The organism is Pseudomonas capsici (assembly GCF_017165765.1).
GTDB lineage: Bacteria > Pseudomonadota > Gammaproteobacteria > Pseudomonadales > Pseudomonadaceae > Aquipseudomonas > Aquipseudomonas capsici.
The window spans coordinates 113,474-167,679 of the sequence record NZ_JAFGZD010000011.1 but is presented as its reverse complement, the minus strand read 5'-3'; the positions used below and the strand labels follow the sequence as shown (position 1 = coordinate 167,679).

Here is a 54,206-nt window from a genome sequence, read left to right as displayed (position 1 = left end):
CCCATGTGAGAGTAGGTCATCGTCAAGATTCAATTCCGAAACCCCTATCTGCACACGCAGGTAGGGGTTTTGTCTTTGTGGCCTTCGGCGACGTGAAGTCGCCAGCAAGCTGCCTCCCACGCCCACGGTCCTGACTGCTGAACGCCTAAGAAGCCGAGATCGAAGTTCGCGTCTGGCGAATATCACGTGAAGGTGGTGCGCCGAAGCGGCGTGCGTACTCGCGACTGAACTGCGAAACGCTTTCATAGCCCACACGCAATGCTGCCGTATTGGCGTCCAGTCGTTCCGTCAGCATCAGGCTGCGTGCCGCATGCAGGCGCAGTGTCTTCTGATACTGCAATGGGCTGGTCCCAGTGAGTTGCCGGAAGTTATGGTGCAGAGTCGAGCCAGCCATCCCTGCAATCTCCGCGAGTTCGGCGATGCGCAAAGGCTTGGCATAGTTGCGCTTGAGCCAGTCGATTACTCTCACGATTCCCCGTGAGCGATACCCTTCCCGTACGATCCAGCGCAGCCAGTCTCCAGCCTCACTGAGAAGCAGTCGAAGACAGACCTCGCGCTTGACCAGCTCTGCCATGAGCGGAATCTCCTGAGGTCGATCCAGCAAGCCCACCAGACGATTGAACACATCGATCAGCTCATCCGATGCCTGCCCGGCGGCGTAGCAACGAGTCGGATTGGTGCTGCCGTCGACCACGGGCATGCTTTGAACAACATCGTGAAGAATCGCCATATCGAGTTTCAATACCACTGAGAGGTAAGGACGCTCGACACTGGCCTGGATGACTTTTGCTGTGGTGGGGATATCAATCGAGGTGACGAAAAAGCTGCCTGGCTCTGACAACAATTCTTCATGACCGAATACGGTGTGTTTGGTGCCCTGAACAATCAGCGCCATACAGGGTTCGTAGACGCAATAGGTCGGTAATCCAGGGGCCTCCATGCGATAGAAGGTCAGGCCCTTTATGGCGCTGGGGTTAGCCTCGTCACTGCAATGAGCCAGTACCCGTGAGGTAAGTCGCTTTAAACCATCGTCTTCCCGGCCAGGATTAGGAGTGGACAACGCCAACGATCGATTCATGAACCTGACCCTGCAAGGACTGAGATTGCAGTGTGCGCAGAAGAGGTCATCCGCTCAAGTGCGTCGGCAGGATTGTGCAAAAAGAGCATCGGATTGTGATCACGCCCTTCAAAAACCCTCGACTATCTTGAGGCTCTTCCTGATGTCCCCCCACGATATTGAGCAAGGAATCTGTGATGGATCGGCGCGATTTTCTCAGGCTTTCGGCAGGCGGCGCACTGGCGGCCACATTGCTGCCCATGGCAGGTAATGCCCAGACATTGACCAGCGTGCCATCGGACGAGAGGGGCAGCGTGTTGCCGACTCGTGGCAATGTGGTGCGCACGGCGCTGCAGACAAACCCGGCTCGCCACAACCTTCGTTACATGACGCCTTACCGCTTCGGCATGGGAGGGACGCAAATCGGTAATATCTTTGCCCCCATCAGCGATGAGCAGGCGGCAGCCGTCTTGCAGTCGGCCTGGGATTCGGGTGTGCGACTGTTTGATACATCTCCCTTCTATGGATTCGGCCTCAGCGAATATCGTCTCGGACGTTTCCTGCATAACCGAAACCCGGACGACTATGTCATTTCCACCAAGGTCGGGCGCGTGTTCAAGGCCGCCGGCAAGCCCATTGGCGATCGCTCGATCTGGACCTCCCCGGCACCTTTTGAATACCACTATGACTACACCGCCGCCGGAGCCAGACGCTCTGTCGAAGATAGCCTGCAAAGGCTTGGCCTGGCGCGTATAGACGTGGTTTACATCCACGACCTGTCGCCGGACAACACGGAGTTGCAAGGCGGCTGGGAAGCGGCCTATGAGATTGCTCGTACGGGAGCCATGCGTGAACTGGAAAAAATGCGCGAAGAGGGGCTGATAAAAGCCTGGGGATTCGGAATCAACCGGCCCGATGCAGCCGTTCGCGCCGTGGAGCATGACGATCCTGTGCCGGACATCGTCTTGCTGGCTTGTCAGTATTCGATCATCGATCACCAACAGGCGCTTGACCGGACCCTGCCCGCATTGGCCAAAAAAGGCACAAGCGTGGTTGTCGGGACTCCACTCAATGACGGTTTCCTGGGAGGCGGTCGACGTTTCAACTTTTCAACCGAATTGCCGCCGTTTGCGGTCGAGCGTCGTACCAGGCTGGCTGCCATAGCCAATCGTCATGGCATCGACATGCGCACTGCCGCCTTGCAGTTTGCTGCCGCGCACCCGCTGGTGTCAGCCATCGTGCCCGGATCTCGTGTGCCGGGACAGATCGCCAGCAATGCCCAATCCATGAAAGTGGCCATCCCGGCTGACTTCTGGGCCGAGCTCAAGCACGAGCGCCTTATTGCCGGGCATGCCCCGGTTCCGACTTGATACGGTCTGCCAGCCTCAGTTCTGAAACGCCGTCATTTCCTGCAACAGCAGCGTCATGAGCCGGCTGGCACCGACACTGAGCTGACGCCCCAGTCTGCTTATCAGGTGCGTCTGAGGGCTGCTGAACACTTCATGCTGCAAGGGCAGGGCCAGCAGTTTTCCGGCTTTCATTTCCTCTTCGATCACGAAGGTAGGCAGCAGCGTGACGCCGCCATGCATGGCGAAGTGCTTGAGCATGGAAAAGGTGTTGCACGTCAGCACCGGTTTCACTGAAACGCCCAGTTGATGCTCGGCCTGCAGCAGAATCTGGCGGATGCCATAGGACACGCTCGGCAAAGCCAATTGATAACGATCCAGGCCCTTGAGTTCGAGAGGGCCTTTTTCCTGAGCCAGTGGATGGTTCGGGCCGGTCACCACACAGACCGGTTGCTTCTGATGAGCGTGCGAGCGGATTTTCGGGTCGGCAGCCGGATTGAAGACCAGACCGATATGCGCCTCATCTTCCACCACCTGGCGGATCACTTCGTTGCTGCCGCAGACATTCACGATCAGTTCTATCCTGGGATAGAGCGCCGAGAACTTGGCCAGCGGCTGCGCCAGGCTTTCCAGAAAACCTTCCCCCGACACCAGCGTGACCGAACCGCTGTGCAGCCCGCGCAGAGCTTGTATGGACTCCAGCAGCACTTCCTGCTGGGTGAGCCTCTGCCGGTAGTACGCCAGCACCTTGTCGCCCGCTTCGGTGGGTTTGACGCCCCGGCGATGCCTTTCCAGCAGGGGTGAACCCAGCTCCTGTTCCAGTTGAGCGATCTGTCGGCTGACAGCCGAGGGCGCGACGTTCAGGAAATCAGCCGCAGCCCGGACACTGCCCAGGCGCACTGCTTCGAAGAAATAAAGAATCCGCCGATCCTGAACGAGGCTCATGGTTTTTCCTGTGTTGCGGTAAAGGCAACATAAATTCAATTTTTGGATTATTGCTGATGGGTGTCAGCGCTGTCCATACTCGATCCATAGGCAAACGGGAGGGGTGTATGACAGCTCTTTGGCAACGTCTGCGCCAACAGGCGCAACAGCTTGGTGAACGCAATCCGGTGCTTGCCCTGCATGCACACAACCGGATTCTGGCGCACTCATCCTTTGAGTCTGCGCTGGCCGCCAACCTGGCTCACCAGCTTCAGGACAAAGTGCCCGATGCCGATCTGCAGAGCTGGTTCAAGGCCGTACTGCAATCCAACCCGGGCATTGCCGAAGCAGCGGCGGTGGACATCAACCATCTGGTTGTCGTCAATCCGGCCTGTCCCGATCACCTCACAGCATTCCTGACCTTTCGCGGCATTCAGGCCGTGCAGGCTTACCGCATTGCCCACTCGCTCTGGAACGACGGTGATATCCAGAGCGCCGTACTGCTGCAGAACTGGGCAGCCAGTGCCTGGAGTATCGATATTCATCCTGCTGCACGACTTGGCAAAGCCCTGTTCGTCGATCACGGCATCGGGCTGGTGATTGGCGAAACCGCTGTGGTCGAGGATGAAGTCAGCCTCTGGCATGGCGTCACGCTGGGCAGCACCCTCAATGAAGCAGGCGATCGGCACCCGAAAATCCGTCGCGGCGCGCTGATCTGCGCAGGTGCGACCGTGCTGGGCAATATCGAGGTGGGCGAGCGCGCCATCGTGGCCGCCAATTCCGTTGTCCTCAAACCCGTGTCGGCGGGCGTGGTGGTGGCCGGTGCGCCTGCCAGACCCGTCGGCACTGCACCGGCTTCACTCGCTACCTTCACGACAAAATCACAAGAATAATGCAGGGATAGTTCACATATGGCAGCCGTCGCTCAGTTTCCACAAGGTATCGATCATCCGCTGGTCACTGTGCGTGACCATGCCCACGTGTTGCAGCTCTATCGGAAAATGGGCTTCATGCCGTCCCCGGTCAGTTATCACCCATGGGGCAGCGTGACCTCGCTGATGATGTTTGAAAGCAACTTCATCGAACTGATCGGTATCGATGACCCGACAAAGTTCGGCACCAACTCGGTCAACGGCTTCTGCTTTGGTCGCCAGTTGGGGGAGTTTCTGGATCGTGGCGAAGAGGGCGTTTCGCTGGTTGCCTTGCACAGCAAGGATGCGGACGCCGATCACGCTCGTCTGGTCGAGGCCGGTCTGCCGAGCCAGGGCCGGATCGATTTCCGCCGCAGCATGACATTGCCTGACGGCCGTCCCGACGAAGCGGTTGTGTCTCTGGGGTTGTTCATCGACCCGGCGTTGCCCGACGCCTCGAATTTTATCTGCCATCAGCACCGTCCCGAACTGATCTGGGTACCGGGCTGGCAGAACCACTGCAATGGCGTGGACGGAATTTTCAGCGTGACTTACCTGACCGATCCGGCAGAACTCGAAACTCGCTGGAAAGCCCTGTACGGCGACGCTGTCACCTACAACGGCAACATCCTGCAAGCCGATACCCGCTGTGGCCTCCTGCGCGCCATGGATGCTGCCACCGCTGCCGTTCAATACCCCGGCGTCAGGCTGCCCCACGCCGCCAGCGAGCGTGCCCATGCCATCGCCATCGGCCTGCATACCAAAAGCCTGGACACGGTGCGTTTCATCCTCGAACACAACGAAGTACCCCACGAACAGGTGCCGGGCCGCGTCATGGTGCAACCCGAAGCGGCGGGCAACGTCATCCTTGAATTTGTACAAAACCTTTAACCGAGATACGAAACATGACTTTGAAAGTAGGTGTGATCGGACTGGGCAACATGGGCGGCGGCATGGCGGCCACCCTGGCGGGCAAAGGCTTCGATGTGAGCGGTTTCGATCTGTCCCGGGCGGCACTGGCACAAGCTGAAAGCAAAGGCGTCAAGCCGGTTGCCGAGCGCAAGCAACTGATTCAGGACTCGGACATTCTGATTCTGTCGCTGCCCAAGGCCGAGCATGTCGAGTCGGTCTGCCTGGGCGAGGGCGGCATTATCGAGTTCGGACGCAAGGGACTGGTCGTCGTCGACACCACCACCTCCACACCGGAAATGAGCCGCAAGGTGGCTGCCGAACTGTTGAAGACCGGCGTGGCCTTTATCGATGCCCCGGTTTCCGGCGGCCCCAAAGGCGCGGCCACCGGCACCATGTCCATGGTGATCGGCGCTCAGGACGATGACCTGGCCCGTGTCATGCCAGTGCTGGAAGGCATGAGCGGCACCCGCGTTCACGTCGGGCAATGTGGCGCTGGCAACGTCGCCAAGATTGCCAACAACATGCTGGCCGCCTGTCACCTGATCAGCACCGCCGAAGCAGTCGCCATGGCGGCCAGGGCCGGTGTCGATCCTGAAAAACTGCTGCAAGGTCTCAATGCCGGTTCGGGGCGCAGTGGCGCTACCCAGGTCATGTTTCCGACCTGGGTGCTCAACAAGGCCTACGACTCCGGTTTCACCATGGGCCTGATGCGCAAGGACGTGGGGCTGGCCAGCGATCTGGCGGACAGTCTGGACATGGAGCTGCCGCTGTCCCGTGTGGTTGCCCAATTGTGGAAAGCCAGCAGCGAAACCCTGGCGGATAACGAAGACTTCTGCGCAATCGTGCAGCGTACCGATGCCCAACTTTATGGCCGTGGAGAATAATCGATGAGCACTGCAAGAATCCTTGAACTGATGCGCCCTTACTGGGGCGATCGCAGTGTCATTGCCAGCTACGTCGGTGGCGAGTTCGTCGAAGGTCACGGTGCTCCTGTAGAAGTGCGCAATGCCCATGACGACAGCGTGCTGCTGACCTTCCCGGATGCCGATGAGTCACTGGTCGGTCTGGCCGACAAGGCCGCCAAGGCTGCTCAGGCGCAATGGTGGGCACTGACCGCCCAGGCCCGTGGCCGGGCCATGTATCAGATCGGTTCGCTGATACGTGAAGAGCAGGAAAACCTGGCACAGATCGAATCCCTGACCGCCAACAAGCCGATTCGCGACGCCCGTGTCGAAGTGCTCAAAGTGGCCGAGATGTTCGAGTACTACGCCGGTTGGGCCGACAAGCTGCATGGCGAGATCATTCCGGTCCCCACCACGCACCTGAACTACGTGACCTATGAGCCCCTGGGCACCGTATTGCAGATCACGCCCTGGAACGCACCGATCTTCACCTGCGGCTGGCAGATCGCACCGGCGATTGCTGCCGGTAATGCGGTGATTCTCAAGCCGTCCGAACTGACCCCCCTCAGCTCGCTGATGATCGGCGTACTGATCGAGCGTGCCGGTGTGCCAAAAGGTCTGGTCAACGTGATTGCCGGTTTCGGCCATTCCATTGGCCAGGCCTTTATCGCCAAGGCCGACATTCGCAAGGTGGTATTCGTGGGCTCGCCTGCAACCGGTCGCCATATCGCTGTGGCTGCGGCTCAGCGTTGCATTCCGGCGGTACTGGAACTGGGCGGCAAGTCGGCCAATATCGTGTTTGAAGATGCCGATCTGGAAGTCGCCTTGCGCGGCGCTCAGGCAGCGATTTTCTCCGGTGCCGGGCAGAGCTGCGTCTCCGGTTCGCGCCTGCTGGTGCAGGAATCGATCTTCGAAAGATTCACCAATGCCCTGGCTGTGGCCGCCACGCAATTCAAGATCGGTGACCCCAGCGACCCGGAAACCCAGATCGGTCCGATCAACAACGCCAAGCAATACAACCATGTGAAAACCATGGTCGAAGGTGCACTCAAGGACGGCGCGAAACTGGTGGGCAAAGAGGCCGACTCGATCCCGAACAAGCCGGGCTATTACGTCAACCCGACCGTACTGGCCGGCACCAACGACCTGTATTGCGCCCAGGAAGAAATCTTCGGGCCAGTGGTCGTGGCGATTCCGTTCAAGGACGAGGAGGATGCCATCCGTATCGCCAACGACAGCCGTTTCGGCCTGGCCGGTGGCGTCTGGACCCGCGATGTCGGTCGTGCTCATCGCGTGGCCAGGCAGGTGCGTGCAGGGACCTTCTGGGTCAATGGCTATAAGACTATTCACGTCAGCTCGCCTTTCGGCGGTTACGGCGAAAGCGGTTACGGCCGTTCCTCGGGCCTCGATGCGTTGCGTGAGTACAGCGAAGTGAAAAGCGTCTGGGTCGAAACCGCTGCCAAGCCTGCTGCCAGTTTCGGCTATGGCGCGAGTCTGGAGTAACCGTAATGAAGATTTCCAAAGCCCTGATCGATCAGGCCACAGTCTGGCGTCGCACGATTCACGCGGCTCCCGAGCTGGGTTTCCAGGAGTTGCAGACCTCCGACAAGGTGGCGAGTCTGTTGACCAGCTTTGGCATCGAGGTCCATCGCGGCCTCGGTGGCACGGGGGTAGTCGGTACTTTGCGCAATGGCGATGGCCCGGTGATCGGCATTCGTGCCGACATGGACGCGCTGCCGATTCAGGAACTGGGTGACGCCGCGCATAAATCGGCACACAAGGGCTGCATGCATGCCTGCGGGCACGATGGTCATACTGCGATTCTGCTGGCGACAGCGCGGCACCTGTCCGAAACGCGCAAATTCCGTGGCACGGTGCATTTTGTCTTCCAGCCCGCCGAAGAAAACCTGGGCGGTGCCCAGCGCATGATCGAGGACGGCCTGTTCGAGCAGTTCCCGATGGACGCCATCTACGGGCTGCATAACTGGCCGGGCGTTCCGGCAGGCAATGTCGTGATCAACCCGGGGCCGATGATGGCTTCGCTGGACACCTTCGAAATTACCCTGACCGGCAAAGGCAGCCATGCGGCAATGCCGGACAAGGGCACAGATCCGATTGTGGCGGCTGCCGAGCTGGTCCTGGGGTTGCAGACCATTGTGTCGCGGCGTCTTTCTCCACTGGATTCGGCCGTGGTCAGCATCACCCAGTTCAATGCCGGGGAAGCGATCAACGTCATCCCGGAAACGGCAGTCTTGCGCGGTACGGTGCGGTGCCTGCAGACGCCGGTGCGCGACAAGGTCCAGCAACTGATCGGCGAATTCGTCGAGCGTTTGCCGGTGGCTTTCGGAGTGCGTGGCGAGCTGGTCTATAACGTCGGCTACCCGGTCACCGAGAACCATGTCGAAGCGGCTGCCACGATTCGTCGAGCGGCTGTTGCGGCAGTGGGAGAGGCTAACGTGCAGTGGGGTTGCAACCCGTCCATGGCATCCGAAGACTTCGCCTTCATGCTGCATGCCTGTCCAGGTGCCTACGTCTGGCTGGGTGTAGACGGCGAGAAACCTTCAGCCGCGCTGCACAACCCGTACTACGACTTCAACGATCAGGTGATCGAGCCTGGCGTTGCCGTGTGGACGGCCTTGGTGGAGCAGTGTTTGCCGGTGAGTTGATCATTTCATGTCACTGTCGCGGCCAAGGCCCCTTCCACAATTTCAGTGGGAGGGGCCTTGGCCGCGACGACTTCAATCAGCACTCCACCAGATTCACCGCCAACCCGCCCCGTGACGTTTCCTTGTATTTGTCGTGCATGTCGGCACCGGTGTCGCGCATGGTGCGGATGGCGTGATCCAGTGAGATGAAGTGTTCGCCATCGCCGCGCAGGGCCATTTGTGCGGCATTGATGGCTTTCACGGCTGCAATCGCGTTGCGCTCGATGCACGGCACCTGCACCAGCCCGCCGACCGGGTCGCAGGTCAGGCCCAGGTTGTGTTCAAGGCCGATTTCCGCTGCGTTTTCCACTTGCTCCGGCGAGGCTCCGAGAATCTCTGCCAGCCCGGCCGCTGCCATGGCGCAGGCCGATCCGACTTCACCCTGGCAGCCCACTTCCGCACCCGAGATGGAAGCGTTTTTCTTGCACAGAATGCCCACCGCAGCGGCGCTGAGGAAGAAGCGCACCACGTCGTCGTCATTGGCGGCCGGGTTGAATTTCATGAAGTAATGCAGCACCGCAGGCACGATGCCTGCTGCGCCATTGGTGGGTGCCGTCACCATGCGGCCACCGGCAGCGTTTTCTTCGTTCACCGCCAGAGCGAAGAGGTTGACCCACTCCATGGCGCTGAGGGTCGAGCCGATCACGTTGGGGTTATCCAGATTCTGCAGGTTCTGATGCAGACGATAGGCACGACGACGAACCTTCAGGCCGCCGGGCAGAATGCCGGTTTCGCTCAGGCCCTTGTTCACGCAATCACGCATCGCTTCCCAGATGACCATGATCTTCTCGCGGATTTCCTCCTCGCTGCGCCAGGCCTTTTCGTTGGCCATCATCAGTTCGGAAACGCTCAGGCCGTGGGTCTTGCACAACCTGAGCAATTCGGCACCGCTGGAAAAGTCATAAGGCAGCACGGTGTCATCGTTGTCCAGCACACCGCTGGCGGCCTGTGCGGCGTCGATCACGAAACCGCCACCGACCGAATAGTAGGTCTGCTCGTAAAGCTCGCCGGTCGGCCCATAGGCGCACAGCGTCATGCCGTTGGGGTGATAGGGCAGGCTTTCGTCCAGCAGACACATGTCGCGCTGCCAGAGGAAGTTGATTTCCCGCTCGCCGGCCAGCAGCAACTGGCCGTTTTCCAGCAGGGCGTCGATGCGTTGATTGACCTGGCTCGGGTCGATCCGGTCTGGCCATTCGCCCATTAAACCCATGACAGTCGCACGATCGCTGCTGTGACCGATGCCTGTTGCCGAAAGAGATCCGTACAATCGCACTTCGATCCGTTCTACGCTATGCAGCAGGTTGCGCTCGCGCAGGTCGGTCACAAACAGTACACCGGCCCGCATCGGTCCTACGGTGTGAGAACTGGAGGGGCCAATGCCGATTTTGAACATGTCGAAGACGCTGATAGCCATCACGGAGGTCCTGCAAATGAGTTTCCATGGGAGCCATGGACTCCCTGTTCATGGTGCTCATATTTGGCCGCGGGCTTCCAAACGACAAACGATTGTTCCTATGCAACGCTTTAGCGGAACTCTTCAATGAGCAGAATTTTCAACGCGCAGATGCACGCCTGGTTACAAGTGTTCGCCTGTGCGGCCAGGCATCTTTCCTTCACCCGTTGTGCCGAAGAGCTGCATGTCACTCCCGGTGCCATCAGCCAGCAGATGCGTCAGCTCGAAGAGCGTCTGGGCTTTGCCCTGTTTCACCGGGTCGGGCGCGGGCTTGAGTTGACCGCCGAAGGGCAGCGGCTGGCGCTGGTGGCCAACGAAGTGCAGAGCCGAATCAGCGATGAATTGCGCCTGCTGCATTCCGGGCGAATCGGCGGCGTGTTCAAGCTGCGCTGCATTCCTTCGTTTCTCGGCAAATGGCTGATGCCGCGTCTGCCACGCTTACAGGAGGCTTTCCCGGACATCCAGTTGCGGATCATTGCCGAAGACAGCAGCGGCTCTTTGCGGGACGACGACTTCGATCTGGCCATCGACCTCAACGACGGCAGCTATCCGGGTCTGATGACCACGCCCTTGCTGGAAGAAGAGCTGTTCCCTGTCTGCTCGCCAGCGCTGCTGGAAGGCAAACCGCCTCTGGATACGCCCAGCCAACTGGTGCATTTTCCGCTGTTGCACGACATCACGGCCTGGCGTGGCAGCTACGAATATGCCGAGTGGGAGTTCTATCTGGCGGCTATCGGTGCAGCCGGGATCGATGTGCGGCGCGGGCATACCTTCAACCGCAATCACCTGACCATCGATGCGGCGAGAATGGGCATGGGCGTGGCCATTGCGCGCAAGACGCTGATCACCGACGAACTGGAGCAGGGCTCGTTGATCGTGCCTTTCGGGCATCCGATCAAGGCCAAGAAGAAGTACGTGCTGGCCTATCGCGAAGGCGCACTGAGCACACCGTCCAGGCGTGCAGTGCATGACTGGCTGGTGAGCGAAGCCGTACCGGGCAAATGAAAAGGGCGCGTCAATCGACGCGCCCTTTCAGTGTTCAGCGGGTCGGATCAATGGAACATTTCAGCGATCAGCACGGCACCGATGAATGTGCCGAAGTTGGCGAGGAACGATACCAGTACGATCCTCCAGCCCAGGCGCCGGAACGCTGGCAGATCCTTGGCAATCGACAGACCGGCGAAGGCCAGCATCGGGGTAATCACCGCCAGCATGTTGATCGTGCTGGTCAGGCGAGTGATTTCCGCGGCGAACGGGCAGGCAGGTGAGGTCAGGAACATTGCCACCAGCGACACCGTGCATACCGCCGGGATCTTGCGACGCAGCAGGCTGCAGAGCATTTCACCCACGAAGGTACAGAAGATCATGATGCCCATGCCGGTGAAGGCATCGGAAGACAGGGTCTTGTAACCGACATAGTTGGCGATCAGCGCCAGCGCACCGGCTGCCAGCCATGCGCTGACCTTGCCGGCCCAGCTCAGCTCCGGAACATCCAGGGAGACGTCCTTGCTGCTGATGTTTTCTTCGCTGATGGAGGCCTTGGTGGTACGACCGATCAGCGGTTCCAGCACCCGATAGCCCCAGACCGCCAGCGGCAGGGAAATGAACAGGGTGAAGTAGGTGCCGATGGTGGTGGTGATCAGGTTGGAGGCTGCCGCCAGCGTCATGACTTCCTTGGCCACTTCCGGCGTTTGCTGAGCGGCAATGGCGCCAGCGGCGGCGGCCATCATGCTGCCCGAGCCGATGCCCGAGCCCATGGCCAGGGAGTTGGGATGGAAGATGCCGAGGCTGGTGATGAAGCCGGCCACGATAGCAATGAACAGCGCGCCGAACAGGGTGCCGGTCAGGTATTCGGCCAGTACGCCGCGCCCCTCGGGAGAGTCCATGCCATAGCGTTCGCCGATGATCGCCAGGCTCGGCTCACGACCGACCGAGAAGGTCGCGCCGATGGCTTCACGCTTGATGCCCAGCATCAGCGCGACGGGCAGGCCGAGAATCACCGTGCCGACGAAATGGCCGAACTCCTGGAACAGCAGTGCCCAGCCGGAAGCGAACACCACCGGCAGCGAACCGCCGACCACCAGACCGAGCTTGGCGATGAAAATCAGCAGGGCAGGTTGCAGGATGGAAGCCGAGCGCAGTTGCGTGGCGTGGTCGACACCGATGGTGCCTGGCATCCGGCGGCTGGCGATACCGATCACCGCGCCCAGTACCAGTGCCCAGACCATGGGTAGCAAGACGACTTTGCCCGGGCCCAGAGGGATACTGATGGCGCCGATCATTTCGGCGACGATAAGGATGATCGCGGCCCAGATATACAGTTTTACGGTGGCTGAAACAGCCTGTTTGTCACCCGCCACTGCGGCCTGTGAGTGTTGCATGATGATCCCCTTGCCTGCTGAATGACCTTTTAACAGGCCTTATCAATCGTTGTTGTGCTTTTCAGGAGGGCGCGTTGTGAGCGCCCGGGGCAGCTTTAAAAGTCCATGGTGCCCATGGAAACCCTTGTGGGGCTGAATATTCTTGTAAGGCCGCAGAGTGATATCGGCCCAGGCTGCTTTGAACCTTTGCTGCGAGTATGCAGAGCAGCATGCGGCACACCAATATTGCGAACTTTATTTATCGTTGCCTTAATCAGAACACAGAAAGTAGGGCTTTCAGCCGCTGCAGGCGCGAAGAGAGGCGTGAAATCCTGTTTAATGCACCACCCCTCTGCGAGGACTCCCCATTGCGTTACGACCTGACCAGCCTGGACGTTTTCATCACTGTTGCCGAAGAGCGCAACCTGACCCGTGCTGCGCGCATCAGGCATCTGGCGGTATCGGCCATCAGCAAGCGCATCACAGATCTGGAGGCCCAGGTCGGTTCGCCCTTGCTGTTACGCAACGCACGAGGGGTCGAGCTGACACCGGCGGGTCAGTCGATGCTGTTCCATGCGCGCCAGCTCAAGCAGACCCTCGCGCAACTGGATACCGAACTCGGGGAGTACGCCAGCGGGGTCAAGGGTCATGTGCGGATTCATGCCATCACCTCGGCGCTCTCGCAGTTTCTGCCCGATGACGTGGCCGGGTTCGTCGCCCTGTATCCGCAGATCAAATTCGATATCGAGGAGCGGGTCGGCTCTGCGGTGATTCGTGCCGTGGCAGACGGTCGGGCGGACTTGGGCATCATTGCTGCGCAGACGGCTGCTCAGGGGCTGGAAACCGTGCCTTATCGCAACGATGAGCTGACGCTGGTGGTGCCTGCCGATCATGTTCTGGCGACGCGCAAGTCCGTGCGTTTCCAGGAGGCGCTGGAGCACGAGTTCGTCGGGCCGCATCTGGAAAGCTCCATGCACACCCTGCTGACCAGCGAGGCGCAAAAGCTGGGCATGGACCTGCGACTCAGAATCCGTATCAGCAGTTTCGACTGCATGTGCCGGATGGTGGGAGCCGGGCTCGGGCTGGCGATTCTGCCTCGCAGTGTGATCAGGCAATACCTGCGCAGCCACAGGCTCAAGGCGGTGACGCTGGACGAGGCCTGGGCACAACGCTCGCTGTTGCTGGTGTTCAGAAAGTACGAAGCGGCCTCGCCGACCCTGAAGACCCTGATCGACAACTTCAGGCTCGTTACCGACTGAGCGTTCTCCATCGGCGAACGCTGCCTTGGCGAGACTTCAATTTTCATCCGTGGGCAGTGCTCCTAGTATCGGCTGCATAGCGGTGTCAGTGCCGCGAATACTATAAAAAGCCGAGCCCAAGCGTATGACCGAGATCGCCCACGACCTGATCAACCATCTGGTCATCGACCATGAGCAGTTTGCTTTTGTCGACTTGCACAAGATGCTTTCGTCCGAGCAATTGGCGAAGTTGCCTTATTCGATCCGAATCCTGCTGGAAAACGTCGCTCGCTGTGCTCCCGAGGCCTTGCCTTCGGTACTGGCCCGGGCGGTGGATCACGGCCCCGACTGCGAAGTGCCGTTTCAGCCCAACCGCCTGATGTTCCACGACACCACCTGTCTGCCTGCGCTGGCCGATTTCGCGGGCATGCGCGATGTCGTTGCGGAACTGGGCGGCGATCCTCAGGCGATGAATCCGTCCATCCCGGCGGTCCTGACCATCGATCACTCGGTCATCGTCGAAAGCTATGCGCAGCCTGATTCGGTGCAGCAGAACCTGGATATCGACTTCCGGCGCAACAGCGAACGTTATCGTTTCATCAAGTGGGCGCAGAAAAGCCTCGACAACTTTGGCGTCATTCCGCCGGGCACCGGAATCATCCACCAGATGAACATGGAAGCCCTGGCGCAGGTGGTCTGGGAAAGTCGCACCGAGGATGGCCAGCGTCTGCTGCATCCTGACGATATGGTCGCCACCGACAGCCATACGCCGATGATCAATGCCATCGGCGTGCTGGGCTGGGGTGTGGGCGGTCTGGAAGGGCAGGCGGCGATGGTCGGGGAGCCGGTACCGATCAGCTTTCCACAGGTGATCGGCATTCGCGTCAGCAATGTGATGCGCCCCGGCGTCACCGCCACCGATCTTTCCCTGCATGTTGCGCAGATCCTTCGTCAGCGCAAGGTGGTGGGCAAGTTCGTCGAGTTTACCGGGCCGGGCCTTTCGACCCTCAGTTGGGCGGCGCGCGGTACTGTCTCTAATATGGCGCCCGAGTATGGCGCGACCGTAGTGTTCTTCCCGTTCGACGATGAAACGCTGTCGTACCTGGAGTTGAGTGGCCGCTCCCGGGAGTTACGTTCCAGAATCGTCAGCTACATGAATGCGCAGGGTCTCTGGCGGCGTGATGAGCTGGCCGAACCCGAGTTCGACGAACTGATCGAACTGGATCTGGCGAGCATCGAGCCCAGCGTGGCCGGCCCGCATCAGCCCCATCAACGGCAGACGCTTTCCAGTGCCGCTGCGTCTTTTCGCGACGAAGTGCTGGGCGGTACCGATCTGATTGCCGGGCCTGTTGCCCAGACCTTTTTCGAGCCCTCGTTTCAAGAGCCCATTACCCATGGCGCCGTGGTGCTGTCGGCGATTACCAGTTGCACCAACACAGCCAACCCGTCGCAGATGATCCAGGCCGGATTACTGGCCCGCAAGGCACGCAGTCTGGGCTTGAAGCGCAAGCCATGGGTCAAGACGTCACTCTCTCCAGGCTCCCAAGTGGTCGCGGATTACCTGCAGCAGGCCGACCTGCTGGCGGATTTCTCGGCACTGGGTTTCGATCTGGCAGGCTTTGGCTGCATGACCTGCATCGGCAACTCCGGCAAGCTTGAAGAGCATGTCGAAGCCTTTGCCGATCAAGGCCTCAAGGGCGTGGTGGTGCTGTCGGGCAACCGCAATTTCGAGGGGCGGGTCAATCCGAAGGTGCCAGCGGGTTATCTGGCTTCTCCGGCGCTGTGCGTGGCTTATGCCATTGCCGGCACTATCGATATCGATCTTGAGTCGCAGCCGCTGGGGCATGAGAGCAATGGCCAGCCGGTGTATCTGCGGGATCTGATGCCCAGCGATGCGGATGTCGCAGAGCTGGCGCTGGGCGTGGTCAGGCCGGAGTTCTTTCGCAAGCGTCTGGAAACCGTCTGGGACGGCACGAGCCATTGGCAGGCACTGTCTGCCGAGGGCAGCGTGCAGTTTCCATGGAGTCCGCAATCCACCTACCTGCGTCGCCCTCGGTACCTGACGGATATCGGTCTCGAACCCAAGGCCAGCCTGGGGATTCGTGATGCACGGGTGCTGATGGTGCTGGGCGATAACGTCACCACCGACCATATCTCGCCTGCCGGTGCCATTCCTGCTGCCAGTCTGGCCGGCCAATGGTTGCTGGAGCGGGGCGAGGACCCGCAGGACCTCAATCAGTACTCCACGCGGCGCAGCAATCACGAAGTCATGTTGCGGGGCGCGTTCACCAATGCCTCGGTCAGGAATCTGCTGTTGGACGGTACGCAGCCAGGACCGGGTGTCTGGGCCTGGAATGCAGACCACAGCGAGTGTCTGCCGCTGTTCATGGCTGCGCAAAGTTACGCGAGCAGCCATACGCCCATGGTGGTTTTCGCCGGGATCAATTACGGCGCAGGCTCAAGCCGTGACTGGGCAGCCAAGGCCCAGGCCCTGCTGGGCGTAAAGGCCGTGGTGGCTCGCAGCATCGAGCGCATTCACCGCAGCAACCTGATTGGCATGGGGGTGATTCCTCTGCAGTTCCAGGCCGGGCAAACGGTTGCAGACCTGCATCTCGATGGCACCGAGCATCTGGATTTCAGTGGCCTCGACGGGCTGGTGGTCGGCGATAACCCGGTCGTGCTGAGCATTCTGCATGCCGAACGGGAGCCCCGTCAGGTCGAGCTGTCGGTGCGTATCGACTCGTTGCAGGAGATTCGCTACCTCACCCATGGCGGCGTGTTGCCGTTCGTGATTCGCAAGGTGGTCAAGCGCACCCGGCACTGAAGTCGCCAGCAAGCGGCCTCCCACAGCCTCAGGTGATCGGCACTACGAGTTTTGCAATCAACAATAATAAGGAAGGCAAACATGCACAGCGACGACACAGACGCAGGCCCTTGCGCGCCTGCCATTCACCCCACGGGGGCCGGTCTCACCCGGCGCACGCTTATCAGGCACATGGGCACCGCCGCCGGCTTCGCGGTGCTCGCATCCCTGGTACCGACCGGACGCGCAGACGCGACTGAAACATTGAACAGACAACCCAAGGCTACCCGGAGAACAACCCCCATGTACGCATATGTCGGGTCAAGGACCACTCGTGAGCGCAATGCCCGTGGCGAAGGCATCACGGTTTATGAAGTGGATCAGGAGCAGGGCACCCTCAAGCCGGTCCAGGTGCTGAAGGATCTGGTCAATCCGTCCTTTCTGGCACTCAATCGCGCCAATGACCGGCTGTATACCGTGCATGGCGACCAGAGTGAGGTCAGCGCCTTCAGCATCGACAAGGCCACGGGCAGGCTGACGTTCCTCAACCGGCAAAGCTGCGAAGGCAAGAACCCGGTGCATCTGGCACTCGACCCCAGCGAACGCTTTCTGGTGGTGTCCAACCACATCGGCGGTTCGCTGGCGGTGCTCAATGTTGCCGAAGACGGTTCCCTCGGCACCTTGAACCAGTTGCTCAAGCTCGAAGGGCCGCTGGGGCCGCACCGGATCGAGCAGCCGTTCTCCAAGCCGCACTTCAACCCCTTCGACCCGTCCGGCCATTTCGTGCTGGTGCCGGACAAGGGGCTGGACCGGATCTTCAGTTTCCGCTTCGACAACGGCAAGCTCTACCCGGCCGACCAACCGTTCGTAGCCACCCGCGAAGGTGCAGGCCCGCGGCATGTGGTGCTGCATCCCGGCGCACCTTTTGCCTATGCCATCAATGAGCTGGATTCGACGGTCACGACTTACCGCTTCGACGCTTCGAGCGGCGCGCTCAAGGCCATTCAGGTGCTGCCTTCGCTGCCTGCGACCTTTACCGGCAACAGCCGGGCATCGGAGATCCAGATCGATCGTCGCGGACGCTTTCTCTATGCCTCCAATCGCGGCTACGACAGTGTCGCGGCATTTGTCATCGACGAAGGCACCGGCATGCTGAGCCCGGTGGAATTCATCGCTACCGATGGCAAGACGCCGCGTTTCTTTACCCTGACGCCCAACGAGCGATTCCTGTTTGCACTCAACGAGGACAGCGACACCATCGTCTCGATGGCGGTCGATGCGAAAAAGGGTGGGCTGAGCAAGACCGGATTCTCGATTTCCACCGGCAGCCCGGTGTGCATGGTTTTTACCGCATAAAGCGCAACACTATAAAAACAATGGATGCAGGCACTGCCCCGCATCCCGTGAGGTCGCCATGAATAACAACACTGCAATCGACGAAACTGCGGTCGTCCGCAAAGTCACCCTGCGGATCATTCCGTTTGTCTTCCTGCTGTACATCGTTTCGTATCTGGACCGCGCCAATATCGGTTATGCGGCGCTGCAAATGAACAAGGAACTGGCCCTGACCAGTGAAGCCTTCGGATTCATCTCGGGGATTTTCTTCATCGGTTATTTTCTGTTTGAAGTCCCCAGCAACGTGATGCTCAACAAGTTCGGTGCCCGGGTCTGGATTGCACGCATTCTGGTGACCTGGGGTTTCATTGCGGCCCTGACGGCCTTTGCCCAGAACGCCAGCCAGCTTTATGTGTTGCGCTTTCTGCTGGGCGTGGCCGAGGCGGGTTTCTTCCCTGGCATCATTGTCTACCTGACTTTCTGGTTTCGCTCCAAGGAACTGGCGACCACTGTGGCGCTGTTCACGGCGGCGATTCCGGTGAGCTACATCATCGGTGCGCCCTTGAGCACCTGGATCATGGACAACGTGACCTGGTTCAACTGGAGCGGCTGGCGCTGGATGCTGTTCCTTGAAGGCATCCCGGCGGTTTTTCTGGGCATCGCTTGTCTGTTCTATCTCACGGACCGTCCCGAGCAGGCCAAGTGGCTCAAGCCCGAGGAAAAGGCCTGGCTGGTGGACGAACTCGAACGCGATCGTCAAAGCCGCAAGAACGTGAAGAGCCTGAGCGTCTACAAGACCATGACCAATCCCAAGGTCCTCTATCTGTCGTTCATCTACTTCGTCTATCAGTGCGGCAGCCTCGGGATTGGCTACTGGATGCCGCAGATCATCAAAGGCTTTTCCGACTCCTTGACCCATACACAGATCGGCCTGATTGCGATGCTGCCTTATATCGTCGCCACCGTGGCGATGATCGTCTGGTCGCGCAGCTCCGACCGACGCAACGAGCGCAAGCTGCATTCGGCGATTCCGCTGCTGGTGGCGGCGCTAGGCCTGATGGGGGCGGGTGCCTTGCAGAGTCCGGTTCTGGCAATGGCCATGATCTGTCTGAGCCTGTCGGGCCTCTACAGCTTCAAGTCTCCCTTCTGGGCCTTGCCGACACTGTTCCTGACCCGTTCGACAGCGGCGGTTTCCATCGCCGTGATCAACTCCATCGGCAACCTGGGCGGCTTTGTAGGCCCATCGTTGATCGGTCTGGTCAAAGGCACCAGCCAGAGCGCTTCCAATGGGTTACTGTTTCTATCTGCGTTGTTGCTGGCAGGTTTCCTGATGACCATCCTGATGCGTGTCACCAATCCGCCTGCCGACGAAGGTCAGGCCCTGGGCCAGCAAGCCCGTTAAGCATTCGAGGAGAATTCGATGAGTTCGATCAGCCCGGCAGTAATCAACGATCTGGCCCCTCAGGGTGTGCTGCGCGCTGCCATCAATTTCGGCAATCCGGTGCTGGCCCAGAAAGCGCCGGATGGTTCGCCGCAAGGTGTATCGGTCGCTTTGGCCAAGGCGTTGGCACAGGAGCTGGGCGTGCGTCTGGAAATGGTGACCTTCGATGCGGCGGGCAAGGTGTTCGCGGCGCTGTCCGAAGGTGTCTGGAATATCGCGTTCCTGGCCATCGAGCCGGTTCGGGAAGAGCAGGTCGCGTTCAGTGAGCCTTATGTGATTATCGAAGGCACCTATCTGGTGAAGACCCAGGCGCCTTACGTTTCGGTCGAAGAGCTTGATCAACCTGATATCGGGATTGCAGTAGGCAAGGGCGCGGCTTATGACCTGTATCTGAGTCGCACCCTGAAAAATGCCCGGCTGGAACGAGCGGAAACTTCCGCCGGGGCTGTGGACCTGTTCATCGAACAAGGCCTGGATGCGGCAGCAGGTGTGCGCCAGCCGCTGGAAAAGGTCGCGGCCAGCGATGCGCGCTATCGCGTACTGGACGGTGCATTCACCTCCATCCGCCAGGCCATGGCCGTACCGCGCCAGTGTGAGGCTGGCGCGGCGTTTGTCAGGGCCTTTGTCGAGCGCAGGAAGGCCGAGGGTTTTGTCAAAAGCGCACTGGTCGAAAGTGGCCAGGCGGATGTGACCGTCCCTTGAGGTTATAGCCCCAGTGCCTCCAGAGACCGGCGCTGGGTATCGGCATACAGTTTCAGTTCATTGATGGTCGGGCGGCCAAGGGCTTTCTGGAAGTCGTCCTGACTGGAACTGGTCGCGTAATGCGACTGCGAGTCGTCACCCAGGTTGGACTGGAAGATGCCCGCTGCGCTGACCGGCAGGAAGTCTTCATACACCAGCGGCTCGAAGCGAATATGGCCGTCCTTTATCAACTGCTCCAGATCACCGCTCTGCGGGACGGGGCCTTTTCCGGTGGCGAAGTAGCGGAAGTAGGCCAGATCCTGGTCGCGCATTTCCTGATAGCTGTCGGGGAAGGCCTGGAAAGTTTTTTCCAGCAGTTGCGCATAGCGCACCGAGTTGGCCTCGTTGGGAAATTCGCCCAGTTCGTCACGGGCGGCATTCAGTAACTGGTCGTACAGCGTCCGGCCCTTGGGCGTGAGCGCTGCGCCGCGTTGTTCGATTTCACCGAAGCGTGCCGAATGACTGCCCGATTCGCCACTGAAGGTGATGGCTTCTTCCAGTGCCTTGAAGCTGGTCTGGCGCAACAGGATCGGGCACTGGCGACGGGGCGGGCCTTCCACCACGGCCTTGGGCGTGATGCCTTTGCCGGGCATGCCGGCCTGAACGGCGTCGATATCCAGAGTGCGCGGGGTCAGGTGGTTGATATGCGGGCCTCTGAAGGCTACGACATCGGCAATCAGACGGTGCTGGGCATTGAGCCGTTTGTAGTCCTGCAACGAAACCGTCGCGCTGTTGTGCCAGCGGAAGGTTTCCAGAGCCTGCTGGACGAATTCCTCAGCGTCCGACTCGCTCAGGCCGCCTTGTTGCTCGTGCCGTTCAATCAGCGCCAAGGTTCCGGGCGTAAAGATCATCCGCCTGGCCAGGACCTCTGCGGCAAAGGTGCGCAGTTCATCGTTTTCGATCAGTTCAAGGCGCAGCAGCGAAGTAAAGACCCGGAACGGGCTGACCTGCAGCGACTGCTCGTGTACCGCGCGAAACGCCGTGGAATGAACCGGCACACCGGCAGGTGTCAGGTCGTAATAACCCACCGGCTCCATGCCCATCACCGCGAACAGGCGGGCGAGGGTGGCCAGTTCCAGCGCAGTGCCGACCCGGATCGCGCCGTGGCGCTCCATGTCCAGACGCTGGATTTCACCGGTCTGCTTCAGGCTTTCCAGCACCCGGGGCTGATGGGTCATGACCGCGTCGTTGACCTCGGACACCAGCTCCATCAAGGTGCCGTAGAGCGGCACTTCGGTCTTGTACATCTGCGACATGGCGCGGGAAAAGCTGGCTCGAATCTCATCACGGTTTGCAAAACTTGCAGTGCTCATCTGGATCGTTTCTCCGCACAAATTCCAGTTAACAGACCCGGTTCAGTCGAGGGCTGCCAGACAACGCTCGAAAATATCCAGCCCTTCATTCAGTACATCCGGCTCGATGGTCAACGGTGCCAGCAAGCGGATGATGTGTCGTGACTTGCCGCTGGGCATCAACAGCAGACCGGCGTCCCTGGCCAGTTGCAGCAACTGGGCAAGTTGTGTGGTGCCCGGTTTGCCTTCGGGGGTGACGAGTTCGATGCCGCGCATGGCGCCGACGCCGGTCAGCCTGCCCAGATAGGGTGAGAGTTTTTTCTCCTGCCAGGAACGGTAGCGGCTGACGATGATGTTTTCCTGGGTTTCGCCCCACTGCGACAGGTTTTCATCGCTCATTTGGGCCAGCGATGCCAGTCCGGCGGCGCAGGCGATGGGGTTGCCGGAATAGGTCCCGCCCAGGCCGCCTTTGGGCAGGGTGTCGAGCAGATGCTTGCGGCCCACCACTGCGCCCAGCGGTATGCCGCCCGCGATGCTTTTGCCGAGCAGAATCAGGTCTGGCTCGATCCCCAGTCGGCTGAAGGCAAAGCGCTGGCCGGTACGACCGAAGCCGGACTGGATCTCGTCGGCAATCAACACAATGCCCTTCTCATCACAGAGTTTGCGCAGCGCCTGGGCGAACTCAGGTTCCATGGGCAGGAAGCCACCTTCGCCCTGAACGGATTCAAAGATAAAGCAGGCCACGTCACTGACATCGAGTTCGACGCTGAACAGACGATCCATGGCTTTCAAGGCTTCGGCAGTGGTGACGCCGGTATCCTTGCTCGGAAAAGGAATGTGATAGACCGTGCCGGGCAGTACGCCGATGCGCTGCTTGTAGGGCGCGACCTTGCCGTTGAGGTTCAGGGTCGCCAGAGTGCGGCCATGAAAGGCACCATCGAAGGCAATGACTGCTGTGCGCCCGGTGACACTGCGTACGATCTTCAAGGCGTTTTCCGCTGCTTCCGCACCGCTGTTGGTGAGCATGCCGCTGAGCGGGAAACTGACCGGAACGAACTGCTCCAGCTTGTTCATGAACTGGATATACGGATCATGGGGGGTGGCGTTGAAGGCGTAATGGGTCAGCTTTTCGGCCTGCGCCTGAATGGCCTGGACCACCAGCGGGTTGCAGTGGCCCAGGTTCAGCACGCCAATGCCGCCCACGAAGTCGATATAACGCTTGCCGGTCGTGTCCCAGACTTCGGCGTTTTTGCCGTGGGAAAGGGTGACAGGGTGAACGAATGAAATGGACGCACTGATATTTTCGTTGCTCACTGGAAACGCTCCGGCAACGAATCGCGGTGGGTTCTGGAGAAGGTGTTCGGCGAAGACATAGGGGCATCCTGCTGTGTTGAACGTCGGGTGTATCTAAACGAACAACGGACATGCCCCGCAAACGAAATAAAATCGTCGAGTCATTCCAATAATTCTGAATGTCGGGCTTTCACCTGCTGTTTTATCCAGTCCACGAACGCCTTGACCTTGGGGACCTCGGCTGCGTGTTCGGCATGGGCCAGAAAGTGCGAGCCATCGCTCTGCATCGGGTGATCCCAGGCCACGACCAGCTTGCCTTCGGCCAGTTCTTCGCTGACCAGATAGCGAGGAATCAAGGCAATGCCGCAACCGGCCTGGGCGGCCCGGATGCACATGTAGAAGGTGTCGAAACGCGGGCCGTGATAGCTGCTTTGCGAATGCAGGTTCTGCTCGAGAAACCATTCATGCCAGGCCTCCGGGCGCGAGGTACATTGCAAGAGGGTATGGCCAGTCAGAGCCTGGGCGCTGGGGATGTCGCTGCTGGCCAGCAGGTCCGGTGCACAGACCGGGACCACTTCCTCTTTGAACAGCTCGATACAGGTGGCTCCGGGCCAGGTGCCCTGACCGAAAAAGAACGCCACATCGGCCTTGGCCCTGACCAGATCGAAGGGTTCCAGCTCGCTGCGGATATCCAGATGAATGCCGGGGTTCCGGCTGCCGAAGCCCTTGAGATTCGGCACCAGCCAGCGGTCGCCGAACGTCGGCTGGGTGGCGATTTTCAGTACCTCTGTCTCGCCGCCATAGGTCAGGATGTAGCGGCTCGACATATCGACCTGAATGAGGATCTTGTTCACCTCGGCCATGTACAGCTCGCCCGCCGGTGTCAGGTGCAGACGGCGGCGGATACGCTGGAACAGCGGGTGGCAGAGCATCTCTTCCAGCTGCGCGACCTGCTTACTCACGGCGCTCTGGGTGAGGTGCAATTCCTGGGCAGCGCGAGTGAAGCTCAAATGACGGGCCGAGGCTTCGAAACACTGCAAGGCGGTCGTTGAGGGCATCAAACGCTTGGACATTCACGGTTACCTGTTGACGTGCGGGATGGTTCATTCCAAAACGGAATCATGTTTTTCTAAATGGTCGTTTGTGACAAGGACTGTTGCGGGTCAATACTGATCCACATCAATGATTTCAACCAGTGTCATCTGCAGGAGAATCAATGTGGTTGCCAATTTGTTAGAAAGCCTGGGCGTAGCGAAAAGTGCTTACACAGAAGGGGATTACCCCGTCTACACCCCTATCGATGGCAGCCAGATTGCCTCCGTCAGCCTGGAAGGCAAGGCGCAGGTCGTGGCCCGCATCGACCGCGCCCACAGCGCGTTTCTGAAATGGCGCACGGTTCCGGCTCCACGCCGTGGCGAGCTGGTGCGCATCTTCGGTGAAGTGCTGCGCGAACATAAGGCGGCGCTGGGCGAACTGGTGTCCATCGAAGCCGGTAAGATCACTCAGGAAGGTCTGGGTGAAGTGCAGGAAATGATCGATATCTGCGACTTCGCTGTCGGCCTTTCCCGTCAGCTTTACGGCTTGACCATCGCCTCCGAACGTCCAGGCCACCATATGCGTGAAACCTGGCATCCGCTGGGCGTGGTGGGTGTTATCAGTGCCTTCAACTTCCCGGTGGCGGTCTGGGCCTGGAACACCACGCTGGCACTGGTGTGCGGCAACCCGGTGATCTGGAAGCCTTCCGAGAAAACCCCGCTGACCGCTCTGGCCAGCCAGGCCTTGTTCGATAAGGCCCTGAAAATCTTCGGCGATGCGCCGGAAGGTCTGGCGCAACTGGTCATCGGTGACCGTGAAGCCGGTGAGGCACTGGTCGATGATCCGCGTGTACCGCTGGTGAGCGCCACCGGCAGTACCCGCATGGGGCGTGAAGTGGGTCCGCGTGTGGCGGCTCGTTTCGGTCGCAGCATTCTGGAACTGGGCGGCAACAACGCCATGATCCTGGCCCCGAGCGCCGACCTGGATCTGGCCGTACGCGGCATCCTGTTCAGCGCGGTAGGCACTGCCGGCCAGCGCTGTACTACGTTGCGTCGCCTGATCGTACATCGCTCCATCAAGGACGAAGTGGTTGCGCGTGTGAAAGCGGCCTACGCCAAGGTACGGGTCGGCGACCCACGGGCAGGCAACCTGATCGGCCCGCTGATCGACAGGCAGGCTTTTGCAGCCATGCAGGACGCGCTGGGCAAGGCCCGCGATGAGGGTGGCCAGGTCTTCGGCGGCGAGCGCCAGTTGCAGGACAAATACCCCAATGGCTACTACGTGACTCCGGCCATTGCCGAGATGCCGGCGCAGAGCGATGTCGTGCGTCACGAAACCTTTGCGCCGATTCTCTATGTGCTGGCCTACGACGAATTCGAGGAAGCACTGCGTCTCAACAACGAAGTGCCACAAGGCCTGTCGTCCTGCATCTTCACCACCGACCTTCGTGAAGCCGAGGCTTTCCAGAGTGCGGCGGGCAGTGACTGCGGCATTGCCAACGTCAACATCGGCACCAGCGGTGCAGAGATCGGCGGAGCATTTGGTGGTGAGAAGGAAACCGGCGGCGGGCGTGAATCCGGTTCCGATTCCTGGAAGGCCTACATGCGTCGTCAGACCAATACCGTCAACTATTCCCGCGAACTGCCGCTGGCCCAGGGCATCGTTTTCGACTGACAGACAGGACATCAGGCTCGCCCGGCGAGCCTGAAACTTCATGGGGCTGGAGTGTTGCAATGACGCAATTTCGTCAAGAGTGCCTGTGGGAGCAACTGACGCCGCAAAGGCCCGGCCATCTGCCGTTGAGTGGAGAGCGGACGGCTGACGTTTGTGTGATCGGCGGCGGTTATACCGGTCTGTCCGCGGCTCTTCAGTTGATCGAGGGCGGCAAGTCGGTCTGTATCGTGGAAGCCCATCAGGTGGGCCACGGAGGTTCTGGGCGTAACGTAGGACTGGTCAACGCCGGTACCTGGGTGGCACCGGACGATCTGGAAAAGGTCCTGGGCAGCGCCGAGGCCAGTCGCCTCAATGGCGCATTGGGTGCAGCTCCGGCTCTGGTGTTTGCCACCATCGACAAATACGGAATCGATTGTCAGGACACCCGTACCGGTACTCTGCACATGGCGCACAACGCCAGCGGTCTGGCTGATCTGCGAAGCCGCGCCGAGCAATGGCAGCGCCGTGGCGCCAATGTCGAACTGCTGACCGGCAAGGCCTGTGAAGAGGCTTGCGGGACCAGCAGGATAGCCGGTGCATTGCTGGACTACCGGGCCGGGACCGTCAATCCCATGGCTTATGTTTCAGGCATGGCAATCAATGTGGTTGCGCGTGGCGGGACGATCTTCGGTGACTCGCCGGTAACCGGTCTGCAACGCACGGAAGATGGCTGGAAGGTCAGCACCGCTCAGGGCAGTGTGCGGGCCGAAAAGGTCATCATCGCTTCCAATGCCTACACCGAAGGCGAATGGACCGATGTGAAGGATCATATCTTTGCCGGTTACTACTATCAGGTGGCTTCGCAGCCGCTCACCGGTCCCGAGCAGGAAGACATTCTGCGTGGCGGGCAGGGCTCCTGGGATACCCGCAAGGTATTGAGCAGCATTCGTCGCGACGCGCACGGGCGCCTGGTGCTTGGCAGCCTGGGCAATGCCGGCAATTATCCGCTGTGGTTTATCCGTCAGTGGGCCGATCGCATCCAGCAGCACTACTTCCCGCAACTGGGCAAGGTCGAATGGCAAGGCACCTGGACGGGCCGTATCGGTTTTACGCCGGACCATCTGTTGCGTCTGTTCGAGCCTGCTCCCGGTCTGTTGGCGGCTACCGGTTTCAATGGCCGGGGCGTCACCACCGGAACACTGGTGGGCAAATGCTTTGCGGATTACTTGCTGAGCAACGATGCCAAGGCTTTGCCAGTGAGCTTCTCGAAGAGCAAGGCGGTCGTGGGCAGTTCATTGCGCACACTGGCCTACGATGCCGGTTTTACGCTGTATCACGCCGGGCAATGCCTGCGCGTCGTGCTCTGATTTTTCAAAAGAACAAAACGCCATACAACAAAATTCTCATTCAATTTCTGCTGCCGTACGAAATCGATCAAAGGAAATGCAAATGGCAAGTTTCATACTTCGCCCGGCTTTGCCGTGGCGGTCTTTCGGCATCCGGTCTATCTGAATTCCGTTTGAAAGTAAGCCCATAAAAGCAGTGACAGCACTGCGCCAACAAGAATGCTTATTCAAGAACAGGTTGCGTCGTCGGGCTGCCTCTTTGTGGGCCTCCCTGTGCAACCTCAACGTTGAGGGTAGAACATGGTTTCCCACAAGAAAGAGCACCGTTCCCTGAAGCACGGGCTGACATCCCGGCAGGTTTCAATGATTTCCATTGCCGGCATCATCGGTGCCGGTCTGTTCATCGGCTCATCCAAGGCCATCGCCACGGCAGGGCCTGCCATTCTGATCTCCTACGGTATTGCCGGGCTGCTGGTATTGCTGGTGATGCGCATGCTGGGTGAAATGGCGATTGCCAATCCCAACAGCGGTTCGTTCTCGACTTATGCCGGACAGGCCATCGGGCCATGGGCCGGGTTTACCATCGGCTGGCTGTACTGGTGGTTCTGGGTGCTGATCATTCCGGTCGAAGCCATTGCCGGTGCCGATATCCTGCACGCCTGGATGCCTTCGGTACCGTCCTGGCTGTTCGCCTTTTTGATCATGATCACGCTGTCTTGTACCAACCTGGTGAGCGTGAAGAATTTCGGTGAGTTCGAGTACTGGTTCGCGCTGGTCAAGGTGATTGCGATTCTGGCATTTATCGGCGTCTGCACCCTGGCCGTGCTGGGCTTCTGGCCACTGGTCGAAACCTCCGGCGTCTCGCAGATCTGGCAGAACGGCGGCTTCATGCCCAATGGATTCGGCGCGGTACTGGGCGGGGTATTGATCACGATCTTTTCGTTCTTCGGCGCAGAAATCGTCACCATCGCCGCCGATGAAACGGCCAACCCCAAAGAGAAGATTCGCAGGGCCACCAACCTGGTGGTTTATCGCATCGCAATTTTCTACATTTTCTCGATCTTCTTCATCGTCTCGCTGGTGGCCTGGAACGATCCGCGTCTGCTGCAGGTAGGGTCGTTCCAGCGGGCGCTGGAAATCATCAATGTGCCGGGTGCCAAGATGGTGGTGGATATCGTGGTGTTCGTGGCGGTCACCAGTTGCATGAACTCCGGCCTCTACACGGCTTCGCGGATGCTGTATTCCTTGGGCGCACGTGGCGAAGCCCCGGCGCAGATCAAGCGGGTTTCCGGCAGTGGCGTGCCGACCGTGGCAGTGATTCTTTCCACGCTGGCAGGTTTTGTCGGCTGTTTCGTGAACTATGCCTTTCCGGGCAAGGTGTTCGGTTTCCTGTTGTCCACCACCGGTGCCATTGCGCTGCTGGTGTATCTGGTGATTGCCGTCTCCCAGTTGCGGATGCGCAGAAAACTGGAGAGGGAAGGTCAGGAGCCTGCCTTCAAGATGTGGCTGTTTCCCTGGCTGACCTGGCTGGTGATCGGCCTGATCACTCTGGTGCTGGGCTACATGCTCATCAGCCCCGGCTACCGCTATGAAACCCTGATGACAGCGGCGGTTGCCGGGACGATTCTGCTGATTGCCCTGGTGCGTCGCAGAACGGCGACAGGAGCTTATGCGGCTGGGGTCTGACGGGCTGATGCAGATCGGCCAAGACCAATAAATTACTTTGTGGGAGGCCGCCTGCTGGCGACTTCAGCTTGCAGGCACCACATTTCGGTGCCTGAACTGGCTGTCGCGGCCAAGGCCCCTCCTGCCAAAGCGATTCATTGACCTTAACTGATCGGCGCACTGTTAAGCCGCAACTCCGCCCGCAACCCGCCCTGGGGCGAATTGTGCAGATGCAGGCTGCTTTGCAGCTTGCGCACGATCATGTCGACAATCGCCAGTCCCAATCCCGCGCCATTGCTGTTGCCCTGGCTGTAGAAGCGCTCAAGCAGACGTGCCTTGTGTTGCTCGTCGATGCCGGGGCCGGCGTCCTCGACGCATAAACGGGCGCTGCCATCTTCCTGGCGTTGCAGCACCACCCGGATCTCGCTGGCGGCAGGGGCGAAGTTGAGGGCGTTGGTCAGCAGGTTCTGCAAGGCGATGGTGATGGCGCCCGGGTCGCTGTGGATCATGCACACCTCATCGGCCTCCAGCACCAGCTCGACCCGTTTCTCCAGCGCCAGCGGCGTGAGTTCGGCCATCTCTTCCTGCACCAACGTATTGAGCTCGAAGGTCTTGAGCTGCTCCGGACTCAAGTGCGGTTCAAGCCTTGCCATGGTCAGCAACTGACTGGCGATACGGGCTGCCCGATCAACGCCGCTGACCAGAAAATCCAGTGCCTCCAGACGTTGTTCCGGGAGTTCGGCCTGACGGGCGTTCTGTGCGTGGATGCGCAGAACGGTCAAGGGGGTGCGCAGTTCATGGGCGGCATCGGCAATGAAGCGCCGCTCGCGTTCCAGCAGATTGTCGATCTGGGTCAGCAGGCGATTGAGAGCGGTCTGCATGGGCTCCAGCTCCTTGGGCAAGGGCGACAGCGCCAGAGGCTCCAGGCTTTCTGCATCACGCTTGCGGATCACCTGCGCCATGGATTGCAGCGGGCGCAGGCCCCAGCCGATGACCAGCCAGATGGACAGGATCAGCAGCGGAACGCCAATCACGGTGGGCCACACGGTATGGCTGACGATGATCTGAATGAGGCCCTGGCGCACATCGTCGCGCTCACCGACCCAGATCAGGAAACCCTGCTGCGGATCGGCCAGCAGGAAGCCACACCATTCACGGCCATTTTCCACCAGGTCATGGGAGCCTTCGGTCCTGGGCGGCTCAGTGAGCACCGGGGCTTCGGCGGAGCGCACCAGCAATTCACCCGACGTACGCCAGACCTGGAAGGTCAGGCGGGTTTCGTAAGGATGGGCCACGCCGCTGGTGCCGACCCGGCTCATGGCTTCGTCGAACGCTTCATACAGCTTGCTCAGATCCTTTTCGCCCTCGGCCCGCTGGCGCAGCACGCCTTGCAGCAGGCGGGCACTCTGCGCCAGCTGGGCGTCGTAGACCTCTTCGATTTCGTGATGGCTGTCGCGCAGCACCAGCAGGCCGATGATCAGATCGCCCAGCAGCAACAGCAGCAATACCGGGGCAAGAATTCGTGCGCGTACCGAGGTCATGCCTTGAGCTCCAGCAGGTAGCCGACGCCGCGAACGGTGCGGATCAGATCAGTGGACAGTTTCTTGCGCAGGTTGTGGATCAGCACTTCCAGCGTGTTGCTTTCGACCTTCTCCTGCCAGCCATACAACGTGGTGGACAGGCGCTCGCGGGTGACCACCTTGCCCGGGCGGATCATCAGTTGATGCAGCAGTTGATATTCCATGGGCGTCATGGGGACTTCGTTGCCCTGAAAACTGACTTGCTGCGAGGCCGGATCCAGGCTGATGCCGGCGTGTTCCAGCAACGGTTGCGCCCGACCCTGACTGCGGCGCAGCAGGGCGCGCACCCGGGCTTTGAGTTCGTTGACGTCGAAGGGCTTGATCAGATAATCGTCCGCACCGGCATCCAGCCCGGCGATGCGGTCCTGAGTACCGTCGCGGGCAGTCAGGATCAATACCGGCAGCGACTGCTGTTCGGCGCGCAACTGGCGCAGCAGATCGAAGCCGTCCAGGCGTGGCAGACCGAGATCCAGCAGCAACAGGTCGAAGCGTTCGCTGCGCAGGGCATGCAGGGCGCTGAGCCCGTCCTCGATCCAGTCGAGCGTATAGCCCTCGGTGTTCAGGGCGACTTTGATGCCTTGGCCGATGGCACGATCATCTTCCACCAGAAGCAGACGCATAAGAGGTTCCGGGCAATGGATTGGGGGAGGGCGGGGCGCCATCATGCCGTTATGGCCGTGACTCGCGTAGAGCCATATGTCGAGAAGATGTAACGACCTGTTACACCTTAAGCTTTTCCTAAGATTGCTTTCGCACAGTAGCGACTCCTTAACTGCTGCGAGTATCCAACATGCGTAAAGTCCTGCTGATTTCCTTGCTGATGGCCAGCCCTCTGGCACTTGCCGGTCCGCAGTGCACCACTGCCGACAAATCCCAGTGGCAGGACCAGGCCAAGTTCCAGGAGCAACTCAAGGCCCAGGGTTACCAGATCAGCAAGTTCAAGGTCACCGACGGCAACTGCTACGAGATCTACGGTTTCGACAAAGACAAGCGCAAGGTCGAAATCTACCATGACCCTGTATCCGGCAAAGCCGTGAAGACCGAGATCAAAGGCTGATGAGCCGGGTTTCCCTGCGTCTGTGGGACCCTCTCGTCAGGCTGTTTCATCTGTCTGTCGCGGGTGTCTTCATCGCCAACTACTTCTTCAATGAGGCCGGTGGCGACTGGCATGTGTGGCTCGGCTATTACGCCGTTGCCTGGCTGTGTGTGCGAGTGGTGTGGGGATTCGTCGGGCCACGCAGTGCCCGCTGGAGTGACTTCTGGCCGAGCCCGAGTCGTTTGCGGGCTCATGTGCGGTCGCTGATCGACAGGCGACCTGCTCATCGGCTCGGCCATTCGCCTCTGGGGGCACTGGTCATGGTTCTGATGATGGCGCTGATTTTTTCCATCGGCCTGACCGGCTGGATGATGGAAGAAGTGGATGCCTTGTGGGGGGCCGACTGGCCGCTGCAGATCCATGAATCCCTGGCCAATGTGCTTTGCGCGCTGGTCGTGCTGCATATGGCCGCCGCGATCTTCGAGAGTTTTCAGGTACGTGACAACCTGCCGCTGTCGATGCTGACCGGCAAGCGCCGTTCATTGCCCGAACAGCCCGAAAACAACAATTGAAATAGCCCCTGTAATTCCTTTCGCTAAGGTGCTGGATTTTCATGCCTGTTATTTCCCGAAACCTGGCTGCATGGAGCGCAGGCCTTGCTGTTGTCTTGATCTTTCTCAGTGCCTGGCTCAGCCACCCGCTGCACAGGCTTTCTCCTTTTGCGGTCAGTGAGACGCCGGTCAGTGTCGAGGGCGCTGCTACCGCGGCGACCTACAGTTCGCGTTTCGCCTCCTCCGATCTCGATGATTTCGTTCACTCATCTGCCGTCACCGCCTTGCCGGGCGGTGATCTGATGTCGGTATGGTTCGCCGGTTCCCGTGAGGGCGCAGGGGATGTGGAGATTCGTGCCTCCAGGTTCGATGCCAGCGCCGGTGAGTGGGGCAATGAACAGGTGCTCGCAACCCGTGAGTCCACCCAGGCCGGTACGGGCAAATACATTCGCAAACTGGGCAATCCGGTGATTGCACTGGCTCCGGATCAGCGTCTCTGGCTGTTTTATGTGTCGGTATCGGTGGGCGGCTGGGCGGGCAGTTCGGTGAATGCCATGGTCTCTCAGGACATGGGCGCCACCTGGTCGCAGCCGCGGCAGTTGATCACTTCGCCTTTCCTGAACATCAGCACTCTGGTTCGTGCCGCGCCGGTATTCCATTCCGACGGCTCCATCGGCCTGCCGGTCTATCACGAGTTTCTGGGCAAGTTTGCCGAGTACCTTTACCTGAGCCCCAGCGGTGACGTGATCGACAAGTTCCGCATCAGCCGTGGCACCAACTCTCTGCAACCCACGGTTGTACCGCTGGACGGTCAGCGGGCCGTGGCGTTGCTGCGCTATGCGGGCAATACCTATCACCGCGTACTGGCCAGCCGCACCGAAGATGGCGGCAAGACCTGGAGCGAGCCGCACCCGCTTGAGCCGAGCAACCCCAACTCGTCGCTGGCAGCCGTCGGTGTGCCGGGGCGCGGTCTGCTGGTGGCCCTCAATGATCTGCGGGACGGTCGTTTCAAGCTGAGCCTGTACGGCACCGATGAGCAGATGAACCAGTGGCGTCCGGTGATCGATCTGGATAAGTCCCCCGATCCGCTGGGGCATCCGTTTTCGCTGGAAGCCTATCGGGAAATCCTCGGTGAAGGTTTCCGGGCCTCCAGTGGTGCCCGACGTCAGCCTCTGGAAGCCGAGTTCCTGAGCAATCTGGACCAGCGGGTCTGTTCGCCGCAGGGGTGCGATTTTGAATACGAGTACCCGTATTTCATTCGCAGCCCGGACGGTATGTACCACCTGGTCTACTCCTGGAATAACACCTTCATCAAGCATGTCAGCTTCAACGAAGCCTGGCTGGCGGAGCACTTGTTATGATCGCGCAATGGCTGACACACCTGGCGTTTGCGCTGGTGCTGTTTCTGATCCTGTCTTCCTGGACTTCTTCGCAGCGCTGGCGTCTGGCGATACTGGCCAGTGCTTCGCTGGCGAGCGTGGTTTCCATCGATGGCCTGTCTCTGGCGTCCTATGTGCGCAGTCTGAGCGATGACCTGGCGATCCCCAGTCTTGTCGGTCTGGTCTGGTTGACTGCCCAGCGTCTGGGGTTCGTCCAGCCACTCGAGGCTCCCCAGCGCCTGTTGGTGTTGTCGGTGCTTGCGGCCCTGGCCCTGGTTCTCTACCCGGCCACGCTGGGCATCACCTATTTCGATCCCTACCGCTGGGGCTTCAACCCAAGGCCGATGATCATCGCGGTCGGCGTTCTCACCCTGATGTTGCTGTACCTGCGCAGCCATCTGGGGGCCTTGATGCTGGCGCTGGCCACACTGGCTTTCACCTTCCGCATCAAGCCTTCGGAAAACTACTGGGATTACCTGATCGACCCGTTTCTGGCGTTGTACGGCTGCATTGCGTTGCTGGTATTCGTTGCACGTCGCCTGTATCGCAGCTACTCACAACCCGGAAATGCATGAACAGAGGAATGAAAATGAGTTGGCTGCAATCACGACGCCTGCAGTATTGGGCAGGCACCATCGTACTGTTTTTCCTGTTGTCGGCATTGTTGAGGGGCGTGTTTTTCTGGAGTTTTTCCGGGATCGAGCACGAGAAACTGTTCAGCGACCCGACCGTGCTGCAAACCCTGAGCATCGGTTTTCGCTTCGATCTGCGTCTGGCATTGCTGGTGTCGTTGCCGGTGGCGTTTCTGCTGTGGCTGCCGCGCTGGAACATGCTCAGCGTCCGTGCGCTGCGCTGGATAGCGCGCTCGTACCTTGTGCTGGCGCTGGTGCTGCTGACGATGATTCATATCGTCGACTTCGGTCATTACGCCTATCTCGGTGTAAGGCTCAACGCCAGTGTTCTGCGCTATCTGGAAGATGCCCAGATATCCCGGGACATGATGTGGCAAACCTATCCGGTGGTCTGGATCAGCCTTGGCTGGCTGCTGACCTTGCTGGTGCTGGCGCGCATCCTGCTCTGGCTGGAACGCATCACGCTGCAACGAGCGCCGCGTCCGGTCAGGCGCTGGTCGGCGGCCTGGGGCGCGGCTGTGATGGTGTGTGCGACTTTTCTGGGACTGCTGGGCCGTGTGGAAAACCTCAACCTGGAGAATCCGGTGCCGCTGCGCTGGAGCGATGCGTTTTTCTCCGGCAATAACCAGGTGGCGGCATTGGGGCTCAACCCGGCGCTGTTCCTGTATGACACCCTCAAGGTTTCCCAGTCCCGCTACGACGAAGATCAGGTGCGCCAGCACTATGACGTGGTCGCCCGATATCTGGGCGTGGCGCAGCCCGATGCCCAGAGCCTGAGCTTCAAGCGTCAGCAAGCCGTGCAGCCTTACCGGGTCAACGGCGAGCGTGCACCGAACGTGATTTTCGTGATGCTCGAATCCCTGGGCACCAGTGCCGTGGGGGCCTATGGCAACCCGCTCAATCCCACGCCGAACCTGGATCGTCTGGCCACCGAAAGCTGGTTCTTCAGGCATTTCTATGTTCCGGTCACCGGCACCGCCAAGACCGTCTGGGCGAGTATCACCGGGGTTCCGGACGTCACCCGTCAAGAGACCGCGACACGCCATCCGCTGCTGACCCGCCAGAATACGATCATCAATGACTTCAAGGATTATCAGAAGCTGTACATGATCGGCGGCAACTCGGGCTGGGCGAACATGAATGCACTGATTCGTCGCAGCATCGACGATGTACGTCTGTATGACGAGCGTGACTGGAAGTCGCCTCAGGTAGATGTATGGGGCATTTCCGATCTGGACCTGTTCAAGGAAAGCGACAGGATCCTGCGTGAACTGCCCAAGGATCGCCCGTTCTTCGCGTACCTGCAGACCGCTGGCAATCACCGGCCTTTTACCATTCCCAAGGAGAACGATGGCTTTGAGGTCAGCAACCTGACGCTGGAGCAGGTGCAGGCGGCGGGTTCGCGCAGTGTCGAGCAGTACAATGCCGTGCGCCTGCTGGACTTCAATATCGGTCGCCTGATGGAGCTGGCCAAGGCGGGCGGCTACTACGAAAACACCATCTTCGTGATGTTCGGTGACCACAACACCCGCATCAGCCAGATCCCTCACATGGCTCCGGCCTTCGAGCAACTGGGGCTGGAGAGCAATAACGTTCCGCTGCTGATTCATGCGCCGGCGCTGCTGGGCTCGCGGGTCATCGAGGAAGCGGTCGGGCTGGCGGACCTGTTGCCCACGGTGGCAGGCATGGCGGGTGTCGAGTTCAGCAACGGCGCGATGGGGCGTGACATTCAGCAACCGGCACCGGAAGGCGAGCGGGTGGTGCCGCTGGTATTGCGTGAAGGCACCTTCCCGCTGATCGGTGCTGTCACCCGGCATTATCTGCTGCAAATGGAGCACGACGGCAGTTCGCCAACCCTGCACGATCTGTCGTCCCGCACTCCGCTGGATAATGTCGCCGAGCAGAACCCGCAAGAGTTCGAGCGGCTGCGCGACCTGACTCGCGGGCTGCACGAGAGTTCGCGTTTGATGTTGTATCGCAACGTGCGCTGATTTGAAGTGGGAGGCGGTGAAGTGCCGACAAGCCGTCTCCCATGGCATGTAACTCTTCTGACTCGTCCCTCCACCGGAATCTGCCCGGAATAAATTTCCTGCTGCGGTGATCCAGAAACGCTTGTGCGACGTAGAGCCTTCGTGGCTGCTGGCGATGGAGACGCGTATTTCGAGTGTTCCTGCCAGTCTGCTACGCTGGAATTGTCTCTCAGGTAAGATTTCGTACGTCAGCAACAGACTTTTACCGATGCATAACCTTCTGTTATTCATCGGTAATTTTTGTAAAACTCTGTCAGATATCGTCGGCAGTCTGTATGTTGGGGCCCAATTTCGCCTGGATGCGGTTTTTTGTCGTTCCCACCCTTGAGAGCATTAGTGGATGTTGGCAACGTGTACCCAGGCTTCCCCGGCCCGACTACTTGATGCTCTTCGTTCTGAAACGAATCAGTTACATGTCGGTCTGGAAAAGCGCCTGCCGTTTTTTTCCCCTGTCCTGACGAGCGCTTATTACCTTCGTCTGATCCAGGCCTACCATGGTTTTTACAGGCCGTTGGAGTCCGAGTTGCTGGCCAGTGGCCTGATGCCGGATGAACTGGATGCGCCCGAGCGAGTCAAAACTCCTGCATTGATTCAGGATCTGCATGCCTTGGGCATGACCGATCAGGCGATCGATGAACTTGCCCTGTGCAGGCAACTGCCTCTGATCGACTCTCCCGGTGCCTGTCTTGGCGTACTGTACGTGCTTGAAGGCGCCACTCTTGGCGGGCAGATCCTGCGCCGCGAAATCCACAAGCGGCTGGGGCTGAACGAGCAAACGGGTGCGGCTTTTCTGAATGTCTATGGCAGCGCAACCGGCATGCGCTGGAAAGCGTTTCTGGCTCACCTGGACAGTGTGCAGGCCGACGCCGCAACCACAGAGGCTGCCGTGTTGGCGGCCCAATCCACATTTGCATGTTTCGAGCACTGGCTCGATGGTCAAGAGGTACTGTTATGAGCCAACTCGATAAAGACACTTTCGAGGCCCTTCTGGCCAACTGTGCCAACGAGCCGATTCAGTATCCGGGTGCCATTCAGCCTCATGGCGTGCTCTTCACTCTGACCGAACCGGATTTCGTGGTGCAGCAGGTCAGCGCCAACGTGCAGGAACTGCTCGGCAAGAACCCCGATCATGTGCTGGGACAGCCATTGGAATTCGCCGTGGGCGACGGCTGGGCCAATGTGCTTAAAAGCGCCAGCACCCAGGAGTCGTTCAACGACATTGCGCAACTGATCGTTACCGTCAATGGCCGGGATTTCGAGGCTCTGATGCACCGGCATCAGGGCGTTCTGGTGCTGGAGCTGGAAATTCAGGACAAGGAAGCGCAAGTTGCCAGCAGTGAGCGGATTGCCAACCTTGGGCGCATGTTGCGTCAGTTGCAGGCGGCCAAGACCCTGCAGGCGCTGTACGAAATCAGTGTCCGTGAAATCCAGAGACTGACCGGCTATGACCGGGTTCTGATCTACCGTTTCGAGGAAGAGGGGCACGGCCAGGTCATTGCCGAAGCCTCGTCGCCCGGCATGGAGCTGTTCAGCGGACTGTTCTTTCCCGCTTCGGACATTCCCGAGCAGGCTCGCGAGCTCTATCGTCGCAACTGGCTGCGCATCATTCCCGATGCCGACTACACGCCGGTGCCGCTGATTCCGCAACTGCGCCCCGATACCGGAGAGTCGCTGGACCTGAGCTTCTCCACCTTGCGCAGCGTTTCGCCGATTCACTGCGAATACATGAAGAACATGGGCGTGTTGTCGTCCATGAGCGTTTCCCTGCTCAAGGACGACAAACTCTGGGGGCTGATCAGTTGCGGGCATCGCACGCCTCTGTACGTTTCCCACGAACTGCGGGGGGCCTGTCAGGCCATCGGCCAGGTATTGTCCCTGCAGATCCGTGCGATGGAGGCCCTGGAAGTCACTCGCCAGCGCGAGGCCAAGCTGCAGATGCTGCAAAGCCTGAACGACTCCATGGTCTCTGCGTCGGAGAACGTCTTCGACGGTCTTGAGCAGCAACCGCAAATCCTGATGGATCTGGTCGGTGCCTCGGGTGTGGCGATCATTGACGACAGACAACTGCATACCTTTGGTCTGTGCCCCGAGCCTGGCGAAATCAAGGCTCTGCATAAATGGCTGATGGCCAGGGGGCAACAGGTCTTTTTCAGCCATCATCTGTCCAGCATCTACCCGGAGGCCGAGGCCTATCAGCAGCAGGCCAGCGGTGTTCTGGCCATGAGCTTGCCAAAACCGGTCGATAACGGCGTGCTGTGGTTCCGTCCCGAGGTCAAGGAAAGCATTCAGTGGAGCGGTAACCCGAACAAGCCGCTGGATATGGAAGGCTCCGGTGCAGGCCTGCGTCTGCGACCGCGTACCTCGTTCGAGATCTGGAAAGTCGAGATGGCGGGTATCTCGACCAAATGGACCCATGGCGATATTTTCGCTGCCAACGACCTGCGTCGCTTTGCACTGGAAGACGATCTGGCGCGTCAGGTGCGCCGGGAGCAACAAGCCGTGCGCGCCCGTGACGAACTGGTTGCCGTGGTATCCCATGACCTGCGCAACCCGATGACGGTCATTTCCATGCTCTGCGGCATGATGCAGAAGGCCTTCAGCTCCGACGGGCCACATACTTCACGACGTATTTCAGCCGCCATCGATACCATGCAACAGGCTGCCAGCCGCATGAACGTCTTGCTGGAAGACTTGCTCGACACCTCGAAAATCGAAGCGGGCCGCTACATCATTTCCCCGCAGCCGCTGGAAGTGAGCCATATATTCGAAGAGGCCTATTCCTTGCTGGCACCACTGGCCATGGATAAATCCATCGATATCTCCTTCCATAGCGAACCGGACCTGAGAGTCAGCGCCGACCCGGAACGCCTGTTCCAGGTACTGTCGAACCTGATCGGTAACGCCATCAAGTTCACGCCCAAACAAGGCCGGATCGACGTGGCTGCAGTGCCCAGCGGCAATGAAATCGTCTTCACCGTGCGCGACTCGGGCGAAGGCATTCAGCCGGAACAACTGCCGCACATCTTCGAGCGTTACTGGACCATCAAGGAAGGCAACCCGACCGGCACTGGCCTGGGGCTCTACATCTCCCAAGGCATCATCAAGGCCCATGGCGGTGTACTGACTGCAGACAGCCAGGTGGGGCTGGGCAGTGAATTCAGATTTACGGTGCCGGTGGCGGTGTAATGCATATCCTGTGGCTCTGTCTGCATCAGGAGCCAGCGGCCTGTAGGAGGCAGCTTGCTGGCGACTTGATTCAGTCCCTGCCCGGTCATGGCTTGTGAGACGGCTTTTGGTATTCATGGAATGCGGGACTCTTCGCAAACACATCCGCAATAAAATCCATGAAGACGATGGCCCGTTTGGGCAGCAGCCGATTCGCCAGATAGACGACCTGAATCGGGACAGGGGGTGCCACGTAGTCAGTCAGCAACAGCTGAAGATTGCCACTTCGCAGCCCTTCCTCATAAAGCCATTGAGGCCCTTGCGCGATTCCCAATCCGGCATTGACGTACTCGCGTATCGCCTCGGGCGAGTTGACTCGTAGTCGGCCGGAAACCGCAACATCGATGTCTTTGAAGCGCCAGTTAGTGCCCGTTGAAAGCAGTGTGTAGATCAGGCAGTCGTGTGCTTTCAGTTCAGCGGGTGAGGTTGGTGACCCGCGTTGCGCAAGGTATTCACGGCTGGCAACGCATACACGCTCGAACCAGGCCAGTGGGCGGGCTCGCATGGCACTGTCTTCCAGGTGTCCAATGCGGATCGCGAGTTCAGCCCCTTCGTCGACCAGATTAACGTAGCGATCGCTGATCTGCAGATCGAGCGACACGTGCGGATAGCGTTCCAGGAAGGTTGCGACATGCGGCACGATGAAGGTGTGGGCCAATGCGGTCGGGCAGGCAACGCGCAATAATCCGGACGCAGCGACGTTCCCTTTCAGTGACGACTCGGATTGCTCCACGGAGTCGAGAATGCGTCGAGCGTCTGCGTAATAGCGTTCTCCCTCAGGCGTCAGTACCAGCTTGCGTGTGGATCGATGAAGAAGCCTGGTTTGCAAATGGTCTTCAAGTGCTGCGACATAACGACTGACGTTAGGCTGCCCCAGCCCTAGATCGCGACCCGCAGCTGAAAAGCTGCCCGTTTCGACCGTTCGTACAAAACAGGTCATTAGCAGCAATCGATCCATCAGGCGTCTCTCATTCATGCAGTTGAGGCATGATATTTATACTGTTTTCTCGACTTATCAATATCTGTGCATGAATACATAGTTTCTCTCAGAAGGTCAGCCGCTCGGCTGGCCTGCAAATCGAGAGGAAATTCATATGTCCCGTTTACAAGGCAAGCGTACCCTCATCACGGGCGGTACCAGCGGTATCGGTCTGGAAACTGCCAGGCAATTTCTCGCCGAAGGCGCGCGCGTGATCGTCACAGGTGTCAATCCGGAGTCGATTGCCAACGCTCAGGCAATCCTGGGGAGCGAAGTCCTGGTGCTGCGTGCCGACTCGGCCAGTATCGCAGCGCAGAAGGAACTGGCGCAGGCCGTTGAGGCTCATTACGGACAACTGGATGTGGCCTTCCTCAATGCTGGCGTATCAGTCTGGATGCCAATAGAAGACTGGACGGAGGAAATGTTTGATCGTTCCTTCGACATCAACGTCAAAGGCCCGTACTTCCTCTTGCAGGCACTGCTGCCGGTTTTCGCTGACCCTGCATCGGTTGTTCTCAACACCTCCGTCAGTGCGCACCTTGGCGATGCGCGTTCATCCGTTTATGCGGCGACCAAGGCCGCGTTCCTGAACATGTCGAAAACGCTCTCGAGTGAACTTCTGCCGCGTGGTGTGCGGGTAAACGCGGTCAGCCCTGGCCCGGTCGATACGCCGCTGTATGACAAGCTGGGCATTCCCGATGCCTATCGGGAACAGGTCAACAAGGATATCGCTGCGACCATTCCATTCGGCCGCTTCGGTACGCCTGAAGAAGTCGCCAAGGCAGTGTTGTACCTGGCCTCGGACGAGTCTCGATGGACGGTTGGTACGGAAATCATCGTCGACGGCGGTCGCTCGCTTTAACGGGCTGGCACGGACGTAGCGTTTATACGGCCCGCTCCCTGCCTGGTGGCGGGCCTTGCCAATTTAATGGTGGGTATTTCATGTCCCAATCACAGTTCACACTCGTCAGCCATGGGCTGTGCCCGTTCGTTCAGCGTGTGGCCATTCTGTTACTCGAAAAAGGCGTTCCCTTTCAGCGTATCGATGTAGACCTTAAAGACAGGCCGGACTGGTTCGTGGCTATGTCGCCGACCGGTAAGGTTCCACTACTCACGGTGCCGGATGACAATGAGGGCGTGACTGTTCTATTCGAGAGTGTCGCGATCTGCGAATACCTTGAGGAGGTGTACCCGGAGCCCGCGTTGCACCCGGAAACTGCGCTCATGCGTGCTCAACACCGTGCCTGGATCGAGTTTGCCACTGCCATGCTTGCTGACGCATGGGGATACCTGAATGCTGCGGATCAGCAGACAGCGCTCGGTAAATCTGCAACGTTGAGAGGAAAGCTGGAACGACTCGACGGTGAAAAATCGGATGGCCCGTTCTTCGCTGGTGGAAAATTCGGCATGGTTGATATCGCCGTTGCTCCGGTTTTCCGCTACTTCGACATACTCGGATTCGAACCTGATCATCAGTTATTCATCGGACTTAACAGAGTTGCCGAGTGGCGCTGTGCGCTTGCCAGCCGCGCCAGCATTCAAGCTGCAGTTGCCGAGGACTATGAGTCCCGGTTCCGCAAACATCTTCGGGAGGGACAAGCTGTCTTGGTCAGCGCTCAATGAGCCAAGGCCGAACTGGCTCGTTCGCTGGCGCGTGTCGAGGTGCTGAAGGAGCGAATTCATTGGCTCTGTCTGCATCAAGTGTTGCAAGCCCGTCATAGAACTGTTGGAGGCAGCTCGCTGGCGACTGGACCGTTTTCGCCAGCGAGCTGCCTCCAACAGCATTACCAGCCCTGTACCAGAGCTTAGGCTTTGTACGAAATGTATCTGCGCTCGATGATGCTGCGTTAAAAACAGGCTCGGAATGCTCATTTACACCAGTAAAGTCGAGCGCGACTCCGACCGTTCCTCGCCTGTTTTTGCCTTGCCTCACCTTCGCTCGAAAACATTTCGTACAGAGCTTAACGAGGACAGAGCCAATTCATTTGCGAAGGTCGCGTGCAGTCGTATAAGCGGCGCACTCGGACATCCCTTCTGATCGCACCGGTCAACTCCCTCTTCGCAGGACGTTCAATCTGCGACAAGAAACATTCCTGTTAGCGACTATTCAGAACTGACGCTTTTCCCTTAACGCCATGTTTTTAAAGGGATAAATGAATGGATTCCCGATATTTTTATAGTATTTTCTATGTATACATAAAAAATACAAAGCATTGACGGTGCCTTCGGCCCGTGCGAATCTGAATTCAACAACAAGCTGTAAGCACGGATTCGCCTGCTCTGGAGGTCTTTGTGAAAAGCGGCAAAAACACGCTCTATGACGACCTGAAACGTCAGATTCTCACGATGGAGCTGGACCCTGACGAGGCGCTGGACGAAGCGGCGATCAGCGAGCGTTACGGTCTTTCCAGAACCCCGGTGCGGGAAGTCTTTCGGCGTCTTGCCGGTGAGGGCTACATCGATATCCAGGAAAATCGCGGATCTCGGGTGATCCCCATGAACCATTCGACGCTGCGCAACTTCTTTCTGGTAGCGCCCATGGTCTATGCCGCGATAGGACGTCTGGCCGTGCAGAACTTCAAGGCCCGCCATTTACAGGACCTGAAGGAAACCCAGCAACGATTTCGTACTGCGACAGTGTCGCGTGATGCACGGATGATGGTGGTGGAGAACAACCGTTTCCACGCCATCATGGGTGAAATGGCGGGCAATCAGTATCTGGAGCCCAGCCTGGAAAGGCTGCTGATCGATCATGCCCGTATCGGTCATACCTTTTTCCGTCCCAGCAACGAAGACATGGAGCAACGGCTGCAACTTTCTGCCGAGCACCATGATGCGTTTATCGATGCGATCGAGAAGCGCGATGAAAGTGCAGTTGTCGATCTGGTATTCGAGCATTGGGAACTTTCCCGCGAAAACATGGAAATGTTTATTGCGCCTCAAGGAATGAAAGCAGACCTGCCTTTTTCGATTGACTCACTCTGACAGTGACCGGTGTTTGTCAGGACATCAAAGCAAGCAGTGCAAGAGGGTGAAATTCAAGTTTCACACCACGGACTTCCCTTGTCTGGAAGTTTATAAAAACAAGTTCAAACGTAGATCGAGGAATGCCATGAAGAATATTTGGAAAGTCGTCTGCGCGGTTGCGTTGATGGGCATGATCATGTTGCCCGTACGCGCAGAAGAAAAAACGATTACGATCGGAACCCTGTCATGGGAGGATTTGACGCCCATTACCGGTGTGACCAAAAAGGTGCTTGAAGACTCAGGCTATAACGTCAAGGTCATCGAGTTTTCCGAATGGGGTATCGCTTATGCTGCCTTGGGCAAAGGGGATATTCAGGTCCTGGCTTCTCAAACGGACTATGCTGCCCAGGACTACTGGAACAAGAACAAGAATCGCCTGGAGAAGCTGTCTCCGGTTTCGTATGGCCTTTACCAGGCTATTGCAGTACCTAAATATGTCGATATCGATTCGCTTGAGCAATTGAACGACAACGCCGAGAAGTTCGGTTCAAGAATCATCGGCATCGAGCCCGGCTCGGGTCTGATGAGCGATGCCAGCAAAGCCGTCAAGGATTACGGGATCAAACTGCAACTGGTCGAAGGCAGTACCGCCGCCATGACCGCGGCCTTGAAGTCAGCCATTGATCGCAAGGAGTGGGTTGCGGTAACCGTATGGGAACCTTCCTGGATGGCTCAGAAGTTCGATCTCAAGTTCCTCAAGGATCCGAAGGGTGTTTTTCCTCCACCGCAAGGTTATTACTGGATCGGTCATAAAGGCTTTTCTCAGGAATACCCTCATGCCCGTGAAGTCATTGCAAGTGTCTACCTTCCACTGGCCGATATCACCGCCATCAATGGCCAGGTCAAGGACGGCAAAAGCATGGATCAAGCCGTCACGGAGTGGACGAATAATCATGCGGACCTGTTGAAGCGTTGGGGCAATATCAAAAAATACTGAATCGAATTTTCATTTAACTGCCGATTTCTGATCCATTGAAAAATAGAAAAACCAGTGAACTGGTTCAATAGGCTCAACAATGAATACGGTTAAAGTAGACGCCAACGAAGTACTTGTAGATTGTCAGTCTGTCTGGAAGATATTTGGACATAACGCCAAGGCTGCAATGGATGCGGTAGTGCAAGAGGGGCTCGGCAAAACCCGTATCCTGCAGGACTATGGCTGTGTGGTCGGGGTTTCCAATGTCAGCCTTCAGGTTCGCCGTGGCGAGATCTTCTGCATCATGGGGTTGTCCGGCAGTGGCAAATCCACGCTCATCAGACTGCTCAACAAGTTGATAACGCCCAGCTCCGGGAAGGTCCTGGTCAAGGGCAACGATCTGTCTGCCCTGTCTCCCGCGAAACTGCGGGAAGTCAGGGCACGCAATATCGGCATGGTCTTCCAGAGTGTTGCCTTGCTGCCCCATCGTACGGTTCTGGAGAACACCGCATTCGGACTGGAGGTTCAGGGTGTCGGCAAGGCCGAGCGTTATCAGGTGGCGGAGCGTGCATTGGCAAAGGTGGGTCTGACCGAATGGGCCTCACGCTATCCCGACGAACTGTCCGGCGGCATGCAGCAAAGGGTAGGGCTGGCGCGGGCGATTACCGCCAATCCCGAAGTCATCCTGATGGACGAGCCCTTCAGTGCGCTCGATCCTCTGATTCGTCGCCAATTGCAGGATGAGTTCCGCCAACTGACCAAGGATCTGGGCAAGTCAGCGGTTTTCATCACCCATGATCTGGACGAGGCGATCCGCATTGGTGATCGCATTGCGATCATGAAGGATGGCGTGATCATTCAGGTCGGTACCGCCGAAGAGATTGTTCTCAATCCGGCAGACGATTATGTAGCCGAGTTTGTGGCCGGTATTTCAAGGTTGCATCTGGTCAAGGCGCACTCGGTCATGACACCTGTCGCCACCTTTGAGGCGGCCAATCCGGCCTGTGATCTCACACGGTTTCCCCAGGCTTCGGCCGAGGCGGATATCAACGAGTTGATCGGCCTGGCGGTGGAGTCCAGGGCCGATGCCATAACGGTGGTCAAGGATGGCGTGGTGGTGGGCGTGACCACGCCCCGTGATCTGCTGCGGGGTGTTCAAGGTATTCCGAACGACAGCACGGCCGGACAATTGGCCGACGTCCTGGAGACGTCAGCATGAACACGCCCGATTTTTCAGCGCAATTCGACTCGACTATCGATGCGGGTCTCGAGTGGCTTTCCGAGAACGGCGAATCTGTTTTCAATGCGCTCAACCATGGTCTGGAAGGTGGATTCAAAGGCGTGCTGTGGTGCCTTTCCTATCCGCCCCATTACGTCGTTGCGCTTGCCGTCGGCCTCATCGGCTGGCGTATGGCAGGTATCCGTTTTGCCGTGCTGTCGATGCTGGCATTGCTTGGATGCGCGATGATCGGTCTATGGCCCGAGACGATGAGTACACTGGCGCTGGTGCTCACGGCCACGTTTCTGGCGTTGTTGGTCGCGATCCCGGTGGGTGTGCTGGCGGGGCTGACGCCCATGCTTGACCGGATGGTCGATCCCTGCCTGGATCTGGTCCAGACCTTGCCGCCCTACATCTATCTGCTCCCGGCGATTGCGCTGCTTGGCTACGGCCCGGGGACGGCACTGTTGGCCACTTTCATTGTGGCGGTGCCGCCAGCCTTGCGTCTGACTTCCCTGGGGATCCGCATGACGCCCAGAGAGTTCATCGAGCTTGGCGAGGCCAGTGGTGTGACCGGGTTGCAGATGTTCTTCAAGATCCGCTTGCCGTTCGCGATGCCGAGCATCATGGCTGGGGTCAATCAGAGCCTGATGATGGCTTTTGGCATGGTGGTGATCGCTGGCATCGTAGGCTCCGGCGGCCTGGGTGAGTCCATTTATGGTGCAGTGCGTACGCTTGATATCGCCCGGTCGATCAACGCAGCCATTGCGATCGTGATTCTGACCATGATTCTGGATCGACTGGCGCAAAGTGCGACGCAGTCGCGCATGGGAGCAAGTCAATGAGCCTCTCTGAGCTGAGTTTTTCTCCCGGCGAATTCATGGCTCCCGCCATCGACTGGTTGAATACCAACCTGCATGGTCTGTTTGTATTGATCAGCAAGGTGATCGAAGCCACGCTGGGCGGCATTGAAACCGCATTGCTGGCACCACACGCTTATGTCCTGATCGGTGTGGTCGTGATCCTCGCTGTTGTTTTCGCCAATGTGCGGGTGGCTGTTTTTGCTGCGCTGATGCTGGCGTTCTGTCTGTTTTCGGGGCTGTGGGTGGCTTCCATGCAGACGATTGCGCTGGTTTCGGTATCGGTGCTGATCTCGGTGAGCATTGCCTTTCCTCTGGGCGTCCTGGCGGCTCGATTCAAGCGTGTCGATGCGGTGTTCGTGCCGATTCTCAACATCATGCAGACCGTGCCGCCCTGGGTTTACCTGATCCCGGCGGTCATGTTGTTCAGCCTGGGGCGCGTGCCGGCAATCATTGCCACTATCGTATATGGCATTCCACCGATGCTGCGGCTGACCACACTGGCATTCAAGCAGTTGCCCAAGGATCTGCTGGAGCTTGGTCAGGCTCTGGGCGCTTCTCCGCGTGCGATTCTGTTCAAGATCGAGTTGCCCACTGCGGCCCCGACGTTGCTGGTGGGGATCAACCAATGCATCCTGCTGTCGTTGGCCATGGTCGTGCTGGCGGGGCTGGTGGGTGCCGGAGGGCTTGGTGCGGAAGTCACACGCGGGCTGACCCGAATGGAGATGGGGCTCGGACTGCGTGCAGGTCTGGCAATCGTGGCGGTTGCGTTGCTGCTGGATCGCTTGTCACGCGGTGCATTGCAGCGTCACTCTGCGCGCAGGCTGGCGTGAAGGATTCGGCTGCGTCCTGGGTGCAGGTATCAACGTGTTAAAGCATAGCGAGGCAAAGATTGGCAGAGCGACGTCAGTTCAGTGGTGCCATGAAGGGCAAGAACCTTCGTTATCTCAAGGATCATGAAGGGGCGGTGCCCGTCAGGGCTCGGGCAGGCTTTCTGCTGCTGGAGCATTTTTCCTTGCCTGCCTTCACCCAGGCGCTCGACACGATCATCACGGCAAATCTGCTGAGGCCCGAGCTGTTTGCGACGAAAACCTTTGGCCTGAATCAGGTCGAGGTGATCAGTGATCTGGGGCTGGTGATTCGTCCCGATGCATGCTTGAGCCCGGTCGAAATACAAGACCTGGACTTGCTGGTGGTGTGCGGCGGATACCGGACGAGCCTCACGGCAGATGATGCCTTGACCGGTCTTCTGCAGAGCGCGTCCGAACAGGGTATTGCACTGGCCGGAATATGGAACGGTGCCTGGTTTCTCGGGCGGGCAGGTCTGCTGGACGAGTATCGTTGTGCGATTCATCCGGAGCATCGTCCTGCTCTCGCAGAAATCGCCCGGCTCAGTCATGTCACCAGCGAAGCCTTTGTGGTGGATCGCGACCGACTGACGGCGTCCAGCCCGACAGGGGCGTTCTATATGGCTCTGGAGTGGATAAAGAGGCGGCACGACAAGACGCTGACAGATGGAATCGAAGACATTCTGGCGTTCGAGGCATCGCGCTACAGGCGTGTAAAACCTTCACTCAATGTCTCCGTCAGCGGCCCGTTGAGGGAGGTGATCAACCTGATGGATGCCAACCTCGAAGAGCCGCTTGATATGGAGACGCTATGTCTCTACGCAGGTCGTTCTCGTCGGCAGATCGAGCGCCTGTTCCAGGAACAGTTGGGGACTGCGCCTCACCGCTATTACATGGACCTGAGAATCACGGAAGCACGTCGCCTGCTTCAACACACGACGTTGACCATTGTCGAAGTATCGGTTGCCTGTGGCTTTGTGTCTCCCAGCCACTTCAGCAAGTGCTACAACGCCTATTTCGGTTATCGACCTTCCAAGGAAACCAGGCTGGTCAAATAAGTCCATAACGATAACTCTGCAAAGAGATATCACATCCATGGAAGAGGGTGGCATTGCCGCTCTTTTCGGCCCTGTTTCGTCTATTAAATACTGGCTTCATAACCATTCGTCACTGAGCATTCAAAGCTGATAAATCTATGTATTTTAATTGTAGACACAAAGAATAATGTTGTCTTATAGTGAAAGTGCAGGTAGTAGACAGTGCTCACTTACCCGTACAAAGGTTTCTAGCGATGGCCACAAAAGAACTCGATCAACAGGCTTGTACCGATCAGCCCGTTGACCGTAAAACCGTGCTGGGAGAGGCGTTGCGACGCCGGATTCTGAGTATGGAACTGGCACCCGGCGCAGTGGTTGACGAATTGGCTCTGTGCGATGAGTTCGGCCTGTCTCGTCCCCCTGTGCGTGAACTCATGCGGCAGATGGCGGCCGAGGGGTATATCGATCTTGAAGCGAATCGTGCTGCCCGTGTTTCGTCGATGAGTTATCAATCGCTTAGAAGTTTTTTCCTGGCTGCGCCGCTGATTTACATCGCGACCACCCAGCTTGCGGCAACACATGCCACACCTGCGCAAATCGAGGAACTGAAACGCATCCAGGCGTTGTTCCGCATTGCCATCGAAGAAAAAGATGTAGAGAAACGCGTGCTCTACAACGACGAGTTCCATCTGCAAATAGGAAAGATGGCGCATAACGCTTATCTGATGCCCAGTTTGCAGCGTTTGCTGATTGATCATGCCCGGCTGGGGAAAATCTTTTATCGCCATCCAACCACTGCCGACATGCAGAAGGATCTGGATCTGGCCGCTCAACAGCATGATGAAATGATCAGCGCCATTGAAAACAATGATCCGGCGCTGGCCGGGGATATCGTGCGGGCACACCTTGAACTGTCGCGTCGCAGAATGTCCGAATATGCCGCTCCCGAAGGGCTGGATGTAACAGTCGCCTATTGAGCGAAAAGTACCGGTTTCAATGCAATAAACACTGCAACTTGTGTGATGGGATTGTGCATAGGGAAGTTTTGGCACTTACAACTATAAAAGAAACCAGGTCGCGAAAATGGCAAAAGTCAGATACACCCCAGCCGATGATTCCAGTTGTGGCTGGTTTCATTTAAGTCCTCCAAGGATGGCTCGTCCGTCTCACTCCGGTGTCCGATCCGCTCGCTGGGTTGTGATCGGTGCGGGTTTCACAGGGCTTGCTGCGGCGCGTCAACTTGCACTGAACTTCCCGGATGAGGAAATCGTCCTGATCGAAGCTCAGGAAGTCGGTTATGGCGCTTCAGGACGAAATGCAGGTTTTGCTATCGACCTGCCACACGATATTGGAGCCGAAGACTATATCGGTGATATCAAGACTGCGCGCATCAGCATGGAATTGAACCTGACCGGGCAATCCATCCTCAAGCGTCTGGTCGAGGAACACCAGATCGAGTGCCAGTTTCGCAGCTGCGGCAAGTATCAGGCTGCCATCGAGGAGCGGGGTATCGCTGTTCTGGAGGCTTATCGCCGCGGTCTTGACAGGTTGGGGCAGGAATACGAAATGCTCGAAGGGCAAGACTTGCCCGAGCACATTGGCACGAGCTTTTATCGAAAAGCCTTATTTACACCCGGTACTGCGCTCATACAACCTGCCGCTCTGGTCAAGGGCCTGGCCGACAGTCTTCCGGCCAACGTGACACTTTACGAGAACACTCCGATCACCGAGGTTGAATACGGTGACAAGACCACTCTGATCCATAAGCAAGGCAGAATCGTTGCCGACAAGTTGTTGCTGACCAATAACGCATTTGGCATGAGCTTTGGTTTTTTGAAGGGCCGCATGCTGCCGATCTTCACGTATGCGAGCCTGACCCGGCAACTGACAGAAGAAGAGCAGGCACGCCTGGGCGGGCTGCCTTATTGGGGCGTCATTCCTGCCGATCCTTTTGGCACTACCTTGCGCAGAACAACGGATAACCGCCTGTTGGTGCGTAACAGTTTCAGTTTCAATGCCGACGGCAAAAGTCATCAGAAGTACCTTCAGCGTTTTATCCAGCGCCACAGGGAATCATTCAATCGCCGGTTTCCCATGCTCCCGGATGTCAACTTCGAGTACACATGGGGCGGCTCGCTGGCCATGTCGCGAAATCACATGGCTCATTTCGGGCAATTGGCAAACAACGTGTATGGCGCACTCTGTTGCAATGGACTGGGCGTTACACGAGGAACGGTGACGGGCACTCTGCTTGCAGACTGGCTGGCGGGAAAGACGCATCCACTGATCGACTTTTTACTGTCGTCTCCCGGCCCGAACAAGAATCCGCCCGAGCCCCTGCGTTCGGCGGGCGTCAACATGAATCTACTATGGGGACAATGCCGCGCTGGCAAGGAAAGTTGATCAAGTAATACGCCAAGTGTGCTTTCGAATTTAAACGATTGATTGGAAGTTAGCAGTTTTTCATTGGTATTGCCGATGAGGCCTCACTGTTTCCGATCGAGACGGATTTCATTTGTTTGAATTTTGGGTTTGCGCTTCAGCCTATCGAATGAACGAAGCGACACAGGAGATAATAATGACAAATCCTAATACCTCCGTTGAGGATATTGCGCTTAATAACTTTCACCGTTTACTGACCGCCCGCTCCGGAGGCGGTTCGTTTGTCGACGGTTATGTATTGAGCATTATCGGTATTGCAATGCTGCAGGTAAGTGCTGCACTTGATCTGACCGAGTTCTGGCAGGGCATGATTGCGGCATCGGCATTGATCGGCGTATTTTTCGGCGGTTTTCTCGGCGGCTGGCTGACGGACAGGCTGGGTCGCAAGATTGTTTATTTCATTGGGCCTTCACTTTTCATCCTCTGCTCGCTGGCGCAATTCTGGGTTGAATCTGCCGCCATGCTGTTTGCACTCAGGTTCATTATTGGCCTGGCTGTGGGGATCGAATACCCGGTGGCCACCGCCTTGCTGGTGGAGTTTCTGCCGAAGAAACAACGAGGCCCCAGACTCGCGGCCTTGACCATTCTGTGGTTTACCGGAGCGGCATTTGCCTACGTCGTCGGCAATGCGATTCTCAATGCCGGTGGTGACGATGCCTGGCGATACGCGCTGGCAAGCACTGCCGTGATTGGCCTGATGCTTTTACTGTTGCGCATCGGCACGCCGGAATCCGCGCGCTGGCTCTTGAGCAAGGGGCGCAATGCCGAAGCCGAGCATGTCATCAAGCGTGTCTATGGCCAGCATTATTCGCTTCGGGATCTGCCTGAACAGCCCGACGAAAAGAAGATGTCTTTTCAGGACCTGCTGCGCTCCGGTTACGGAAAGCGTCTGTTTTTTGTATCGGTGTTCTGGTCCTGCTCGATCATTCCGGTCTTTGCGGTATATGCCTTCGCGCCCAAGGTGCTCATGGCGCTGAATCTGAAAGGAGAGTGGGCATCCTATGGCTCCATGGCCATCACGCTGTTGTTTGTCGTGGGATGCGTACTTGCAACAAGACTGATCAACACCATTGGCCGACGTAGCATGCTCATTCACAGCTTCCTGTGGTCAGGGCTGGCGTTATTGCTGCTGGCGGTATTTTCAAACAGCCACGAAATGCTGGTGCTCTTCCTCTTCGGTGCCTATGCCGTCTTCATCGGTGGCGCCCAGGTCCTGCAACTGGTTTATCCAAACGAACTGTTTCCCACCGAAATCCGTGCATTCGCGGTGGGGATCGGTACGTCACTCTCGCGTGTCGGGGCGGCCATCGGTACTTATCTGGTGCCTGTTTCGCTTCACACACTGGGTATCGGCAACACGATGTACATGGCGGCAGTGGTCACTTTCATCGGGCTGATTGCTGCATGGGCCATGGCGCCTGAAACCCGTTCATTGAACTTGCGGGATGCGGCGGCACTGAGCAACTGAACCAAGGCAATGAGTCGTCCCGATAAATCGCGACGGGCGTATCTCGGGAAATATTCACCTGACTGTGGAGATAAAACATGAAGTTCGAAGGCATCTACACCCCGGCAATCACGCCCCTGACAGCAAAGGGCGAAATCGACAAACCGGCTTTCGCCCAAGTGCTCGAATACCTGATCGAATCGAAAGTTCATGGAATCATCATTGGTGGTTCGACCGGAGAGTACTACGCCCACACGTCCCAGGAACGTATGGAACTTGCGGCCCAGGCGAAAGATGTCATTGCCGGTCGCCTGCCGCTGATCATCGGCACGGGGGCCATTCGTACTGAAGATTCCGTCGAATACGCCAAGGCTGCCCGGGCCATCAAGGCCGATGCCCTGCTGGTGGGGTCACCACCCTATGCGCTGCCGACCGAGAAGGAAAACGCCATTCATGCATTGACGGTCGACCGCGCTGCCGACTTGCCGATCATGCTCTACAACTACCCGGCGCGCATGGGCGTCAGCATGGGGCAGGAGTATTTCACGGCCGTTTCCGAATCCAGAAATATCGTGGCCATCAAGGAAAGCTCCGGTGACATGGCCCAAGTCCATAACCTGGCGCGCAACTATCCACACATCAGCCTTTCCTGTGGCTGGGATGATCAGGCTCTCGAGTTTTTCGCCTGGGGAGCACGCAGTTGGGTATGTGCCGGCTCGAACTTCATTGCGCGTGAACATGTCGCGCTCTACGAAGCCTGTGTCATCGAAAAGGACTTTGATAAAGGGCGCAGGATCATGAGCGCCTTCATGCCGCTGATGGATTTCCTGGAAAGCGGCAAGTTCGTCCAGTCCATCAAGTTTGGCTGTGAGTTGAACGGCTTGAGCACCGGCAGCGTGCGCGCGCCGCTGCAACCGCTGTATGAGCATGAAAAAGAGTCCTTGAAGGACATCATCGCCACCCTCAAACGTGAAGTTGCTCAAGTGATCGGGAGTTCGAACAATGGCTGATCTTCTAGGCGCGGCTGAATATGTCGCCATCGCACAAAAACTGAAATTTCCGACAGCTTCCTTCGTAAACGGAGAGGCCTATACCTCCCGTTCGGGCCAGACATTTACCACCATCAACCCGGCAACCAATGAAGTGCTTGCCCAGATCACGGCCTGCGACGCCAGCGACGTGGATTTTGCGGTTGCCAAGGCCAGGGACGCTTTCGAGGATGGTCGCTGGAGCAAGCAGAGTCCGGGTGCGCGCAAGAAAGTGCTGCTGCGCTTTGCCGATCTGCTGGAGCAGAACGCTCACGAACTGGCCGTGATGGAAAGCCTGGACAGCGGCAAGCCGATTCGCGAGTGTCAGCTCACCGACATTCCCGAAACCATTCACACGATTCGCTGGCATGCAGAACTGATCGACAAGATCTACGACAGCACTGCGCCTGTCGGCTCCGGGGCTCTGACGCTGGTGGTGCGCGAAGCGATCGGGGTAGTGGGACTGGTGCTGCCATGGAATTTTCCGCTGCTGATGCTGGCCTGGAAAATCGGCCCGTCGCTCGCTGCGGGCTGCTCCATCATCGTCAAGCCCGCCAAGGAAACCACGCTGACAGCCTTGCGCGTCGCCGAACTGGCTTATGAAGCGGGCGTGCCTGCCGGCGTTTTCAACGTGTTGTCGGGAGGCGGCAAGGAAGTGGGCGAGCCATTGGGCCGGCATATGGATGTGTCCATGGTCAGCTTCACCGGTTCGACAGACACCGGTCGTCGTTTCCTCAACTACGCGGCGGAATCGAACCTCAAGCGGATTGTGCTGGAGTGCGGCGGCAAGAATCCGGCGGTCGTGATGAATGACGTCGCTGACCTGGATCTGGTCGCCAGTCACGTGGTCAATGGCGCGTTCTGGAACATGGGTGAAAACTGTTCTGCTTCCTCGCGGCTGATCGTCCATGCCGACATCAAGGAAGAATTGCTCAAGCGTATTGGCGTGCAAATGCGCGAGTGGAAAATGGGCAGCCCGCTGGACCCGGAAAACCGCGTCGGCTCACTGGTCAGCAAGGCGCATTTCGAGAAGGTCCGTTCCTACCTTCAGCAGGCCGCTGCCGAGAAACTGAAGGTTGTTTTCGGAGGCAACACCGAAGACGATATTTTTGTCGAACCGACCGTTGTCGATGGCGTGGGTAGCGACAGCCGCCTGTTTCAGGAAGAGATTTTCGGCCCGGTACTCTCGGTCACGACATTCACCACCCTCGACGAAGCCATCGCCCTGGCCAACGACTCGGTTTATGGCCTTGCGGCTTCGGCCTACACCGACAATCTTCGCCATGCCATCAAGTTGTCCCGTGAGATACGTGCAGGTGTCGTAACGGTCAACTGCTTCGGTGAAGGGGACGCCTCCACTCCATTTGGCGGCTACAAGGAATCCGGCTTTGGAGGGCGTGACAAGTCAATCTGGGCGCACGACCAGTACACCGAAATCAAGACGATCTGGATTGATGTGTCCGAGTAAAGCGGCCCGCTAGCGAGGAGGGTGGATAGCGGTCGACGTGCTGGATGTGATTGTCGACCTGGCCTTTCAAGTCCAAGCCCCTTCTGCTTA

General features: G+C 58.5%; 45 protein-coding genes. 35 read left to right on the top strand and 10 right to left on the bottom strand.

All coding sequences use genetic code 11. The annotated features are described in order from the left end of the window. Window positions 1–145 precede the first annotated feature (145 nt). Complete coding sequence (locus JSY17_RS16345; protein ID WP_206402296.1) at window positions 146–1,078, bottom strand: AraC family transcriptional regulator; 933 nt, start codon at window positions 1,076–1,078, stop codon at window positions 146–148. Window positions 1,079–1,443: 365 nt separating this feature from the next. Here JSY17_RS16345 and JSY17_RS16340 point away from each other — a divergent pair, with 365 nt between their 5' ends. After that, on the top strand, window positions 1,444–2,427 hold the full coding sequence (locus JSY17_RS16340) for an aldo/keto reductase (RefSeq protein WP_200999314.1): 984 nt from the start codon (window positions 1,444–1,446) through the stop codon (window positions 2,425–2,427). Between the two features lie 15 nt (window positions 2,428–2,442). Here the strand turns inward: JSY17_RS16340 and JSY17_RS16335 are convergent, their stop codons facing one another. After that, the gene (locus JSY17_RS16335) at window positions 2,443–3,348 is read right to left on the bottom strand and encodes a LysR family transcriptional regulator (protein WP_117183610.1); all 906 of its coding nucleotides are present in this window, start codon (window positions 3,346–3,348) and stop codon (window positions 2,443–2,445) included. A 107-nt stretch (window positions 3,349–3,455) separates the two neighbouring features. Between JSY17_RS16335 and epsC the strand changes: the two genes are divergently transcribed. The 5 genes from epsC to JSY17_RS16310 are packed head-to-tail and all read left to right on the top strand — an operon-like array spanning window position 3,456 to window position 8,718. Beyond that, window positions 3,456–4,220, top strand: coding sequence for a serine O-acetyltransferase EpsC (gene epsC, locus JSY17_RS16330; protein WP_200979073.1), 765 nt, complete (start codon window positions 3,456–3,458; stop codon window positions 4,218–4,220). Between the two features lie 18 nt (window positions 4,221–4,238). Beyond that, on the top strand, window positions 4,239–5,129 hold the full coding sequence (locus tag JSY17_RS16325; RefSeq protein ID WP_206402297.1) for a VOC family protein: 891 nt from the start codon (window positions 4,239–4,241) through the stop codon (window positions 5,127–5,129). A 14-nt stretch (window positions 5,130–5,143) separates the two neighbouring features. Beyond that, window positions 5,144–6,034, top strand: coding sequence for an NAD(P)-dependent oxidoreductase (locus tag JSY17_RS16320; protein WP_117167564.1), 891 nt, complete (start codon window positions 5,144–5,146; stop codon window positions 6,032–6,034). A 3-nt stretch (window positions 6,035–6,037) separates the two neighbouring features. Continuing rightward, window positions 6,038–7,555, top strand: a complete 1,518-nt coding sequence (locus JSY17_RS16315; RefSeq protein WP_206402298.1) for an aldehyde dehydrogenase family protein — start codon at window positions 6,038–6,040, stop codon at window positions 7,553–7,555. Window positions 7,556–7,560: 5 nt separating this feature from the next. Then, complete coding sequence (locus JSY17_RS16310; RefSeq protein ID WP_117183615.1) at window positions 7,561–8,718, top strand: M20 aminoacylase family protein; 1,158 nt, start codon at window positions 7,561–7,563, stop codon at window positions 8,716–8,718. Between the two features lie 76 nt (window positions 8,719–8,794). Here the strand turns inward: JSY17_RS16310 and JSY17_RS16305 are convergent, their stop codons facing one another. Then, on the bottom strand, window positions 8,795–10,171 hold the full coding sequence (locus JSY17_RS16305) for an L-serine ammonia-lyase (RefSeq protein WP_200979065.1): 1,377 nt from the start codon (window positions 10,169–10,171) through the stop codon (window positions 8,795–8,797). A gap of 126 nt (window positions 10,172–10,297) precedes the next feature. Here JSY17_RS16305 and JSY17_RS16300 point away from each other — a divergent pair, with 126 nt between their 5' ends. Next, window positions 10,298–11,215 (top strand): LysR substrate-binding domain-containing protein, encoded by a 918-nt coding sequence (locus JSY17_RS16300; protein WP_117167560.1) that lies wholly within the window; start codon window positions 10,298–10,300, stop codon window positions 11,213–11,215. A 47-nt stretch (window positions 11,216–11,262) separates the two neighbouring features. Here JSY17_RS16300 and JSY17_RS16295 read toward each other — a convergent pair whose 3' ends face one another. Further along, a complete protein-coding gene (locus JSY17_RS16295) occupies window positions 11,263–12,591 on the bottom strand; it encodes a DUF3100 domain-containing protein (RefSeq protein WP_201013212.1) in 1,329 nt (442 codons plus the stop codon). A gap of 347 nt (window positions 12,592–12,938) precedes the next feature. Here JSY17_RS16295 and JSY17_RS16290 point away from each other — a divergent pair, with 347 nt between their 5' ends. From JSY17_RS16290 to JSY17_RS16270, 5 genes are all read left to right on the top strand, one after another. Next, window positions 12,939–13,829 (top strand): LysR family transcriptional regulator, encoded by an 891-nt coding sequence (locus JSY17_RS16290; protein ID WP_117183618.1) that lies wholly within the window; start codon window positions 12,939–12,941, stop codon window positions 13,827–13,829. A 124-nt stretch (window positions 13,830–13,953) separates the two neighbouring features. Then, window positions 13,954–16,632, top strand: a complete 2,679-nt coding sequence (gene acnA, locus JSY17_RS16285) for an aconitate hydratase AcnA (RefSeq protein ID WP_206402299.1) — start codon at window positions 13,954–13,956, stop codon at window positions 16,630–16,632. A gap of 282 nt (window positions 16,633–16,914) precedes the next feature. Beyond that, window positions 16,915–17,967, top strand: a complete 1,053-nt coding sequence (locus tag JSY17_RS16280) for a lactonase family protein (RefSeq protein WP_117183620.1) — start codon at window positions 16,915–16,917, stop codon at window positions 17,965–17,967. A 58-nt stretch (window positions 17,968–18,025) separates the two neighbouring features. Next, a complete protein-coding gene (locus JSY17_RS16275; protein WP_117183621.1) occupies window positions 18,026–19,348 on the top strand; it encodes an MFS transporter in 1,323 nt (440 codons plus the stop codon). 18 nt (window positions 19,349–19,366) lie between these two features. Further along, window positions 19,367–20,089, top strand: coding sequence for a transporter substrate-binding domain-containing protein (locus tag JSY17_RS16270; RefSeq protein WP_206402300.1), 723 nt, complete (start codon window positions 19,367–19,369; stop codon window positions 20,087–20,089). Between the two features lie 2 nt (window positions 20,090–20,091). On the opposite strand, the gene hglS is transcribed toward JSY17_RS16270, so the two are convergent. The 3 genes from hglS to JSY17_RS16255 form a co-directional block, all read right to left on the bottom strand. Beyond that, window positions 20,092–21,441: a 2-oxoadipate dioxygenase/decarboxylase HglS gene (gene hglS / locus JSY17_RS16265; RefSeq protein WP_206402301.1), complete on the bottom strand. Its 1,350-nt coding sequence runs from the start codon at window positions 21,439–21,441 to the stop codon at window positions 20,092–20,094. Between the two features lie 42 nt (window positions 21,442–21,483). Continuing rightward, the gene (locus JSY17_RS16260; protein WP_206402302.1) at window positions 21,484–22,734 is read right to left on the bottom strand and encodes a 2-aminoadipate transaminase; all 1,251 of its coding nucleotides are present in this window, start codon (window positions 22,732–22,734) and stop codon (window positions 21,484–21,486) included. Window positions 22,735–22,874: 140 nt separating this feature from the next. Beyond that, on the bottom strand, window positions 22,875–23,786 hold the full coding sequence (locus tag JSY17_RS16255; protein WP_206402304.1) for a LysR family transcriptional regulator: 912 nt from the start codon (window positions 23,784–23,786) through the stop codon (window positions 22,875–22,877). Window positions 23,787–23,931: 145 nt separating this feature from the next. Here JSY17_RS16255 and amaB point away from each other — a divergent pair, with 145 nt between their 5' ends. The 3 genes from amaB to JSY17_RS16240 all read left to right on the top strand — a co-directional run bounded on the left by amaB (window position 23,932) and on the right by JSY17_RS16240 (window position 28,433). After that, window positions 23,932–25,422 (top strand): L-piperidine-6-carboxylate dehydrogenase, encoded by a 1,491-nt coding sequence (gene amaB / locus JSY17_RS16250; RefSeq protein WP_117167551.1) that lies wholly within the window; start codon window positions 23,932–23,934, stop codon window positions 25,420–25,422. Between the two features lie 59 nt (window positions 25,423–25,481). Further along, the gene (amaA, locus tag JSY17_RS16245) at window positions 25,482–26,768 is read left to right on the top strand and encodes an L-pipecolate oxidase (RefSeq protein ID WP_201015978.1); all 1,287 of its coding nucleotides are present in this window, start codon (window positions 25,482–25,484) and stop codon (window positions 26,766–26,768) included. Window positions 26,769–27,047: 279 nt separating this feature from the next. Next, on the top strand, window positions 27,048–28,433 hold the full coding sequence (locus JSY17_RS16240; protein ID WP_206402306.1) for an amino acid permease: 1,386 nt from the start codon (window positions 27,048–27,050) through the stop codon (window positions 28,431–28,433). A gap of 143 nt (window positions 28,434–28,576) precedes the next feature. Here JSY17_RS16240 and JSY17_RS16235 read toward each other — a convergent pair whose 3' ends face one another. Beyond that, window positions 28,577–29,953: an ATP-binding protein gene (locus JSY17_RS16235; RefSeq protein WP_200999294.1), complete on the bottom strand. Its 1,377-nt coding sequence runs from the start codon at window positions 29,951–29,953 to the stop codon at window positions 28,577–28,579. Continuing rightward, on the bottom strand, window positions 29,950–30,612 hold the full coding sequence (locus JSY17_RS16230) for a response regulator (RefSeq protein ID WP_117167547.1): 663 nt from the start codon (window positions 30,610–30,612) through the stop codon (window positions 29,950–29,952). The genes JSY17_RS16235 and JSY17_RS16230 overlap by 4 nt, the downstream gene beginning before the upstream one ends. A gap of 170 nt (window positions 30,613–30,782) precedes the next feature. Here JSY17_RS16230 and JSY17_RS16225 point away from each other — a divergent pair, with 170 nt between their 5' ends. From JSY17_RS16225 to JSY17_RS16195, 7 genes are all read left to right on the top strand, one after another. Beyond that, the gene (locus JSY17_RS16225; protein WP_025259114.1) at window positions 30,783–31,049 is read left to right on the top strand and encodes a PepSY domain-containing protein; all 267 of its coding nucleotides are present in this window, start codon (window positions 30,783–30,785) and stop codon (window positions 31,047–31,049) included. Continuing rightward, window positions 31,049–31,600, top strand: coding sequence for a cytochrome b/b6 domain-containing protein (locus tag JSY17_RS16220; protein ID WP_206402308.1), 552 nt, complete (start codon window positions 31,049–31,051; stop codon window positions 31,598–31,600). The genes JSY17_RS16225 and JSY17_RS16220 overlap by 1 nt, the downstream gene beginning before the upstream one ends. 41 nt (window positions 31,601–31,641) lie before the next feature. Further along, window positions 31,642–32,940: a sialidase family protein gene (locus JSY17_RS16215; protein ID WP_206402309.1), complete on the top strand. Its 1,299-nt coding sequence runs from the start codon at window positions 31,642–31,644 to the stop codon at window positions 32,938–32,940. Next, a complete protein-coding gene (locus JSY17_RS16210) occupies window positions 32,937–33,533 on the top strand; it encodes a hypothetical protein (protein ID WP_206402310.1) in 597 nt (198 codons plus the stop codon). Before JSY17_RS16215 ends, JSY17_RS16210 begins: the two co-directional genes overlap by 4 nt. 14 nt (window positions 33,534–33,547) lie before the next feature. Next, window positions 33,548–35,581, top strand: coding sequence for an LTA synthase family protein (locus JSY17_RS16205; protein WP_206402311.1), 2,034 nt, complete (start codon window positions 33,548–33,550; stop codon window positions 35,579–35,581). Between the two features lie 379 nt (window positions 35,582–35,960). Next, window positions 35,961–36,575, top strand: coding sequence for a biliverdin-producing heme oxygenase (locus JSY17_RS16200; RefSeq protein WP_117186955.1), 615 nt, complete (start codon window positions 35,961–35,963; stop codon window positions 36,573–36,575). After that, a complete protein-coding gene (locus JSY17_RS16195; RefSeq protein ID WP_206402312.1) occupies window positions 36,572–38,806 on the top strand; it encodes an ATP-binding protein in 2,235 nt (744 codons plus the stop codon). The genes JSY17_RS16200 and JSY17_RS16195 overlap by 4 nt, the downstream gene beginning before the upstream one ends. An 85-nt stretch (window positions 38,807–38,891) precedes the next feature. On the opposite strand, the gene JSY17_RS16190 is transcribed toward JSY17_RS16195, so the two are convergent. Further along, window positions 38,892–39,803: a LysR family transcriptional regulator gene (locus JSY17_RS16190; protein ID WP_206402313.1), complete on the bottom strand. Its 912-nt coding sequence runs from the start codon at window positions 39,801–39,803 to the stop codon at window positions 38,892–38,894. A gap of 136 nt (window positions 39,804–39,939) precedes the next feature. Between JSY17_RS16190 and JSY17_RS16185 the strand changes: the two genes are divergently transcribed. The 13 genes from JSY17_RS16185 to JSY17_RS16125 all read left to right on the top strand — a co-directional run bounded on the left by JSY17_RS16185 (window position 39,940) and on the right by JSY17_RS16125 (window position 54,116). Then, the gene (locus tag JSY17_RS16185; protein ID WP_206402314.1) at window positions 39,940–40,686 is read left to right on the top strand and encodes an SDR family oxidoreductase; all 747 of its coding nucleotides are present in this window, start codon (window positions 39,940–39,942) and stop codon (window positions 40,684–40,686) included. 80 nt (window positions 40,687–40,766) lie between these two features. Beyond that, a complete protein-coding gene (locus JSY17_RS16180; RefSeq protein WP_206402315.1) occupies window positions 40,767–41,447 on the top strand; it encodes a glutathione S-transferase family protein in 681 nt (226 codons plus the stop codon). A gap of 669 nt (window positions 41,448–42,116) precedes the next feature. Beyond that, window positions 42,117–42,809, top strand: a complete 693-nt coding sequence (locus JSY17_RS16175) for a GntR family transcriptional regulator (protein ID WP_117183637.1) — start codon at window positions 42,117–42,119, stop codon at window positions 42,807–42,809. Between the two features lie 127 nt (window positions 42,810–42,936). After that, on the top strand, window positions 42,937–43,788 hold the full coding sequence (locus JSY17_RS16170; RefSeq protein ID WP_117167538.1) for a glycine betaine ABC transporter substrate-binding protein: 852 nt from the start codon (window positions 42,937–42,939) through the stop codon (window positions 43,786–43,788). Window positions 43,789–43,867: 79 nt separating this feature from the next. Then, a complete protein-coding gene (locus tag JSY17_RS16165; protein WP_117183638.1) occupies window positions 43,868–44,986 on the top strand; it encodes a quaternary amine ABC transporter ATP-binding protein in 1,119 nt (372 codons plus the stop codon). After that, on the top strand, window positions 44,983–45,831 hold the full coding sequence (locus tag JSY17_RS16160) for an ABC transporter permease (protein ID WP_117167536.1): 849 nt from the start codon (window positions 44,983–44,985) through the stop codon (window positions 45,829–45,831). The genes JSY17_RS16165 and JSY17_RS16160 overlap by 4 nt, the downstream gene beginning before the upstream one ends. After that, the gene (locus tag JSY17_RS16155) at window positions 45,828–46,679 is read left to right on the top strand and encodes an ABC transporter permease (protein WP_117183640.1); all 852 of its coding nucleotides are present in this window, start codon (window positions 45,828–45,830) and stop codon (window positions 46,677–46,679) included. The genes JSY17_RS16160 and JSY17_RS16155 overlap by 4 nt, the downstream gene beginning before the upstream one ends. A gap of 59 nt (window positions 46,680–46,738) precedes the next feature. Then, complete coding sequence (locus JSY17_RS16150) at window positions 46,739–47,752, top strand: GlxA family transcriptional regulator (protein ID WP_206402317.1); 1,014 nt, start codon at window positions 46,739–46,741, stop codon at window positions 47,750–47,752. 233 nt (window positions 47,753–47,985) lie between these two features. Next, on the top strand, window positions 47,986–48,708 hold the full coding sequence (locus JSY17_RS16145) for a GntR family transcriptional regulator (protein WP_117183643.1): 723 nt from the start codon (window positions 47,986–47,988) through the stop codon (window positions 48,706–48,708). Window positions 48,709–48,814: 106 nt separating this feature from the next. After that, window positions 48,815–50,134: an NAD(P)/FAD-dependent oxidoreductase gene (locus tag JSY17_RS16140; protein WP_200979013.1), complete on the top strand. Its 1,320-nt coding sequence runs from the start codon at window positions 48,815–48,817 to the stop codon at window positions 50,132–50,134. Between the two features lie 112 nt (window positions 50,135–50,246). Beyond that, complete coding sequence (locus JSY17_RS16135) at window positions 50,247–51,641, top strand: MFS transporter (protein ID WP_260409796.1); 1,395 nt, start codon at window positions 50,247–50,249, stop codon at window positions 51,639–51,641. A 77-nt stretch (window positions 51,642–51,718) separates the two neighbouring features. After that, entirely contained in the window at window positions 51,719–52,630 is a 912-nt protein-coding gene (locus tag JSY17_RS16130) for a dihydrodipicolinate synthase family protein (RefSeq protein ID WP_117183646.1), read from the top strand. Beyond that, complete coding sequence (locus tag JSY17_RS16125) at window positions 52,623–54,116, top strand: aldehyde dehydrogenase (RefSeq protein ID WP_117183647.1); 1,494 nt, start codon at window positions 52,623–52,625, stop codon at window positions 54,114–54,116. Before JSY17_RS16130 ends, JSY17_RS16125 begins: the two co-directional genes overlap by 8 nt. The last annotated feature ends 90 nt before the right edge of the window (window positions 54,117–54,206 follow it).

Coding starts and splice junctions, on each gene's coding strand:
- JSY17_RS16345 (WP_206402296.1), bottom strand. CDS start 1,078: ATGAATCGATCGTTGGCGTTGTCCACTCCTAATCCTGGCCGGGAAGAC.
- JSY17_RS16340 (WP_200999314.1), top strand. CDS start 1,444: ATGACGCCTTACCGCTTCGGCATGGGAGGGACGCAAATCGGTAATATC.
- JSY17_RS16335 (WP_117183610.1), bottom strand. CDS start 3,348: ATGAGCCTCGTTCAGGATCGGCGGATTCTTTATTTCTTCGAAGCAGTG.
- epsC (WP_200979073.1), top strand. CDS start 3,456: ATGACAGCTCTTTGGCAACGTCTGCGCCAACAGGCGCAACAGCTTGGT.
- JSY17_RS16325 (WP_206402297.1), top strand. CDS start 4,239: ATGGCAGCCGTCGCTCAGTTTCCACAAGGTATCGATCATCCGCTGGTC.
- JSY17_RS16320 (WP_117167564.1), top strand. CDS start 5,144: ATGACTTTGAAAGTAGGTGTGATCGGACTGGGCAACATGGGCGGCGGC.
- JSY17_RS16315 (WP_206402298.1), top strand. CDS start 6,038: ATGAGCACTGCAAGAATCCTTGAACTGATGCGCCCTTACTGGGGCGAT.
- JSY17_RS16310 (WP_117183615.1), top strand. CDS start 7,561: ATGAAGATTTCCAAAGCCCTGATCGATCAGGCCACAGTCTGGCGTCGC.
- JSY17_RS16305 (WP_200979065.1), bottom strand. CDS start 10,171: ATGGCTATCAGCGTCTTCGACATGTTCAAAATCGGCATTGGCCCCTCC.
- JSY17_RS16300 (WP_117167560.1), top strand. CDS start 10,298: ATGAGCAGAATTTTCAACGCGCAGATGCACGCCTGGTTACAAGTGTTC.
- JSY17_RS16295 (WP_201013212.1), bottom strand. CDS start 12,591: ATGCAACACTCACAGGCCGCAGTGGCGGGTGACAAACAGGCTGTTTCA.
- acnA (WP_206402299.1), top strand. CDS start 13,954: ATGACCGAGATCGCCCACGACCTGATCAACCATCTGGTCATCGACCAT.
- JSY17_RS16280 (WP_117183620.1), top strand. CDS start 16,915: ATGTACGCATATGTCGGGTCAAGGACCACTCGTGAGCGCAATGCCCGT.
- JSY17_RS16275 (WP_117183621.1), top strand. CDS start 18,026: ATGAATAACAACACTGCAATCGACGAAACTGCGGTCGTCCGCAAAGTC.
- JSY17_RS16270 (WP_206402300.1), top strand. CDS start 19,367: ATGAGTTCGATCAGCCCGGCAGTAATCAACGATCTGGCCCCTCAGGGT.
- hglS (WP_206402301.1), bottom strand. CDS start 21,441: ATGAGCACTGCAAGTTTTGCAAACCGTGATGAGATTCGAGCCAGCTTT.
- JSY17_RS16255 (WP_206402304.1), bottom strand. CDS start 23,786: ATGTCCAAGCGTTTGATGCCCTCAACGACCGCCTTGCAGTGTTTCGAA.
- amaA (WP_201015978.1), top strand. CDS start 25,482: ATGACGCAATTTCGTCAAGAGTGCCTGTGGGAGCAACTGACGCCGCAA.
- JSY17_RS16240 (WP_206402306.1), top strand. CDS start 27,048: ATGGTTTCCCACAAGAAAGAGCACCGTTCCCTGAAGCACGGGCTGACA.
- JSY17_RS16235 (WP_200999294.1), bottom strand. CDS start 29,953: ATGACCTCGGTACGCGCACGAATTCTTGCCCCGGTATTGCTGCTGTTG.
- JSY17_RS16230 (WP_117167547.1), bottom strand. CDS start 30,612: ATGCGTCTGCTTCTGGTGGAAGATGATCGTGCCATCGGCCAAGGCATC.
- JSY17_RS16225 (WP_025259114.1), top strand. CDS start 30,783: ATGCGTAAAGTCCTGCTGATTTCCTTGCTGATGGCCAGCCCTCTGGCA.
- JSY17_RS16220 (WP_206402308.1), top strand. CDS start 31,049: ATGAGCCGGGTTTCCCTGCGTCTGTGGGACCCTCTCGTCAGGCTGTTT.
- JSY17_RS16215 (WP_206402309.1), top strand. CDS start 31,642: ATGCCTGTTATTTCCCGAAACCTGGCTGCATGGAGCGCAGGCCTTGCT.
- JSY17_RS16210 (WP_206402310.1), top strand. CDS start 32,937: ATGATCGCGCAATGGCTGACACACCTGGCGTTTGCGCTGGTGCTGTTT.
- JSY17_RS16205 (WP_206402311.1), top strand. CDS start 33,548: ATGAGTTGGCTGCAATCACGACGCCTGCAGTATTGGGCAGGCACCATC.
- JSY17_RS16200 (WP_117186955.1), top strand. CDS start 35,961: ATGTTGGCAACGTGTACCCAGGCTTCCCCGGCCCGACTACTTGATGCT.
- JSY17_RS16195 (WP_206402312.1), top strand. CDS start 36,572: ATGAGCCAACTCGATAAAGACACTTTCGAGGCCCTTCTGGCCAACTGT.
- JSY17_RS16190 (WP_206402313.1), bottom strand. CDS start 39,803: ATGGATCGATTGCTGCTAATGACCTGTTTTGTACGAACGGTCGAAACG.
- JSY17_RS16185 (WP_206402314.1), top strand. CDS start 39,940: ATGTCCCGTTTACAAGGCAAGCGTACCCTCATCACGGGCGGTACCAGC.
- JSY17_RS16180 (WP_206402315.1), top strand. CDS start 40,767: ATGTCCCAATCACAGTTCACACTCGTCAGCCATGGGCTGTGCCCGTTC.
- JSY17_RS16170 (WP_117167538.1), top strand. CDS start 42,937: ATGAAGAATATTTGGAAAGTCGTCTGCGCGGTTGCGTTGATGGGCATG.
- JSY17_RS16165 (WP_117183638.1), top strand. CDS start 43,868: ATGAATACGGTTAAAGTAGACGCCAACGAAGTACTTGTAGATTGTCAG.
- JSY17_RS16160 (WP_117167536.1), top strand. CDS start 44,983: ATGAACACGCCCGATTTTTCAGCGCAATTCGACTCGACTATCGATGCG.
- JSY17_RS16155 (WP_117183640.1), top strand. CDS start 45,828: ATGAGCCTCTCTGAGCTGAGTTTTTCTCCCGGCGAATTCATGGCTCCC.
- JSY17_RS16145 (WP_117183643.1), top strand. CDS start 47,986: ATGGCCACAAAAGAACTCGATCAACAGGCTTGTACCGATCAGCCCGTT.
- JSY17_RS16140 (WP_200979013.1), top strand. CDS start 48,815: ATGGCAAAAGTCAGATACACCCCAGCCGATGATTCCAGTTGTGGCTGG.
- JSY17_RS16130 (WP_117183646.1), top strand. CDS start 51,719: ATGAAGTTCGAAGGCATCTACACCCCGGCAATCACGCCCCTGACAGCA.
- JSY17_RS16125 (WP_117183647.1), top strand. CDS start 52,623: ATGGCTGATCTTCTAGGCGCGGCTGAATATGTCGCCATCGCACAAAAA.